53 protein-coding genes and 1 tRNA gene are annotated in these 57671 nt (G+C 57.4%); 30 read left to right on the top strand and 24 right to left on the bottom strand.

What is annotated here, in order from left to right:
• Positions 1-369 precede the first annotated feature (369 nt).
• From ftsY to trmB, 8 genes are all read left to right on the top strand, one after another.
• Complete coding sequence (gene ftsY, locus CLV83_RS15380; protein ID WP_424399129.1) at positions 370-1725, top strand: signal recognition particle-docking protein FtsY; 1356 nt, start codon at positions 370-372, stop codon at positions 1723-1725.
• A 17-nt stretch (positions 1726-1742) separates the two neighbouring features.
• A complete protein-coding gene (gene ftsE / locus CLV83_RS15375; RefSeq protein ID WP_132294193.1) occupies positions 1743-2411 on the top strand; it encodes a cell division ATP-binding protein FtsE in 669 nt (222 codons plus the stop codon).
• On the top strand, positions 2401-3414 hold the full coding sequence (ftsX, locus tag CLV83_RS15370) for a permease-like cell division protein FtsX (protein WP_132294190.1): 1014 nt from the start codon (positions 2401-2403) through the stop codon (positions 3412-3414). Before ftsE ends, ftsX begins: the two co-directional genes overlap by 11 nt.
• Positions 3415-3588: 174 nt before the next feature.
• A complete protein-coding gene (rpoH, locus tag CLV83_RS15365) occupies positions 3589-4443 on the top strand; it encodes an RNA polymerase sigma factor RpoH (RefSeq protein ID WP_132294187.1) in 855 nt (284 codons plus the stop codon).
• 125 nt (positions 4444-4568) lie between these two features.
• Entirely contained in the window at positions 4569-4952 is a 384-nt protein-coding gene (locus CLV83_RS15360) for a DUF423 domain-containing protein (protein ID WP_132294185.1), read from the top strand.
• Positions 4953-4971: 19 nt separating this feature from the next.
• Positions 4972-5172, top strand: a complete 201-nt coding sequence (gene thiS / locus CLV83_RS15355) for a sulfur carrier protein ThiS (protein WP_104004781.1) — start codon at positions 4972-4974, stop codon at positions 5170-5172.
• Positions 5173-5224: 52 nt separating this feature from the next.
• Positions 5225-6019 carry a thiazole synthase gene (locus CLV83_RS15350; RefSeq protein ID WP_104004780.1) on the top strand — a complete coding sequence of 265 codons (795 nt, stop codon included), beginning with the start codon at positions 5225-5227 and terminating at the stop codon, positions 6017-6019.
• 60 nt (positions 6020-6079) lie between these two features.
• Positions 6080-6781, top strand: coding sequence for a tRNA (guanosine(46)-N7)-methyltransferase TrmB (gene trmB, locus CLV83_RS15345; RefSeq protein ID WP_132294182.1), 702 nt, complete (start codon positions 6080-6082; stop codon positions 6779-6781).
• Positions 6782-6891: 110 nt separating this feature from the next.
• Here the strand turns inward: trmB and CLV83_RS15340 are convergent, their stop codons facing one another.
• Entirely contained in the window at positions 6892-7293 is a 402-nt protein-coding gene (locus tag CLV83_RS15340) for a nuclear transport factor 2 family protein (protein ID WP_207894912.1), read from the bottom strand.
• A gap of 168 nt (positions 7294-7461) precedes the next feature.
• Between CLV83_RS15340 and CLV83_RS15335 the strand changes: the two genes are divergently transcribed.
• From CLV83_RS15335 to CLV83_RS15320, 4 genes are read left to right on the top strand one after another with little or no spacing between them, the layout of a single operon-like run.
• Positions 7462-8649: an ABC transporter substrate-binding protein gene (locus tag CLV83_RS15335; RefSeq protein WP_243642399.1), complete on the top strand. Its 1188-nt coding sequence runs from the start codon at positions 7462-7464 to the stop codon at positions 8647-8649.
• A gap of 58 nt (positions 8650-8707) precedes the next feature.
• Positions 8708-9577 (top strand): branched-chain amino acid ABC transporter permease, encoded by an 870-nt coding sequence (locus tag CLV83_RS15330; protein WP_132294176.1) that lies wholly within the window; start codon positions 8708-8710, stop codon positions 9575-9577.
• Positions 9578-9583: 6 nt separating this feature from the next.
• On the top strand, positions 9584-12109 hold the full coding sequence (locus CLV83_RS15325) for a branched-chain amino acid ABC transporter ATP-binding protein/permease (protein WP_132294173.1): 2526 nt from the start codon (positions 9584-9586) through the stop codon (positions 12107-12109).
• The gene (locus CLV83_RS15320) at positions 12106-13344 is read left to right on the top strand and encodes an amidohydrolase family protein (protein WP_132294170.1); all 1239 of its coding nucleotides are present in this window, start codon (positions 12106-12108) and stop codon (positions 13342-13344) included. The genes CLV83_RS15325 and CLV83_RS15320 overlap by 4 nt, the downstream gene beginning before the upstream one ends.
• 6 nt (positions 13345-13350) lie before the next feature.
• Here CLV83_RS15320 and CLV83_RS15315 read toward each other — a convergent pair whose 3' ends face one another.
• Together CLV83_RS15315 and CLV83_RS15310 are read right to left on the bottom strand one after the other, a co-directional pair.
• The gene (locus CLV83_RS15315) at positions 13351-14034 is read right to left on the bottom strand and encodes a GntR family transcriptional regulator (RefSeq protein ID WP_207894911.1); all 684 of its coding nucleotides are present in this window, start codon (positions 14032-14034) and stop codon (positions 13351-13353) included.
• A gap of 188 nt (positions 14035-14222) precedes the next feature.
• Positions 14223-14699: a Spy/CpxP family protein refolding chaperone gene (locus tag CLV83_RS15310; protein WP_132294164.1), complete on the bottom strand. Its 477-nt coding sequence runs from the start codon at positions 14697-14699 to the stop codon at positions 14223-14225.
• Between the two features lie 153 nt (positions 14700-14852).
• On the opposite strand from CLV83_RS15310, the gene CLV83_RS15305 reads away from it, so the two are divergent.
• On the top strand, positions 14853-15572 hold the full coding sequence (locus CLV83_RS15305) for a response regulator transcription factor (protein WP_132294161.1): 720 nt from the start codon (positions 14853-14855) through the stop codon (positions 15570-15572).
• A complete protein-coding gene (locus tag CLV83_RS15300; RefSeq protein ID WP_132294158.1) occupies positions 15569-16870 on the top strand; it encodes a sensor histidine kinase in 1302 nt (433 codons plus the stop codon). Before CLV83_RS15305 ends, CLV83_RS15300 begins: the two co-directional genes overlap by 4 nt.
• Positions 16871-16880: 10 nt before the next feature.
• Here CLV83_RS15300 and astA read toward each other — a convergent pair whose 3' ends face one another.
• The 5 genes from astA to glnK (CLV83_RS15275) form a co-directional block, all read right to left on the bottom strand.
• A complete protein-coding gene (gene astA / locus CLV83_RS15295; protein WP_132294155.1) occupies positions 16881-17900 on the bottom strand; it encodes an arginine N-succinyltransferase in 1020 nt (339 codons plus the stop codon).
• A gap of 206 nt (positions 17901-18106) precedes the next feature.
• Positions 18107-20179, bottom strand: coding sequence for a putative bifunctional diguanylate cyclase/phosphodiesterase (locus tag CLV83_RS15290; protein ID WP_132294152.1), 2073 nt, complete (start codon positions 20177-20179; stop codon positions 18107-18109).
• A 138-nt stretch (positions 20180-20317) separates the two neighbouring features.
• Positions 20318-20656 carry a P-II family nitrogen regulator gene (glnK, locus tag CLV83_RS15285; protein ID WP_132294149.1) on the bottom strand — a complete coding sequence of 113 codons (339 nt, stop codon included), beginning with the start codon at positions 20654-20656 and terminating at the stop codon, positions 20318-20320.
• A gap of 195 nt (positions 20657-20851) precedes the next feature.
• Entirely contained in the window at positions 20852-22111 is a 1260-nt protein-coding gene (locus CLV83_RS15280; RefSeq protein ID WP_132294146.1) for an ammonium transporter, read from the bottom strand.
• A 52-nt stretch (positions 22112-22163) separates the two neighbouring features.
• Complete coding sequence (gene glnK, locus CLV83_RS15275; RefSeq protein ID WP_104004765.1) at positions 22164-22502, bottom strand: P-II family nitrogen regulator; 339 nt, start codon at positions 22500-22502, stop codon at positions 22164-22166.
• A 324-nt stretch (positions 22503-22826) separates the two neighbouring features.
• Between glnK (CLV83_RS15275) and CLV83_RS15270 the strand changes: the two genes are divergently transcribed.
• Together CLV83_RS15270 and CLV83_RS15265 are read left to right on the top strand one after the other, a co-directional pair.
• On the top strand, positions 22827-23132 hold the full coding sequence (locus tag CLV83_RS15270) for an accessory factor UbiK family protein (RefSeq protein WP_132294143.1): 306 nt from the start codon (positions 22827-22829) through the stop codon (positions 23130-23132).
• Between the two features lie 33 nt (positions 23133-23165).
• Positions 23166-24671 (top strand): YifB family Mg chelatase-like AAA ATPase, encoded by a 1506-nt coding sequence (locus tag CLV83_RS15265; RefSeq protein WP_132294140.1) that lies wholly within the window; start codon positions 23166-23168, stop codon positions 24669-24671.
• A gap of 24 nt (positions 24672-24695) precedes the next feature.
• Here CLV83_RS15265 and CLV83_RS15260 read toward each other — a convergent pair whose 3' ends face one another.
• Complete coding sequence (locus CLV83_RS15260; RefSeq protein WP_132294137.1) at positions 24696-26408, bottom strand: putative bifunctional diguanylate cyclase/phosphodiesterase; 1713 nt, start codon at positions 26406-26408, stop codon at positions 24696-24698.
• 307 nt (positions 26409-26715) lie between these two features.
• On the opposite strand from CLV83_RS15260, the gene rep reads away from it, so the two are divergent.
• Positions 26716-28731 (top strand): DNA helicase Rep, encoded by a 2016-nt coding sequence (gene rep, locus CLV83_RS15255; protein ID WP_132294134.1) that lies wholly within the window; start codon positions 26716-26718, stop codon positions 28729-28731.
• Positions 28732-28817: 86 nt separating this feature from the next.
• Here rep and CLV83_RS15250 read toward each other — a convergent pair whose 3' ends face one another.
• Both CLV83_RS15250 and CLV83_RS15245 read right to left on the bottom strand, forming a co-directional pair.
• Complete coding sequence (locus CLV83_RS15250) at positions 28818-29249, bottom strand: c-type cytochrome (RefSeq protein ID WP_132294131.1); 432 nt, start codon at positions 29247-29249, stop codon at positions 28818-28820.
• Positions 29250-29459: 210 nt separating this feature from the next.
• Positions 29460-30182, bottom strand: a complete 723-nt coding sequence (locus CLV83_RS15245; RefSeq protein ID WP_132294129.1) for a proteasome-type protease — start codon at positions 30180-30182, stop codon at positions 29460-29462.
• A gap of 299 nt (positions 30183-30481) precedes the next feature.
• Between CLV83_RS15245 and CLV83_RS15240 the strand changes: the two genes are divergently transcribed.
• From CLV83_RS15240 to CLV83_RS15225, 4 genes are all read left to right on the top strand, one after another.
• A tRNA-Arg gene (locus tag CLV83_RS15240) sits at positions 30482-30558 on the top strand.
• Between the two features lie 195 nt (positions 30559-30753).
• A complete protein-coding gene (locus tag CLV83_RS15235) occupies positions 30754-31668 on the top strand; it encodes a nuclease-related domain-containing protein (RefSeq protein ID WP_132294126.1) in 915 nt (304 codons plus the stop codon).
• A gap of 239 nt (positions 31669-31907) precedes the next feature.
• Positions 31908-32129, top strand: a complete 222-nt coding sequence (locus tag CLV83_RS15230) for a hypothetical protein (RefSeq protein WP_132294123.1) — start codon at positions 31908-31910, stop codon at positions 32127-32129.
• Between the two features lie 56 nt (positions 32130-32185).
• Positions 32186-33154, top strand: a complete 969-nt coding sequence (locus CLV83_RS15225; protein ID WP_132294120.1) for an SDH family Clp fold serine proteinase — start codon at positions 32186-32188, stop codon at positions 33152-33154.
• A 153-nt stretch (positions 33155-33307) separates the two neighbouring features.
• Here the strand turns inward: CLV83_RS15225 and CLV83_RS15220 are convergent, their stop codons facing one another.
• The gene (locus CLV83_RS15220; RefSeq protein ID WP_165900322.1) at positions 33308-34234 is read right to left on the bottom strand and encodes an HNH endonuclease; all 927 of its coding nucleotides are present in this window, start codon (positions 34232-34234) and stop codon (positions 33308-33310) included.
• 108 nt (positions 34235-34342) lie between these two features.
• Between CLV83_RS15220 and CLV83_RS15215 the strand changes: the two genes are divergently transcribed.
• The 3 genes from CLV83_RS15215 (at position 34343) to CLV83_RS15205 (ending at position 37248) form a co-directional block, all read left to right on the top strand.
• On the top strand, positions 34343-35317 hold the full coding sequence (locus CLV83_RS15215; RefSeq protein WP_132294114.1) for a site-specific integrase: 975 nt from the start codon (positions 34343-34345) through the stop codon (positions 35315-35317).
• 330 nt (positions 35318-35647) lie between these two features.
• The gene (locus tag CLV83_RS15210; protein WP_132294111.1) at positions 35648-36670 is read left to right on the top strand and encodes an HNH endonuclease family protein; all 1023 of its coding nucleotides are present in this window, start codon (positions 35648-35650) and stop codon (positions 36668-36670) included.
• Entirely contained in the window at positions 36667-37248 is a 582-nt protein-coding gene (locus CLV83_RS15205) for a class I SAM-dependent methyltransferase (protein ID WP_243642398.1), read from the top strand. The genes CLV83_RS15210 and CLV83_RS15205 overlap by 4 nt, the downstream gene beginning before the upstream one ends.
• Positions 37249-37666: 418 nt before the next feature.
• Here CLV83_RS15205 and CLV83_RS15200 read toward each other — a convergent pair whose 3' ends face one another.
• Positions 37667-38545, bottom strand: a complete 879-nt coding sequence (locus CLV83_RS15200; RefSeq protein ID WP_132294108.1) for a hypothetical protein — start codon at positions 38543-38545, stop codon at positions 37667-37669.
• Between the two features lie 198 nt (positions 38546-38743).
• Here CLV83_RS15200 and CLV83_RS22925 point away from each other — a divergent pair, with 198 nt between their 5' ends.
• Genes CLV83_RS22925 through CLV83_RS15185 form a run of 3 tightly spaced genes read left to right on the top strand, consistent with a single transcriptional unit; the run spans position 38744 to position 41181 of the window.
• A complete protein-coding gene (locus CLV83_RS22925; RefSeq protein WP_132294105.1) occupies positions 38744-39634 on the top strand; it encodes a restriction endonuclease in 891 nt (296 codons plus the stop codon).
• Complete coding sequence (locus CLV83_RS15190) at positions 39631-40311, top strand: hypothetical protein (RefSeq protein WP_132294102.1); 681 nt, start codon at positions 39631-39633, stop codon at positions 40309-40311. Before CLV83_RS22925 ends, CLV83_RS15190 begins: the two co-directional genes overlap by 4 nt.
• A gap of 3 nt (positions 40312-40314) precedes the next feature.
• Complete coding sequence (locus CLV83_RS15185; RefSeq protein WP_132294099.1) at positions 40315-41181, top strand: hypothetical protein; 867 nt, start codon at positions 40315-40317, stop codon at positions 41179-41181.
• A 389-nt stretch (positions 41182-41570) separates the two neighbouring features.
• Here CLV83_RS15185 and CLV83_RS15180 read toward each other — a convergent pair whose 3' ends face one another.
• Positions 41571-41846, bottom strand: a complete 276-nt coding sequence (locus CLV83_RS15180; protein ID WP_132294096.1) for a hypothetical protein — start codon at positions 41844-41846, stop codon at positions 41571-41573.
• 381 nt (positions 41847-42227) lie between these two features.
• Between CLV83_RS15180 and CLV83_RS15175 the strand changes: the two genes are divergently transcribed.
• On the top strand, positions 42228-42764 hold the full coding sequence (locus CLV83_RS15175) for a hypothetical protein (protein ID WP_132294093.1): 537 nt from the start codon (positions 42228-42230) through the stop codon (positions 42762-42764).
• Positions 42765-42957: 193 nt separating this feature from the next.
• Positions 42958-44040, top strand: a complete 1083-nt coding sequence (locus tag CLV83_RS15170; RefSeq protein WP_132294090.1) for a TRAP transporter substrate-binding protein — start codon at positions 42958-42960, stop codon at positions 44038-44040.
• A 66-nt stretch (positions 44041-44106) separates the two neighbouring features.
• On the opposite strand, the gene CLV83_RS15165 is transcribed toward CLV83_RS15170, so the two are convergent.
• The 10 genes from CLV83_RS15165 to CLV83_RS15120 all read right to left on the bottom strand — a co-directional run bounded on the left by CLV83_RS15165 (position 44107) and on the right by CLV83_RS15120 (position 56388).
• Entirely contained in the window at positions 44107-44829 is a 723-nt protein-coding gene (locus tag CLV83_RS15165) for an SIR2 family NAD-dependent protein deacylase (RefSeq protein ID WP_132294087.1), read from the bottom strand.
• Positions 44830-44980: 151 nt separating this feature from the next.
• Entirely contained in the window at positions 44981-45769 is a 789-nt protein-coding gene (locus CLV83_RS15160; protein WP_207894910.1) for a TIGR00266 family protein, read from the bottom strand.
• A 54-nt stretch (positions 45770-45823) separates the two neighbouring features.
• Positions 45824-46699: a type 2 periplasmic-binding domain-containing protein gene (locus CLV83_RS15155; protein WP_132294081.1), complete on the bottom strand. Its 876-nt coding sequence runs from the start codon at positions 46697-46699 to the stop codon at positions 45824-45826.
• Positions 46675-49077, bottom strand: a complete 2403-nt coding sequence (locus CLV83_RS15150) for a bifunctional diguanylate cyclase/phosphodiesterase (protein WP_132294078.1) — start codon at positions 49075-49077, stop codon at positions 46675-46677. Before CLV83_RS15150 ends, CLV83_RS15155 begins: the two co-directional genes overlap by 25 nt.
• 257 nt (positions 49078-49334) lie before the next feature.
• A complete protein-coding gene (gene efpL / locus CLV83_RS15145; RefSeq protein ID WP_132294075.1) occupies positions 49335-49901 on the bottom strand; it encodes an elongation factor P-like protein EfpL in 567 nt (188 codons plus the stop codon).
• 112 nt (positions 49902-50013) lie between these two features.
• Positions 50014-50952, bottom strand: a complete 939-nt coding sequence (locus tag CLV83_RS15140; protein WP_207894909.1) for a 2-hydroxyacid dehydrogenase — start codon at positions 50950-50952, stop codon at positions 50014-50016.
• A gap of 101 nt (positions 50953-51053) precedes the next feature.
• Positions 51054-52424, bottom strand: coding sequence for an aspartate aminotransferase family protein (locus CLV83_RS15135; RefSeq protein WP_132294072.1), 1371 nt, complete (start codon positions 52422-52424; stop codon positions 51054-51056).
• A 26-nt stretch (positions 52425-52450) separates the two neighbouring features.
• Positions 52451-53938, bottom strand: a complete 1488-nt coding sequence (locus CLV83_RS15130; protein WP_132294069.1) for an NAD-dependent succinate-semialdehyde dehydrogenase — start codon at positions 53936-53938, stop codon at positions 52451-52453.
• Positions 53939-54166: 228 nt separating this feature from the next.
• Positions 54167-55165, bottom strand: a complete 999-nt coding sequence (gene doeB / locus CLV83_RS15125) for a N(2)-acetyl-L-2,4-diaminobutanoate deacetylase DoeB (protein ID WP_132294066.1) — start codon at positions 55163-55165, stop codon at positions 54167-54169.
• A gap of 44 nt (positions 55166-55209) precedes the next feature.
• Positions 55210-56388 carry a M24 family metallopeptidase gene (locus CLV83_RS15120; RefSeq protein ID WP_132294063.1) on the bottom strand — a complete coding sequence of 393 codons (1179 nt, stop codon included), beginning with the start codon at positions 56386-56388 and terminating at the stop codon, positions 55210-55212.
• 252 nt (positions 56389-56640) lie between these two features.
• Here CLV83_RS15120 and CLV83_RS15115 point away from each other — a divergent pair, with 252 nt between their 5' ends.
• A complete protein-coding gene (locus tag CLV83_RS15115) occupies positions 56641-57657 on the top strand; it encodes a TRAP transporter substrate-binding protein (protein ID WP_132294060.1) in 1017 nt (338 codons plus the stop codon).
• Positions 57658-57671: the final 14 nt, after the last annotated feature.

Here is a 57671-nt window from a genome sequence, read left to right as displayed (position 1 = left end):
CTCTACACCTGGATGCTCGATAACGGGCTGGATCCCAGTATTGTTCCCTACGCCTTTGGCGCCGTCACTTTTGTCATTCTGCTGGCTATCTTTTTCTACCTGCGCGGTGGCAAGGATAGTGGCGCTGACCAGTCGGTTGAGAAACCTGCTGAAGCCAAGCCGGTAGAAAAACCTGCCGAGCCGGAAAGCGCGGAAAAGCAGCCTGAAATCGTTGAGGAAAAGCCGGAAGAAGCTAAACCGGAAGATGCCGGGCGCGAAACTGCGCAGGTAGAAACCAGCGAAGCGGCTTCCGACGTGCTGAGCCAGGCGCGCACCGAAGCGGAAACGGCTGAAGCGGCCCGTGCCGACCTGGAAAAACAGCAGGAAGAGCTGGAAACTCAGGCCCAGGAAGCCCGTGAACAGGCGGAAGCTGAGCAGCAAGGGGAAAGCGCGCCGCAAGCCCCTGAGCCTGCGGTGGAAGAAAAAGCCGCGGAGCCTCCTGTTCAGCCAGCAGTGGTCGAGCAGCCGCAGGTTGAGGAAGAGACTCCTGCCAAGTCCAAGGCTGAAGAGACCGAAGTCGGTGAAGAAAAGAGTGCAGAGCAGGCTGAAGCGCCGAAAGAAGAGCTGAAGCCAGAGGAGCCGGTTGCAGAGCCGGAACCCGCGGCCAAGGCTGTTGAGCCCGAGCCCGAGCCCGAGCCCGAGCCCGAGCCCGAGCCCGAGCCCGAGCCCGAGCCCGAGCCCGAGCCCGAGCCCGAGCCCGAGCCCGAGCCCGAAGCTGCTCCTGCTCCTGCTCCTGCTCCTGTTCCCCAGGAACAGCCGGAGGTTCGCAAGAAGCGCCTGTTCGATCGCATCAAGAGCGGCCTGAGCCGCACCAAGGCGGGTCTGACCGAGCAGCTTGGCAGCCTGTTCATGGGCGCCAAGGAGATCGATGACGACCTGCTCGAAGAGATCGAAACCCTGCTGCTGATGGCGGACGTAGGTGTTGAGGCTACCACCGAGATCGTGACCCGCCTGACCGACCGTGTTGAGCGTAAACAGCTGAAGAATCCGGAAGCGCTGCGTGAAGCGCTGAAAGAGGAACTGGGCGACCTGCTTGGCGGCGTTGAGCATCCGCTGGTGCTGCCGGAAGATAAATCGCCGGCGGTGATCCTGATGGTTGGCGTCAACGGCGTGGGTAAAACTACCACCATCGGCAAGCTGGCCAAGCGTTATCAGAGCGAAGGCAAATCCGTCATGCTGGCGGCGGGCGATACTTTCCGTGCCGCAGCCGTTGAGCAGCTGCAGGTCTGGGGTGAGCGTAATAATGTACCGGTGGTGGCCCAGCATACCGGTGCGGATTCCGCATCTGTGCTGTTTGATGCGCTGCAGTCCGCCAAGTCGCGCGGTGTTGATGTGCTGATCGCTGATACCGCGGGCCGTCTGCAGAACAAGGACAACCTGATGCAGGAGCTGCAGAAGGTGGTACGCGTGATGCAGAAGATCGATCCGAGTGCGCCGCACGAAGTGATGCTGGTGCTTGACGCCGGTACCGGTCAGAACGCTATCAGCCAGGCCAAGCAGTTCAAGGAAGCGGTGGGTGTGACCGGTATTACCCTGACCAAGCTGGATGGTACCGCCAAGGGCGGCATTATCTTCGCCATCGCCAAGCAGTTTGGCCTGCCGATCCGCTTTATCGGTGTCGGTGAGCAGGTGGATGACCTGCGTCCGTTCGAAGCGGATGAGTTCGTACAGGCACTGTTCGACTAAACCGGGCTGGAGCACCCATGACCGCGATCCGTTTCAGTAACGTCGGTAAACGCTACCCCAATGGACACGATGCCCTGAAGGGAGTGAATTTCGACCTGCGTTCGGGGGAACTGGCGTTTCTGACCGGCCACTCCGGCGCCGGTAAAAGTACGCTGCTGAAGCTGATCATGCTGATGGAGCGGCCCAGCCGGGGTGAGGTCTGGGTCGGTGATCAGGATCTGGCGCGACTGCCGCGCAAGCAGATCCCGTTCCACCGCCGTCGCATCGGCGTGGTGTTCCAGAACCACCAGCTGCTGTTCGATCGCAGCATCTTCGAGAACGTGGCACTGCCGCTGCAGCTGTCCGGTTATGATCCAGTCGATGCGGCGCGGCGTGTGCGTGCGGCGCTGGACAAGGTAGGCCTGCTGTCGCGGGAGAAACTCAATCCGCTGACGCTGTCGAGCGGTGAACAGCAGCGGGTCGGCATCGCCCGTGCCATCGTGCACAAGCCGAAGCTGCTGCTGGCGGATGAGCCCACCGGTAACCTGGACCCGGCCCTGTCTGAGGACATCATGCATCTGTTCGAGCAGTTCAACAGCATCGGCACCACGGTGCTGATCGCGAGCCATGATCTTTCGCTGATTAACCGTATGCATCACCGTGTACTGACGCTGGCAGACGGCAGGATGGTGGCCGATGGCAACTGATAACCCGCAGCACAAAAACCAGAAGCAGGCCCGTAAGGCGCCACAGGCGCCGCGGCGCGGTGCGGTTCAGCACCGTATCGGCCTCGCGGACCGCACTCGCAGCTGGCGCCGCCATCATCGTGAGGTGGCGCGCCAGTCCTTCTTCCGGCTTTGGGCCACGCCTTTGGCCTCGCTCATGACCATGGCGGTACTGGCGATTGCGCTGGCGCTGCCCGGGTTTCTGTTCACGGCGTTGAAAAACCTGGATCAGCTTACTTCTGGCCTGGATACCGATCCGCATATCTCTCTTTACCTGAAGGTGGATTTGAGTGATGCACGGATCGACAGCTTCAGCCGTGAACTGCTGCTGCGCCAGGATCTGGCCTCGGTGGAGCTGATCAGCCCCGACAAGGGGCTGGAAGACTTCAAGCAGTACACCCGCTTTGACGATCTGCTCGACTTCTTCGATACCAACCCGCTGCCGGCGGTGATCACACTAATCCCCATGGCGCGGGACGCGGACGCTCTTGCACAGCTTCGCAACGAGCTGGCGCAGCTACCGGAGGTCGACGAGGCGCGGCTGGATCTGGAGTGGGTGCGCAGGCTGGGTGCCTTTATGGCGTTGGCCGAGCGCGGTGCCTGGGTACTGGGTGGCCTGCTGGCGCTAACTGTGCTGCTGGTGGTGGGTAACACTGTACGCATGACCATTGAGTCGCGCCGCGATGAGATTCAGGTCAGTAAGCTGGTGGGCGCCACTGATGCCTGGGTGCGCCGTCCCTTCCTCTACAGCGGTGTCTGGTTTGGCCTGTTTGGCGCGTTGATGGCCTGGTTGTTGGCGCAATTGGCACTGGCGCTGGTGTCCGAGCCTGTGCAGGCGCTGGCGGCGCTGTATCTGAACGGCTATGTTGTTCATGGACTGGGTGTCAGAGAATCGCTGACACTGTTGCTGACCGGCATGATTCTTGGGCTGGGTGGCGCCTGGCTCGCGGTGGGCCGTCATCTGAAAGACATAGAGCCGGGTTAGATTTATAGATTGAATAAGGGTATAGCCGACTTGAGCGCCGGGTTATTGCGTTTTTATCCACAGCGCGTTATTTTTTCTGGTCCGCGAATTAGCGGGAGTCTAAGGGCGGGAACTTTCCCGCAGATGACAGGGTCTTAGATTCGGATTTTAAATGCTAACGAGGTCACTCCTTTAATGGGTACGAGCTTACAGGTTGTTGAACAACTCTCACCGGGGCGCAATGTAGACGCTTACGTGCAGAGTGTGAGCACGATTCCGATCCTCACTGCTGAAGAGGAGCGTGAACTGGCCGAGCGTCTGCACTACCAGAGCGATCTGGAAGCGGCACGTCAGCTGGTGATGTCTCATCTGCGTTTCGTTGTACACATTGCACGTAGCTACTCCGGTTACGGTCTGCCGCTGGGCGACCTGATCCAGGAAGGTAACGTAGGCCTGATGAAGGCCGTCAAACGCTTTGACCCCACCATGGGTGTGCGACTGGTCTCCTTTGCGGTGCACTGGATCAAAGCGGAGATGCACGAATTTATTCTGCGTAACTGGCGCATCGTCAAAATTGCCACCACCAAGGCGCAGCGCAAGCTGTTCTTCAACCTGCGTTCGCAGAAGAAGGGCCTGGGCTGGATGAACAATGACGAGGTCAAGGCGATTGCCGATGATCTCGGTGTTGATGCGAAAACCGTACGTCAGATGGAAGGTCGTCTGGCCTCCAGCGATACCGCTTTCGATGCCCCCACAGACACTGATGAAGACAGTGCCTGGCAGGCGCCTGCCGCTTATCTTGAAGATATGAGCGGTGACCCGGCTGCACAGCTGGAAGCCTCCGATTGGGAAGAGAGCTCCCAGAAGGCGCTGATGGATGCGATCTCCGTACTGGATGAGCGTAGCCAGGATATTCTGATGCAGCGCTGGCTCAGCGAAGAGAAAGCCACCCTGCATGATCTGGCGGCCAAGTACGGCGTATCTGCCGAGCGTATCCGTCAGCTGGAAAAGAACGCCATGAACAAGATCAAGGTGGCGATGAGCGCCTGATCCTGGTTTTCCGGCAAGCGATAAAGAGGCCGCCGCACTCTCTGTGAGTCCGGCGGCCTTTGTTTTTTACGCCCGCCGGCGCGCGGCGTATACTATGGCCCCCAAACCGAATACCCGGAGAGAAGATGTCGGCCCGCCTGACCTTGCTGAGTGCTGCCTTGCTGGGTGCCCTGGCGGTTTGCCTGGGCGCATTTGCCGCACACGGCCTGCGTGATCAACTGACCCCGCGCATGCTGGAGGTCTTCCAGACCGGGGTAACCTACCAGTTCTACCATGTGTTCGCGCTGTTTGGCGTTGGCCTGCTGCTGCAGCGCCAGGACCGCCGTTTGCTGCGTGTCAGTGCGTCACTGTTTCTGATCGGTATGCTGTTGTTCTGCGGCAGTCTCTACCTGCTGGTCGCCACGGGCGTTCACTATCTGGGAATGGTTACCCCGGTGGGCGGAGTGCTGATGATTGCGGGCTGGCTGACGTTGGCCGGCGCCGTTGTCAAAGCTCTCCCGGAAAAATAGTTAATCAAGGTAAATCAGGATGCAGATACAGTTAAACGGTGAATCTTTCGATACCGCGGAAGGCGCCACCTTGGAGCATCTGGTTGAACAGCTGGGCCTTGTCGGCAAGCGGATCGCCATCGAGCTGAACATGGAGATTGTGCCGCGGGGCGAGCATGCCGAAACCGCGCTGAAAGAGGGCGATCAGGTTGAGGTGGTTCACGCCATCGGTGGTGGTTGAGCCGCGCCTGTCCAAGCCGTTCTCCAATCGAATTTATGCAGGGTAATAGACTATGTCAGAGCAACAGCTGAACGATAAATTGGTTATCGCTGGTAAAACCTACAACTCCCGTCTGCTGGTAGGTACCGGAAAATACAAGGATCTGCAGGAAACCGGCGCAGCGATCGCTGCCAGCGGCGCGGAGATCGTCACCGTGGCGGTACGCCGCACCAACATCGGCCAGAATCCCGATGAGCCGAACCTGCTGGATGTCGTCAGCCCGGACAAGTACACCATCCTGCCGAACACCGCCGGCTGCTACACCGCTGCCGATGCGGTACGTACCTGCCGCCTGGCCCGTGAACTGCTCGACGGCCACGACCTGGTGAAGCTGGAGGTACTGGGCGACCAGAAAACCCTCTATCCCAATATCATCGAAACCGTGCAGGCCGCCGAGACCCTGGTTAAGGACGGCTTCAAGGTGATGGTTTACACCAATGACGATCCCATCGTTGCCAAGCGCCTGGAAGAGATCGGCTGTGTCGCGGTGATGCCGCTGGGCTCCCTGATCGGTTCGGGCCTGGGTATCCAGAACCCGCACAACATCCGTCTGATCATGGAAGAGGCGCAGGTGCCGATCCTGGTGGATGCCGGTATCGGTACCCCTTCGGAAGCGACCATGGCGATGGAAATGGGTTGTGCCGGCGTACTGGTCAACTCCGCCATTGCCGGCGCGCAGAACCCGGTGCTGATGGCGCAGGCGATGCAGAAAGCCGTGCAGGCAGGCCGTGAAGCTTTCCTGGCGGTGCGTATGCCGCGTAAGGCTTATGCCAGTGCTTCCTCTCCGCTAGTTGGTACGATCAGCTAAGATTACCCAGACGCGGGTGCCGATGCGGCGCCCGCGCCCATACAAAGACAAGAGTTACCCATGAGCGAGACAGAACAGCAGCCGCGGCCGATGCGGCAGGTGCGCAGCTTTGTGGTGCGTGCAGGACGGATGACCGAAGGCCAGGAGCGGGCCCTGAAAGAGAACTGGCCTCTATATGGGCTGGAACTGAGTGGTGGCATGCTCGATTTCAGCGAGCTGTTTGGCGATGACCGTCCGGTAATACTGGAGATCGGCTTCGGCATGGGCGACTCACTGATCGAAATGGCGCGTCAGGCACCGGAGAAAGGCTTTATCGGCATCGAGGTGCACCCGCCGGGTGTCGGTCGTCTGCTCTCCCGCGTTCGGGAAGAGGGGCTGGAGAATATCCGCGTTTTCTGTGAAGACGCTATCGAAGTGCTGGCCCAGTGTATACCGGACGGTAGCCTTGCCGGTCTGCAGCTGTTTTTCCCCGACCCCTGGCCGAAGAAGCGCCATCACAAACGCCGCATCGTGCAGCCGGAGTTTGCCCAGAGCATCCGCAAGAAGCTGGCAATAGGTGGCGTTTTCCACATGGCCACCGATTGGGAAAACTACGCCGAGCATATGATGGAAGTGATGAGTGCCGCCGAAGGCTACCGCAATGCGGCCGGTGACGGTGAATTCTCACCTCAGCCGGAGTGGCGCCCCGTCACCAAGTTTCAGAAACGTGGCGAGAATCTCGGCCACGGCGTTTGGGACCTGATGTTCGAGCGTACCGAATAAAGCTTCCGGCGCATCTCCTGCCTGGGAGGTGCGCCTGTGCTTTTCTATTACTTTTTAGCTTCCTTCCTTTCTTTCTTCCTGCAGCTATCCCTGCTGCTATTCGTTCTGTTTCAGTCGCGGTTGATCGCCGGCTCCAGAATCCACTCCGCGCTGTCGTTCCAGACATCCATGCGCGTAATTTTCCCATTACGTACTTCGAAGCGATCCAGGTAGCGGTTGCCGGAGAAGCTGCGTCCATCCAGCCACTCGCCGTACAGCGTGCCGTTGGAGTAAACCACCACGTGATCGCCCTTGTCGCAGGCATCAAACTGACCCAGCTGCTTTTTGACCCAGCTGTAGCGAGATTTGTTGAACGCGGTGATCTCGTGGGCGCTGGGCATGGCGCGGCCACCGGTAAAGGTGATCTTCACGTCCTTGGCCATATAAGTGGCGGCGAGGACCGGATCGGGCTTCATGGAAGCATCGAGAAACTCACGAACTATTTCTACGGACATCTCTACGGCGTTTTGCATCTTATCTCTCCCGGTGAAGGCGTTTTGTGCACGATTTTAAGTGGCGGCGCACCCTGTTGGTGCCAAGTTCTGTGAATTACTAGCCAGATCGCTAGCATTTACTACGTTATTTTAATGGCATCTATATTGCTAGCAATAAATTAGCAATCAAACAGCGAGGAGATGTTCATGTCTAGCAAGCGAAGCATTCTGGGTAAGGGGCTCAAGGCGGCAGCCCTGGCAACAGCCGTCACTGCAGCGAGCGTATCCGCGCAGGCGGCTGAAACGATCAAGGTCGGTCTGGTGGCGGCCCTGTCCGGTCAGTCGGCTAAATCCGGTGAAGCGATCACACGGGGCCTGTCGGTGGCTATCGACGAGATCAACGCCAACGGCGGTGTGCTTGGCAAACAGATCGAGCTGGTGCGTCGTGATGATGAGAGCAACCCCTCTCGCGGTCTGCTCGCAGCCCGTGAACTGATCCAGAAAGAGGAGGTGGCGGTGATCTTCGGCGGTCTGGATACGCCGGTGTCCATGGCGCTGGTGCCGGTGATGAACCAGCTGAAGGTGCCGTACATGGGTACCTGGGCGGCGGGTACCGCGATTACCCACAACGGCGCGGAAGAGAACTACGCCTTCCGCGTCTCCGCTGTGGATGAAATCGTCGATGAAGCGCTGCTGCGTTACTCCATCAAGCACTACAACACTCAGAAGCCGGGCATGATGTTGATCAACAACCCCTGGGGCGAATCCAACGAAAGGGGTCTGATGAAGGCGATCGAGTCCCGGGATATGCCGATTGCCGGGCTGGAAAAGTTTGAATCCGGTGATGTGGACGTGGTGCCGCAGTTGACCCGCTTGAAAGAGGCCGGCGCCGATACTCTCTACATGGTGGGTAACGTGTCACCTTCAGCGCAGGTGGTGAAGTCCCTGGATCGTATGGGTTGGGACGTGCCGATCGTTTCCCATTGGGGCCCGGCCGGTGGCCGCTTCAGTGAGCTGGCTGGACCCAACGCCGATCGCGTCGAGTTTATCCAGACCTTCCTGTTCGCTCCCGAAGGTGAAGATCCCAAGGGCGATGCCGTCTTTGCCGCTTTGCAGGACAAGTATCCGGAGATCAAGACCCATGCGGACGTGACCCCGGCCGTGGGTATCGCCAACGCCTATGACGCCATGCACCTGGTGGCATTGGCGATGGAAAAGGCCGGCACCGTTGAGGGACCGGCACTGCGGGAAGGCTTTTACGCCATCGATGAGTATGAAGGCCTGATCAAGACCTACAGCAAGCCCTTCACTCCCGAAAACCAGGACGCCCTGGGCCCTGACGACTATGTGTTCGCACACTTCGTCGACGGCGCCATCGTACCGGTTTCCAAATAATAAAAAGCTCATTTAGAAAAAAGCCCGCCCCTGATCAGGGGCGTGGCGGGAGTCTGCAATGATAAGTGCCTCGATCATATCGGGCCTGGGGCTGGGCAGCATGTACGCGCTGCTGGCCCTGGGTTTCCACGTTACCTTTATCGTGTCCCGCACGGTTAACTTCGCCCAGGGCAGTGCCATGATGCTGGGAGCCGTGTTTGGCTTCACCCTGTATCAGACCTGGGGGCTGCCGCTCTGGCTGGCGGTGCCCATCGCGCTGATGCTGGCGGCGATCTATGGACTGGCGATCGAGCGCTTTCTGGTGCGGCCCTTTGCCTCCCGCGGTTCCGACGGCTGGCTGATGGCGACGGTAGCCGGCGGTATCCTTGTGGATAACCTGGTGCTGTTCACCTTCGGCAAGGAGCCGCGCCAGTTTCCCTCCGACTGGGCATCCAGCACTGTCGAGCTATTTGGCTCGGGTGTGTATATCCAGCAGTTGCTGATTCCCGCCATGGGGCTGCTGCTGGCGGCGGCCCTGATGCTGGTGAACCGTTACACCCGCCTCGGCAAGGTGCTGCAGGCCACGGTACAGAACCCGGATGCGGCATCGCTGATGGGGATTCGGGTGCCGCGGGTGATCTCCATCGCCTTTGCCGTATCCACGGTGTTGGCGGCCATCGCCGGCCTGCTGATCGCACCGCTGTTCAGCGTCTCCTCTGATATGGGCACGCTGTTCGGTCTGAAGGCTTTCGCCGTGGCGATTCTCGGCGGTATCGCCAGCGCGCCCGGTGTGCTGGTGGCCGGTCTGCTGTTTGGCGTGATCGAGGCGCTGGTGACGGCGCAGCTGGGCTCTGCATTTACCCAGATCATTACCTTCTCTCTGGTTATTGTCGCGCTCGCGCTGCGGCCCGACGGTCTGTTCGGTAAACGTCGACTGCTTAAGGTGTAACGCGTTATGACCCTGAATACTTCCATAGGACTGGCGGTCGTGGCACTGCTGGGCGCCAGTCTGAGTTTTATCGTCGACAGCTACAGCCTGCTGGTGCTGACGCTGTTTTGCCTCAGCGCCCTGGTGGCCACCGGGCTGAATATCCTGATCGGCCTCAGTGGTCAGATCTCCTTTGGCCATGTGGCTTTCTACGCCATCGGCGCCTACTGCGCCTCGCTGATGACGATGGCCGGTGTACCCTTTGGGCTGGCGCTGCTCAGTGCCGCGTTGCTGGCCGGTGTTTGCGGCGGTCTGCTGGCGATCCCTGCGTTGCGGGTGCAGGGGCCTTATCTTGCGATGGTGACCATCGCTTTCGCTTTCGTGGTCCATCACGGTCTGATGGAGTGGAAGGATCTTACCGGCGGCTCCAACGGCCTGATTGGCGTGCCTATGCCCAATTTCGGCGTTGTATCTTCGGAAACTGGTCTGGCGCTGACCTCGGTACTGCTGATGGTCGCCGGGCTCTGGTTTTACCAGCGACTCGCTCTGGGTCCCTGGGGTAAGGCGATGCGGGCCGCCAAGGGCTCGGAGACCGCGGCGCGCTCCATCGGCATCAACCCGATGGTGCCCAAGGCCTGGGCCTTTGCACTGTCAGCTGCGATGGCGGGCAGCGCCGGGGCGTTGATAGGGCCGCTGATGATGTTTATCAGCCCGAGTACCTTCCCGTTCTCCCAGTCGATCCTGTTTGTGCTGGCGGTGATCGTTGGCGGCAGCGGTTTCCTGTTTGGACCGGTGATCGGCGCGGCGGTGATCGTGCTGCTGCCGGAATTGCTCTCCGGCGTGGCTGAATATCGCCTGCTGGTGTTTGCCGGTTTCCTGCTGGCGGTGCTTTGGGCGGCGCCGAGCGGTTGTATCGGACTGATCCTGTCGCGGGTACGCCGCAAAGAGGGCGAACGGGTGCCGGCGCGGGCGGATGCCGGGGTGCTGGATTCGTTCCTGAACCCGTCACGCGGCTACGCCGGTGGCCTCTCTGTGGATAACATCGGCATCAGTTTTGGCGGTGTTAAAGCGGTACAGGGCGTCAGCTTCAACGCTCCTGAAGGGGAGGTGACCAGTATTATCGGCCCCAATGGCGCGGGTAAAACCACGGCGCTGAACCTGATCAGCGGCTTCTATACGCCAGACAGCGGCTCGGTGAAGCTGGAGTCTGAGCTGGCCGGACGCAACGCCTGGGATATCGCCCGCGCCGGGATAGCGCGAACCTACCAGACCACGCAGCTGTTTGAGGAGCTGAGCGTGATGGATAACCTGCTGATCGCCATGCGTAAGGGACAGCTGAGCCATCCGTTGGCGCAAGAGAGCAAGCGTGCCCGGGATATCGTGCGTAACCTGCTGGCGTTCACCGGCTATCGCGGTGAGCTGGATATCGCTGCCGGCAATCTGCCCCACGTGGACCGCCGCCTGGTGGAGATCGCCAGGGCACTGGCGATGGCGCCGCGGGTACTGCTGCTGGATGAACCCGCAGCGGGTCTGAGCCGCTCGGAAACCGACCAGCTCGGTGAACTGCTGAAGGCGATCGCCGGTTTCGGTATCGCGGTGATTATTGTCGAGCACGATATGCCGTTGGTGATGTCGGTGTCGGATTCGATACTGGTGCTGGATTCCGGCAAGCCGATCGCGCTGGGCACACCGGCCGAGATTCGCGATAACCAACAAGTGATAGCGGCTTATCTTGGCGGTACCGATTATGAAGGCCGGCCGCGTCAGCAGGCCTGGTCAGGACCTGCCGATCACACCCTGTTTGTGAAGGATCTGCAGCTCGATTACGGCGCAGCGCCGGTGGTGTTCGATGTGAACCTGGTGGTTAAACCCGGTGAATGCGTGGCGATCCTCGGTGCCAACGGCGCCGGCAAGTCCAGCATCATGCGTGCGCTGGCAGGTCTGCACCGGCCGGTGCAGGGCAGTATTCTGCTCAACAACGAGAGCATCGACAGGCTCGATGCCAGCGGCATCAGCAGCCAGGGGCTGGCGCTGGTGCCGGAAGGGCGTCAGGTGTTCCCGGAGCTGAGTGTGCGTGACAACCTGCTGATGGGCGCTTTCCAGCGGGACTTCCGCAAGGAGGATGAAAGTTCAGATGAGGCTGTCGAAGCGGTGCTTAAGCGCTTCCCCCGACTGCGTGATCGTATCGACCAGCCGGCGGGGCTGCTCTCCGGCGGTGAGCAGCAGATGGTGGCGATCGGCCGTGCGCTGATGGCCAAACCCACGCTGCTGCTGCTCGATGAGCCTTCGCTGGGTCTGGCACCGGCCATGATCCGTGAGCTGTTCGAGGTGCTGGCCAGCCTGCGTGACGAAGGCATCACCATCCTGCTGGTGGATCAGATGGCCAACCTGGCGCTGACCCTGGCGGACCGCGCTTACCTGCTGGAGACCGGGCGTATCGTCAAGGCCGGTAGCGCAGAGGAACTCAGCAAGGACAAGGCGCTGGAAGCGGCTTATCTGGGCCAGGGCGATACAGAAAAAAATAAAGAGAAAGACGGGGAGGATGCCGCATGAGTCTGACCCGTTTTATCAATCTGCGCCTGCCAGAAAGCCCTGATCAGCTCAGCGAGCTCTGGGTCGACGCCAGTGGCCATTTTATCGCCCCGCCTGAAGACGGTGCGGCTGATGCCGAGTTCGATCTGGAGGGCCAGCTGGTGCTGCCGGGCCTGATCGAAACCCATGTACATCTGGACAAGGCGTGCATCATGGATCGCTGCCGTCTGGTGGAAGGGTCGCTGCAGGAGGCGATCAGCGAGACCTCAAAGGCCAAGCAGGCGTTCGATCCAGAGGATATCTATCAGCGCGGCCGGGAGACCCTGGAGAAGGCGATTCTGCAGGGTACTACCTGGATGCGTACCCATGTGGAGATCGACCCGGTAATCGGCTTGCAGGGGCTGGAGGCGATCCTGCGGCTAAAGCAGGAGTACCGCTGGGCGATCACCCTGCAGGTCTGTGTTTTTCCACAGGAAGGGATGTTTAATAATCCCGGCACCGAGGCGCTGCTGCTTGAAGCGCTGGATCTTGGTGCCGATCTGCTGGGCGGCTGCCCCTATACCGATAGCGAGCCGGTGGCGCAGATCGAGCGCCTGTTCGATATTGCGGTGGAACGCGATCTGGATCTGGATTTCCACCTGGACTTCGACCTGGATCCGGCCAACAGCCTGATTCCGGCGGTGGTGGACGTCTGCTTGCGACGCCAGTGGCAGGGGCGGGTCACCATCGGCCACGCTACCAAGCTGTCGGCCCTGCCGCCGGCACGGCTGGCCGAGGTCGCCACCAGCCTGGTGAAAGCGGGTATCGCGGTGACGGCGCTGCCGGCTACCGATCTTTACCTGAACGGACGTGGGCATGACCATCTGGTGCCGCGGGGTGTGAGTCCACTGCACCGGCTCAGCGATGCCGGGGTTTGCTGCTCTATCTCCACCAACAATATCGGCAATCCGTTCACGCCGTTCGGCGATATGTCACTGGTGCGCCAGGCGAATCTCTTTGCCAACCTGGCCCAGCTGGGTACGCCGGCGGACTTCGAGCGCTGCCTGGATTGGGTATCGGTGGAGTCGGCGCGACTGCTGGGGCTGGACCGCTATGGCCTCAAACCGGGCTGCCGTGCCGACTTTATTACCCTGACAGTGGATAACCGCGCGGGAGTGGTGCGTGACCTGAGTCAGCCGACGCAGGGCTTCAAGGGTGGACAACAGACCTTCACCCGGCCACAGCCGCAGCTGCTTAGGCCGGAGAGGTTCGTTTAAGCGGTGTTATTCCGCCGTTGTGAGCAGGGTCTGGAGGCTGTCAGGTGAAGCCTGATAGCTGGACAGATCCAGCTCGCTCTCAAGGTGGTTGAGGTGCTCGATCATCAGCTCATGGGCTCTTGAGCGGTCACCCTTCGCCAGGGCGGCGATGATCTGGCCATGTTCATCGTGCTGGCAGGGCGGTTGGTCATTGCGCTGGTAAAGACTGACGATCAGCGAGCTGCGCGTCATCAGGTTCTGCAGGATCTCGCGCAGCACCGTATTCTCGGAAATCTCCGCCAGCAGCAGGTGAAAGTCGCTCAGCGAGCGCACGATATCGCGACGGTCTTCGCCGTCGGTGGCCTGCTTTTCCCGCGCCATATGCGCATCGATGCGGTCGCGGTTACGCTCCAGCTTCTCCTGGGTGATCGCTTCCACGATGCCGCGCTCCACTGCCCTGCGGGCGGCGAACACGTCGCGCGCTTCCTGCGCAGTGGGCTTGGCCACGCTGGCCCCACGGTTCGCTTCGATGGTAACGATATGCAGCATCGACAGTCGCTGCAGTGCCGCCTGCACATGGTTGCGGTTGGCATCCAGAGCCTCGACCAGCTGCGCTTCGACCAGGCGCATACCGGGCGGGAGTTTATGCTGGGCGATCGCCTGGGAAAGGCGTTCAATAATACGGTTTATTTCACGTTGCTTGGGTGTCACGGGCCGACTCACGAATCGATAAAGCCAATATAAAACAATGACAGGAACGGGGTTCCGGATACTGCGCAGCAAATGATAGCAGAAAGTGCTAGCACAGTAGTTGATTCCGGTGGGACTCTTTCGACCAGGCAACGTAAAACGGCCGGTATAAGACCGGCCGTTTTGGCTTTAGCTACAGATCTGGCTACTTAGCGATCGCAGTCACGCTCGCCGCGTTCGCCATGATGGCCCTTGAAGTCACCTTTGCGGTGTTCGCCGCCATGTTTACCACCGCGCTCTGCGCGCATCTCCTGGAACTGCTGCATCTGTTCCGGCGTCAGGATCTCTGCCATCTTGGCGTGCATGTCGGCGCGCTGCTGGATACGCTCTGCCACCTGAGCCTGGGTCTGTTCGATCAGCTTCTGCACGTCGGCCTGGTAAGTGTCAGAGGTCGGGTCCAGGTCTTTCAGGCCACCCTTGTGGTCGCGCATTTCGCCACGCATCTCCTGGCGGGCTTCGCGCTGCTCATCCCAGAGTGCTTTCATCTGGGTCTGCTGCTCTTCACTCAGGCCCAGCTTGCTGGCCATACGGTCGCGGTACTCGCCTCTTTCGTGGGCGATGGCTACGCCGGTCAGGGAGCTGGCCAGCAGGGCTGCGGTGATACCGCCGATAATCAGTTTACGCATGATGTTTCTCCTTGCTCTCTCACTTGTTGATGGCCTCAGTATGCGAGGAGTCACTGCTAAGTTGGGTTAGCAGGGAGTAAAGTTTGGTAAAGGCCGCCCCGCAGGCGGTTTGACGGCTTAATATGCACTCATGAGAAGTTTTAAGGAGCGAGTGTGAGTACCGAGCGGCTGCTGATTATTGATGATGACCGGGATCTCTGCGATCTGCTGAAAGACTACCTGAGCCATGAGGGTTATCGGGTGGATGCCTGTAATTCCGCCGAACAGGCGCTGGAGCTGCTGGGCGATGGCAGTGACTGGGATCTGTTGGTGCTGGATATCCAGATGCCCGGTGCCAGCGGCCTGGAGCTGCTGCAGCAGTTGCGCCCGCGGATTCAGACACCGGTGATCATGCTCACCGGGCGCGGTGATGAGATCGATCGTATTCTCGGCCTGGAGATGGGCGCTGACGATTATCTGGGCAAGCCCTGTAACCCCCGTGAGCTGCTGGCGCGGGTGCGTGCGGTATTGCGGCGCTCTTCACTGCAGGAGCAACCAGTGCAGAAGAGCCTGTTCCCGGAAAAACCGGTGGAAGCCTTTGGTATCCGCCTCGATCCCGGTGCCCGGGAGATTCTGGTCGGCAGCGAGTCTGTTGATTTGACCAGTGCCGAGTTCAACGTGCTGGCGTATCTGATGAACAGCGCCGGCACGGTGATGAGCAAGGAGCAGCTCACCGAGCTGGTGCTGCACCGCAAACTCACCGCCTATGACCGGGCGCTGGATGTACATGTGAGCCGGGTACGGCAGAAGCTGGCTGCGTTATTGGGACCTGAGCAGGAGCTGATCAAGACGGTGCGTGGCCAGGGTTATCAATTCCTCAAGGGTAAGGCATGAGCTGGCATCGTAAACTGTTCTGGAAAATCTTCCTGGTCATCTGGCTGATCAGTGCGGCGGGTACCGGCCTGGCTGTGATCGGTATCTTGAATATAGCCGAGGAGCGCCAGAACAAAGAGCTGCTGGAAACCCGGGCGCTGGGGCAGGCGCGGCTGATGCTGGAGTGGGAGGACCGGGGTGATCGTCGGCATCATGATGATGACGAGGACGATCATGATGGCCACCGACGGATGATTCCGCTGTGGATATTCGACGCCGAGAGTGGTGTGCAGTTGCAGGGGCCGGATCGCAGACCTCCCCGTGAGTCGAGCGCGCTCAGCTTCGCTATGGAGGGCCTACAGGGAGAGCCGTTGAGGGTGGTCGTGCATGCCCCCCGCACTGGCTTGTATCTGAAAAAGATTCTGGGTTTTCTGGTGTCGGTACAGGCGGTGATCGTGCTGCTGGTATCAGCCGTTGCGGCGTTGTTCCTCTCCTGGCTGATTGTTCGGCCGATCAACCAGCTGCGTGCCCACGCCAAGGATCTTTATCACAATCAAAATCTGAGCACCCGGGCGAGCACCCGGCTGAGCCAGCGCCGCGATGAGATCGGCGAGCTGTCGCGGGAGTTCAATGCCATGGCGGGCTACGTCGAGGATACGTTGACCGCTCAGCAGCGCCTGCTGCAGGACGTCTCCCATGAGCTGCGGGCACCTCTGGCGCGATTGCAGGTCGCGGCAGGCCTTGCCGAGCAGAGGCTCGGTGAAGATGACCCCACCGCCAGCCGCATCAACCGGGAGTGTGAGAAGCTGGACGGTCTGATCGACAAGATACTTTCCCTGTCGCGGCTTGATCAGGTTGAGCCTGGTGGCGAGCCTTTTGTGTTACAGGAGCTGTTCGATGAGCTGCGTGCCGATGTGGACTTTACCCAGCCGGAGCGGCCTATCCAGGTCAGTGTGAATCCGCCTGCACTGCGTCTGGCGCTGAACGATGAGCTGTTGCGCGGCGCACTCGCCAACCTGGTCAGCAATGCACTGAAATACACCGATGCGGATACGTTGCTGGAGATCCGGGCAGCCCGGGTCGCGGAGGGTGTAAGACTGTGGGTGAGAGATCGGGGGCCAGGTGTCAGTGAGGACCTGCTGGCACGCATGACCGATCCGTTTGTCCGTGGCGGCGGTGATTGCGAGGGGTACGGTCTGGGCCTCAGTATCACCCGGCGGGCGGTTGAGCGGCTTGGCGGTAGCCTGAGTCTCAGCAACCATCCCGATGGTGGCCTGGAGTGCGTGGTGATCCTGCCAAAATCTGTAGTCCTGACCTAAAGCTCAAAGCTCAAAGCTTGAGCAGGCGGGCCTCGTCTCCCTCCTTCAGTGAGAGGGCGTTGGCCTGCTCCTCTGTCAGTCTTACGCTCTTCCTGTCCGGGCTAAGCGCAGTCATCAGGCAGCGAAAGCCGGTGGTTTCGGTGTTGGCGACCAGATGACGTTTGGCGCCCTCCGGAGGCGGTGATGCGTCCAGAATGACGCGGGCACGGCGGCTCTTGTTGATTGCGCGGATGTTTCCCTGCCGGGCTGCCAGGGTGGGCCCGGCATCAAAAATATCGATGTAGTTCTCAAATCTGAATCCCTCCCGCTTGAGCATTTCGCAGGCGGGTTCGGTGTTCGGGTGCACTTTGCCGATGACCGCCTGAGCCTCTTCCGGCAGCAGGTGAATGTAGATCGAGTGCTTTGGCATCAACTCGGCGATAAAGACCTTGTTCCCGGCACCGGTCAGGTAATCCGCCTGGTCATAATCCATGGAAAAGAAGCGGCGGCCCAGCCCCTCCCAGAAAGGGTTGGTGTGCTGCTCATCGGTAAAACCGCGCATTTCGGCTATAACCCGGTCATCAAAGCGGCTGGCATGTTCCGCCATAAACAGGAAGCGCGCCTTGGAGAGGAGTACGCCCTGACCGCTGCGGCGATATTTGGGCCGCATATACAGGGTGCAAAGTTCGGAGCTCCCGGTGTAGTCGTTACACAGGTTCAGCGTCTTGAATTCGTTGTAGACGCCCAGCTCCCGCGAGGAGTGCACGATCGTCCCGACATGGTAGTGGTAGAACGGCATATCCAGCCCCACCGCGGCCGTAATGCCGCAGGTGCCTGCGATCTCGCCGCTGTCTGTGTCCACCAGCACAAATAGATAGGTTTCCGGGCCGGGCGCGGCGTTACTGCGGCCCAGGGTATCCACCGACTGACGGATTTTGCTGGCGAGAAAATCGGCATCGCCCGGCAGGGAGGTAAAGCCGGGACCGGACTCTTCAGCGATCTGTAGCAGTACATCCAGGTCCGGTTGCTGAATCGGGCGGATAAGGAACATGGGCCATCTCCATAAATTCCTGTTGATCACAGAAAGTTTAGTCCGCTTGCTGTCGTTTATGGCCAGTTTTGGGGTTTATGGATCTGGATAACTCTGTGGCTTTGTTATGTAAATAGAATGGATCTTTTTAAAAATCCATTAATTTACAAAAGGTTGCGGTTATTTTGCAGGAGCCGGCAAATGTGGATAAGTTTTTCCGGGCAGGTTCAGGGATAAAGCTGGGATGAGGTTTCCCGGCTGTATCGCTGGACAATATCTTCAAACGGCAGTGGTTTGTCGAACAGGAAGCCCTGACCCACGGGACAGCCGGAATTGAGCAGAAACTGGTGCTGCTCCTGGGTTTCGATGCCTTCGGCGAGTACATGGAGCCCCAGTTGGCGGGCCATCAGAATGATGGTCGAGGTGATCGCCAGATCGTCACGGTCGTCTGGCAGGTCCTGGACAAAAGAGCGATCGATCTTGAGCACCTGGACCGGCATCTTTTTCAGATAACTCAACGAGGAGTAGCCGGTGCCAAAGTCGTCGATGGCCAGGGTGACACCCAGATCACGCAGCTTTTGCAGCATTACCAGGGAGTCTCTGTAGTTGTTCATCATCAGCCCCTCGGTGATCTCCAGTTCCAGGAATTCGGCCGGGAGGCCGGTCTCTTCCAGTACCGACCTGACGGTGGCGACCAGGCCCAGATCATCAAACTGGCGTGCGGAGAGGTTCACCGCCACGCGGAAGGGGGTGTCGAGTTGCTGGCGCAGCTGGGCGGCGTGGCGACAGGCCTGCAGCAGTACCCAGCGGCCGATCTGGATAATCAGACCGGTCTCTTCGGCCATGGGGATAAATTCAGCGGGAGAGATGGGTCCCTCTATCGGATGGTGCCAGCGCAGCAGCGCCTCTATACCCACCAGCGTGCCGCTGCCCAGATCGATCTGCGGCTGATAAAGCAGCCTGAGTTCTCCCCGGTCCAGCGCCTGACGCAGGTCGTGCTCCAGCGTCAACGCCCGATGTGCCTCGGTGTTCATTTCGGGGCTGTAGAACTGATAGGTGTTGCGACCCACATGTTTGGCCCTGTACATGGCCAGATCGGCATTACGCAGCAGGCTGCTGACATCCATTGCATCGATACCGAGCAGGGTGATCCCGACGCTGACGGTGACCTGTATCTGGTGCGTGCCTATGTCCAGCGGCTGCGCCAGCAGCTCGATGATATCGTCGCAATAGTTGCGGATCGCATCGATTGAACTGAGATTGTGCAGCAGCACGGTGAATTCGTCACCGCCGAGGCGGTGGACCGTATGTGGTGCATTGATACAGAACCTGAGACGGCTGGCGACAGTACGCAGCAGAGTATCCCCGGCCTCGTGTCCCATGGTGTCGTTGATCTTCTTGAAGTGGTCCAGGTCGAGCAGCAGCAGCGCGCTGATGTTCTCCCCGGGGGAGTGCAGCATCTCTTCCAGATGATCGCGGAAGTTACGGCGGTTACCCAGGTCGGTCAGTGGATCGAAGAAGGCCAGCCGCTCCATCTGCTGCTGATGCTCTTTCAGCTGGGTGATGTCGTCGCTGACTGAGACGATATTGGTTAGCTTGCCATTCTCGTCCAGAATCGGAGAGATCGACTGCAGGCTCCAGTACAGCTCGCCGTCTTTGCGCCGGTTGTGCAGGGTACCACGCCATTTGCGGTGGCTCAGCACCGTGGCCCAGAGGTTGGCATAAACCTCACCGGGCGTATTGCCGGACTTGAGAAACGACGGTTGGCGCCCGATCACTTCGGACAGGGTGTAGCCGCTGATATCGGTAAAGCGCGAGTTGATATACTCGATTCGGCCCTTGGAGTCGGTGATAACCACCGCGCTGCCACTGTTTTCCACTGCGTTGGAGAACTGCTTGAGCTCCAGCTCCCGTTGCCGGTGAATGCGTTCATCAAGGACCAGTACCAGGGCGGCGATCACCTGCCCACTGTCATCACGCACTGCCGAGCCATGCAGTTCCAGATCCAGAGAATCTTCGTCGCGAACGCGGTAGTGAGTCAGTGAGAAACCATTTCGCTCGCTGCTGAACACTGAACCCAGGCGACAGATAAGATCGGGGCTGGAGGCGCTGTCGAGAAAAACAGCGGCGGGCTGGAGCAGCGGTACGGGGAGGGAGAGCAGTGATGACGCCGATCGGTTGGTCGCCAGGCAGTATCCTTGCCGGTCAAGCAGGCAAGCCCCCAAAGGGGAGGCTTCCAAAGCGTCCAGCGCGCACTTGGCTACTGCACTTAACTGACCCTGGTCAGGTTTCCTTGCCACCGAACGCTTACCCCAACTTCATGACAAAAAAGCTAAAGGCAGATCCTAGCAAACAGTGGTTTAAGTGCAATAGATTTGCGACACAAACAGTGACTGGCGAGAACACGCCAGAGTCATGCAGGGGGTGGGTCGAGACGCTCAGAGAGCGTCTGAACCGCTTTCCCCGGTGCGGATGCGGATAACCTGCTCCAGCGGAGAAACGAAAATCTTGCCATCGCCAATTTTGCCGGTGTTGGCGGTTTTGCTGATCGCTTCGATCACCTGATCGACCATGCTGTCATCGACAGCGATTTCGATCTTCACCTTGGGAAGGAAGTCCACCACATACTCGGCACCGCGATAAAGCTCTGTGTGGCCTTTCTGACGACCGAAACCCTTCACCTCGGTGACCGTTACACCCTGAATGCCGATATCCGACAAGGCTTCGCGAACATCATCAAGTTTGAACGGCTTGATTACCGCTGATACCAGTTTCATCGTTTAACTCCTCGTTAATCGTTGGGCGCACTGCTTTGCAGCAAAGTGCCCGGACTTCATCCGGTTAAGTACCGAATCTTTGAGTATACCTACAATAGCCAGATTTCGCATACGCGTCATCCGGCAGAAAACGCAAATTGAGTACGTAAAAAAGGGAGCCTCGCAGGGCTCCCTTATCAGCTCAGTTAATGAGCCTTAGTTCTTGCTGGAAGCGAACTCAGGATAAGCTTCCATACCGCATTCGGAGAGGTCGACACCTTCGTACTCTTCCTCTTCGCTGACGCGGACACCCATGATGGCTTTGATGATCAGCCATACGATCAGGCTGACAACGAAGACCCACAGGAAGATGGTCAGGGCGCCGATGATCTGGCCGGAGAAAGTGGAGCCGTCGTTGGTAACCGGTACCAGCAGCAGACCCAGCAGACCGACAACACCGTGCACGGAGATCGCACCGACAGGATCGTCGATCTTCAGCTTGTCGAGGGTGATGATGGAGAAGACAACCAGCACGCCGCCGAGAGCACCGAAGATGGTGGCCTGCAGAGCAGACGGAGTGGAAGGCTCAGCGGTGATTGCTACCAGGCCAGCCAGGGCACCGTTCAGAGCCATGGTCAGGTCGGCTTTGCCGAACAGGATGCGGGCAACGATCATCGCAGCAACCACACCACCGGCAGCGGCAGCGTTGGTGTTCATGAATACAACGGCTACAGCGTTGGAGTTTTCAACATCGGAAGTCGCCAGTACGGAACCGCCGTTGAAGCCGAACCAACCCAGCCACAGGATGAATGTACCCAGTGTCGCCATCGGCAGGTTAGCACCCGGGATAGCGTTGATTTCGCCGTTCTTGCCGTATTTGCCCTTACGAGCGCCCAGTACCAGAACACCGGCCAGGGCAGCAGAAGCACCTGCCATGTGTACGATGCCGGAACCAGCGAAGTCAGAGAAGCCCAGATCGCCCAGAGTGTACATGCCGAAGACAGCGTTGCCGCCCCAGGTCCAGGCACCTTCCATCGGGTAGATGAAGCCGGTCATGACAACAGCGAACAGCAGGAATGCCCACAGCTTCATACGCTCAGCAACAGCGCCGGAAACGATAGACATGGCGGTTGCAACGAAGACAACCTGGAAGAAGAAGTCAGCAGACGGAGCGTAGGTGGCGGGCTCTTCTGCGCCGGTGAAACCGTCACCGGTGATGCCGGAAAGGAAGTATTCGCCGCCGTACATGATGGCGTAGCCGGATACGAAATACATGATGCAGGCGATCGCAAACAGGGCGACGTTCTTGGTCAGGATTTCGGTGGTGTTCTTGGCGCGAACCAGGCCTGCTTCAAGCATGGCAAAGCCGGCGGCCATCCACATTACCAGTGCACCACATACCAGGAAGTAGAAGGTATCCAGTGCATATTTAAGCTGGGTAACGTCCCCGGCTGTTGTATTCAGAAGTTCTTCCATCTGCTTAGCCCTCCATCAGGCCTTACAACGTCTTAAACAGTTAATGGATCGATCAGAGCGCGTCGTGACCGGTTTCGCCGGTACGGATACGTACGACTTCTTCGAGCGGCATGACGAAAACCTTGCCGTCGCCGATTTTGCCGGTCTGAGCGGCTTTGCTGATCGCTTCGAGGACCTGGTCGACAATATCGTCAGCCACAGCTGCGTCGATGCGCACTTTCGGCAGGAAATCGACCACGTATTCAGCGCCCCGGTAGAGTTCGGTGTGACCCTTCTGGCGACCGAAACCTTTGACTTCAGTAACAGTGATACCCTGAACGCCGATGTCTGACAGCGCTTCACGAACATCATCCAGCTTGAACGGTTTGATGATTGCTGAAATCAGCTTCATTTCTGAATCCCCCTTGGAATAGATATAACGAAGTGTGCGCTGCTTAGGGGCGTTGCACGCCTCGGTTGTGCTTCCTTCAAGCCAGAACCGTGCCACTAGTGAAAAAGGCTTTTAAAACAGATAGATAATGGAGAGGATCAAAAAATAACCAGGCCTTCGGCGGTGCACGCTAAAAAAAGCTGAGCAAATATTGTGCACCGATAAAGTGCGTGCATTTTTATGGTGCACGGGTTTTTCCGGCTTGCACCAAGCCTGACAGGGCGGGGCCTGGCGCGGTATAGTGGTGTTCAGTCATCAACCAATTCAAGCTGGGGTTTATTCCCGATGCATCAAAAACTGATCGATAGCCTCAATGCTCAACTGGGCCAGATTTTCGAGGGCGCCCGTGAGCTGCCGGGGCAGAAAGAGCTGCAGCAGCAGGTCCGTACCGTAGTGCAGAGCACCTTTTCCCGCCTGGACCTGGTGACGCGCGATGAATTCGATGCTCAGAGCGCCGTGCTTGCCCGGACTCGGGAGCTGGTCGAGCAGCTGGAGAAGCGACTCGCTGAACTTGAGCAGGGAGCGTCCGCAGACAGCTCTGCTGCAGGCTCTTCCGAGCAGGCAGGCGGCAACGACAAACCGGCGGAGTAATCCAGCTTCGCCTCATGACCCAGGGACGGTGTCATGTCTTTATCGATTATCCACACCCGGGCTCAGCTCGGCGTTGAAGCGCCGGCCGTGTCCGTTGAGATCCATCTCTCCGGCGGTCTGCCGTCACTTTCTATCGTTGGCCTGCCGGAAACGGCGGTAAAAGAATCGCGGGAGAGGGTGCGCAGCGCCCTGATTACCGCCGGTTTCGACTTTCCCCAACGACGCATCACTATCAATCTGGCGCCGGCGGACCTGCCGAAAGAGGGCGGTCGCTATGACCTGGCTATAGCGCTGGGCATTCTTCAGGCCTCGGGACAGCTGAAAAGCGACTGGCTCGAACAGTTTGAGGTGATCGGTGAGCTGGCGCTTTCAGGTGCCGTGCGGCCCGTCACCGGTGTACTGCCGGCTGCAGTGGCCTGTGCCTCGGCCGGGCGTAAGCTGATCGTACCCGCTGCAAATTCCGAAGAGGCGTTAATGACAGGGCAGGTGGAGGTATTAGCCACCGAGCATCTGCTGGCGCTGACGCAGCTGCTCGGGAGTAAAGAATTGCCAGCTTTGCCGCACGAGGCTCAACTGCCGCCGCTATCTCCCGATGTGCCGGACCTGTCCGATGTGCGTGGTCAGCTACAGGCGCGTCGGGCGCTGGAGATAGCCGCCGCTGGCGCCCATAACCTGTTGTTCAGCGGTCCGCCGGGTAGCGGTAAAAGCATGCTCGCCTCGAGATTGCCGGGTCTGTTACCGCCGATGGAGCGTAACGAAGCGCTAAGCGTAGCCGCTATTCACTCCGTAGCAGGCCTACCGGTGGATTCTGCCTGCGCCGGCGTGCGCCCTTTTCGGGCACCGCATCATACCGCCTCCGCCGTGGCGCTGGTGGGCGGTGGCGGGCGACCGAGACCGGGGGAGATCTCTCTGGCCCACCAGGGCGTGCTGTTTCTCGATGAGTTACCGGAGTTTCCCCGTCGGGTGCTGGAGGTGATGCGCGAGCCGATGGAGAGCGGCGAGATCCTGATCTCCCGTGCTGCCCGCTCGACTCATTACCCGGCACGCTTTCAACTGGTAGCGGCGATGAATCCCTGTCCCTGTGGATACTTTGGCGATGGCACCGAGCGTTGTCACTGCAGCCCTGACCAGATCAAACGTTATCAACAGCGTATCTCCGGACCGCTGCTGGATCGTATCGACCTGCATCTGCATGTGCCGGCACTGAGTCCTGCAGAGTTGCTGCATCCGTCGGAGCCGGGCGAGGGCAGTGCCAAAGTGAGAGAACGGGTGTTAGCGGCGCGGGAGCGTCAGTTGGTGCGTCAGGGCAAGGTGAACCGCGACCTGTCGGCGCAGGAGCTGGATCAGTTCTGCGTGCTGCCGGATGATGCGCTGCGGCTGCTGGAGCAGGTGATGGTACGCCATCATGTCTCGGCGCGTGCCTGTCACCGTCTGCTACGGGTGGCGCGGACGTTGGCAGATCTGGCGGGGGATGCGGATATCGGCAGTGCTCACCTGCTGGAAGCCCTGGCTTACAGGGGTAAACTGGCGGAAGCTTAGAGGGTTGATTCTGTGGCTGTTAATTCAGCCGCTTTGCAGCTGGTTGGTACCGAGCATCTTCAGGAATACATCCAGGCTCACCGGTGGGCTGAAGAAGTAGCCCTGTACCTGGTCGCAGTCCTGTTTGATCAGGAACTCCAGCTGATTCTTGGTTTCCACGCCTTCTGCGATCACGCTCTTTTGCAGGTTGTGCGCAAGGGTGACGATGGCGCGGACAATCTCTTCATCATCGGGATTGCCGGGTACGCCGGCGATAAAGCTCTTGTCGATCTTAAGCGTGGTGATCGGCAGTTTCTGCAGCAGCGAGAATGACGAGTAGCCGGTACCGAAATCGTCCAGTGAGAAGGCGATGCCATGGGCGCTCAGGGTCTTGATGCACTCCTTGACGTGCATCTCGTCGCTGAACAGCGCAGTTTCGGTAAGTTCGAACTCCAGCATCGAGGTGTCGATATCGAACTGCTCTATCAGACGCTCGATGGTGCGTGCCAGATAGGTGTCCTGGAACTGGCGGAACGACAGGTTCACGCCGATATGGCCATGCAGCCCCGCCTCGCGGATCAGCTTCATATCGCGGCCGGCGCGCTGGATGACCCAGTAGCCGATCGGCACGATCAGGCCTGACTTTTCACAGGCGGGGATAAATGAGTCCGGCGGGATCAGACCGTGGACTGGATGCTCCCAGCGGATCAGCGCTTCGGCGCCGGTGATGCAGCCGGTGCGCAGATCGATGCGGGGCTGATAATAAAGCACGAACTCTTCGTTCTGCAGGGCGCGCCAGAGCTCGGGCTCCAGCGTGATATCTTCGTTTTCGCTACGGTCCAGACGGGTATCGTAAATAGCGTAGCTGAGTCCGCCCTTCTGTTTGGCGCGGGTTCGCGCCAGGCCGGACTGCTTGATCAGGGTGTCGAATTCGCTGCTGTGCCGGGGCGAGTAGGCAACGCCGATACTGCAGCTCAACGTCTTTTCACCGTCTCCGATGTTGTATGCCGGCATCAGCGCCGCAATCAGTTCGCCGAGGAGTCCCTTGGTGCGGTGCTCGATAACATCGGCTTCATCTACCGGCAGAATAAAGGCGAATTCGTCGCTGCCGATACGGGAGATATGCCGGGTTTCGCCGAAACTGCGCAGGCGACGGCTCAGCTCCAACACCACTTCATCGCCGGCGTCGTGGCCGAATTCATTGTTGAAGCGGCTGAAACTGTCGAAGTCGACGGTGATCAGGGCCAGCTGCTGCTTTTCCTGCAGCTCGTTAACCAGCGCCTGGTAAAAGTACTGACGGTTACCCACACCGGTGAGTGGATCGGTAATTTTAAGCTGGGCGAGGGCGTCTTGGCTGCGACGGGTGCATTGGGCGTAGCGCAGGGAGCGCAGTAGCAGGTCGCGGTCGAGCTTTTTCAGGCTGAGCTGATCGATAAGCGGCTGGCGGACCAGCAGGGAAGGATCGGCTTCAGCCAGATGGTCATTGAAGACGATGATAGGCATGCCGGGATGAGCCAGCTGTACCCGCTTGATCAGGTTCTGAAGTGCGGGTTTATCGTTGGTGTAGCAGAGCAGCAGTGCTCCGCTCGACAGCTTCTTTTCGATATCCTCCGTGCTCGCGCACGCCTGCAGACGAAAGCCGTCCGTCGGTATCAGTACCGATTGCAGCAGCGGCTCAAGCCGTGCTGTGGGATCTAGCAGCAACAGCTGTTGCTGATCGTTGTCACTGTCGTGTGTTGCCTGGTCAAATGCCAGCATCTGCCGGTCCTTCTGAAACTGCGATAGGTACGGCGCCGGAGTGCTCTGAGATTCGCCACTCTCGTGCGATAATGGCTGCCCCGGAAGGCCAGCCAGATTAACACGTACAAATCAGGCTTGAAACAACTGTTTAAATCGTTTTCTTTCAGTCTCTTAGGATTATCCGTCCCGGGTAATGCGTGGAGGCGGTTCCTGAGAACTCTGCGACTGAGCGGTGGCGGATTGTCTTAAAATACCACCGCTTTTGAACAGAATCTCTTATTAGATCGGCCGTATCGTTACAACATTTAGCTTTTATTGAGGTGTCATGAGCAAACTGAACCCCCGCCAGCAGGAGGCCGTCCACTATATCGGTGGCCCGTTACTCGTGCTCGCTGGTGCCGGATCGGGCAAAACCAGCGTAATTACGCGCAAGATTGCCTACCTGGTTCAAAGCTGTGGCATTGAGGCACGGCATATCGCAGCGGTTACCTTTACCAACAAGGCCGCGCGCGAGATGAAAGAGCGCGTCAGCAGCCTGATTCAGGGTAAGGCCAGTCGCGGCCTGACCGTCTCCACCTTTCACAACCTGGGGCTGAATATCATCCGCCGTGAGCACAAGGCGCTTGGCTTCAAACCCGGTTTCTCCATTTTCGATGATCAGGACAGCAAGGCACTGCTACGCGACCTGATGATCGATCACAATGAAGATACTGATCACGTGCAGATGGTGCAGGGCCAGATCTCCAGCTGGAAAAACGATATGGTCGAGCCGCAGCAGGCGCTGGAAATCGCCCAGGGTCCCCAGGAGATTCTCGCCGCCCGCGCCTATGAGGCTTACAACCGGCATCTGCGCGCCTACAACGCGGTGGACTTTGACGATCTGATCCTGGTGCCGGTAAGACTGTTTACGCAGCACCCGGATGTGCTCGAGCGCTGGCAGCACCGTATCCGCTACCTGCTGGTGGATGAGTACCAGGACACCAACCTGTCCCAGTATCGTCTGGTGCGTCAGTTGGTGGGCCACCGTGCCGCACTCACGGTGGTGGGGGATGATGACCAGTCGATCTACGCCTGGCGCGGCGCCCGGCCCGAGAACCTGAATCAGCTGCAGGAGGATTTCCCCAGCCTCAAGGTGGTGAAGCTGGAGCAGAACTACCGCTCCACCAGCCGTATCCTGAAGGCGGCCAACACCCTGATCGCCAACAACCCCCACGTGTTCGACAAAACCCTGTGGAGCGAGATGGGCTATGGCGATCCGCTGCGGCTTATCCACACCCGTAACGAAGATGCTGAATGCGACCGCATCGCTACCGAGATTCTCGACCGCCACCTGCGTGACCGTATTCCGTTCAAGGATTTTGCCGTGCTCTACCGTGGCAACTTCCAGTCGCGACTGCTGGAGGTAAAGCTGCAGAGCTACCAGGTGCCGTACAAGATCAACGGCGGCACCTCCTTCTTTGCCCGTGCAGAGATCAAGGACCTGATGTGCTACCTCAAGGTGCTGGTCAACCGGGAGGACGACAACGCCTTCCTGCGGGTGGTAAACCTGCCGCGCCGCGAGATCGGTCCCACCACGCTGGAGAAACTGGGCCAGTATGCCTCGGAGCGCCAGATCAGTCTGTTCGACGCCTGTGACGAGATCGGCATCGAGCAGGTGCTTTCCGCCAAGGCCGTGGACCGGCTGCGCCGTTTCTGCGACATGCTGCAGCGGATGTATGAGAACTGTAGCCGGGGCGATCCGATCGCGGCGATCCGTGATCTGATCTACGAGATCGAATATGAAGACTGGATCCGCCAGAACAGCTCCAGCGAAGGGGTGGCAGAGAAGCGGGTGCAGAACGTCTGGTTCCTGGTCGACTCCCTGCGCTCAACGCTGGAGCGTCTGCAGGAGGAGGATCCGGACGCCGGTATAGAAGAGGCGATTGCACGCCTGATCCTGCTCGATCTGATGGACCGCCAGGAAGAGGAAGACGATTCCGACAAGGTGCAGCTGCTCACGCTCCACGCCAGCAAGGGACTGGAGTTTCCCCATGTGTTTCTGATGGGGATGGAGGAGGAGCTGCTGCCGCACCGAAACAGCATCGAGATGGATACCATCGAGGAGGAGAGGCGCCTGGCCTACGTGGGTATCACTCGCGCCCAGCGCACGCTGACCATGACGCTGGCGAAAAAACGACGTCAGTTCGGTGAAGAGGTGGAGTGCGCGCCGAGCCGCTTCCTTGAGGAGCTGCCGAAGGATGACCTGGAAATAGAAGGCGCCGGTCAGGCCAGCCCGGAGCAGAACCGCAAACGCGGCAACGCCACGCTGAACAGTCTTAAGGGGATGTTCGACGATCTTTGATCGCCTTGGCGCGCTCTGACGCTTTTCTCTAAAACGAAAAAGGCCACCCGAGGGTGGCCTTTTCGCGATCGCTATCAGCTGATAAATCAGGAACCAGACAGCATGTACTCGATGGCAGTCTTGATCTCGTCGTCGGAGCAGTCTGCACAGGTGCCTTTCGGCGGCATGGCGTTGAAGCCGTTGATTGCATGGTTCATCAGAGTTTCCATGCCTTTCTCGTCCAGACGGGCCTGCATTTCGTCAGTACCGAACTTCGGAGCGCCCAGAACGCCTGTGCCGTGACATGCAGCACACTTACCGGTGTAGATGCTTTCGCCTGAGCGGGCACCACCAGCGGCGGCAACCGGCGCAGCAGCGGCACCGCCACAGCTGTCATCACCTTCGATACATACGCTACCGATCGGCTTGATGCGCTCGGCGATTGCATCGTCGGTAGCCGCCTGAACAGAGCTGGCCAGGGCAAAACCCAGACCCAGCGCGCAGAGTGCCTTAACAGCTTTTGCAGCGAATTTGTTCACAGTCACAACCTCTCATCAGGAAATGGTTTCGGCAGGCTTGTCAAAATGCTCTTCCGGCGAGGCGAACAAGGCTGCTCTAAAAATCTGGTCAGGGATTATACCGGCAAAAAAGTCCCTACGAAAAGGCGGACCTTAGTCGCCCTGATCTGGGGCAGATAATATTAGGCCGCAAGTACAATAAACTGACCGAATGCGCTTTCGCCCAAGCGGTTAAAGCTTGGTACGCGGCAACTGGTTAAACAGTTCTTTGATCCCTTCGCCCCAGGCTTTGCGCAGCGCCAGAAACCCTTCGTCTTCACTGCCAAGTTGCCGTGTACGCTCCAGGCTGAAGCTGTCCTTGTTGTAGATCAGCACGTCGAGCGGCAGATCCACCGTCAGGTTACTCTTGATGGTGGAGTCCATGGAGATCAGGCCGCAGGTCATGGCTGTTTCCAGCGGCGTGTTGAAATCGATAATGCGGTCGAGGATCGGCTTGCCGTACTTGAACTCGCCGATCTGCAGGAAGGGCGTTTCCACGCTGGCTTCAATAAAGTTGCCCTGCGGGTAGATCAGGAACAGACGTGGCTCCTCGCCGCGAATCTGGCCGCCAAGCAGCAGCGAGCAACCCAGGTCCACACCCTGGCCCTGCTGGTTGTGAGTATCGCGTTCGATAATCTCACGCATCAGCTTGCCGATATATGCCGCCTCATCGTACATGGAGGGCAGCGTCATCAGGTTTTCTTCCGCCTCATCGATACGCCGTTTCAGCAGCTCGACAATACTCTGGGTGGTCGCCAGATTACCGGCGCTAAGCAGCACCAGCGCGTGATCCTTACCGTTCCCGAACGAGAACAGCTTGCGGAAGGTCGAGATGTTATCCACGCCCGCATTGGTGCGGGAATCCGCCACGAAAACCAGCCCTTCAGCCAGTCGCATTGCCACGCAGTAGGTCATCGCTCTCAGGTACCGTTTATTGAGTTGCGGTTAGTTCAATGGGGCCTATAGTAGGGCTGTCAGACCGTGGTCGTCTACAGATCCTTAGCAGGATGTTGAAAAACTATCTGCGTTGCCGAATGCTGTGTTAAAAACAGGCTCAAAATGCTCATTTAGTTCACTAAACTCCGCTTTTTCGCCTGTTTTTGCCTTGCATCGGCTGCCTCGAAAACGTTTTTCCACACCCTGTTAGGAAGTAAATCTCGCTTGCAAAGCGCTGTCGAATCGGTAACATTGCGACCCGCAAACACTTCCTATGCGCGCCTGTAGCTCAGCTGGATAGAGTAGCAGGTTCCGATCCTGTTGGTCGGGGGTTCGAATCCCTCCAGGCGCGCCATTTTTCCGCTTTCCCTATCCTTTTGATTCCTTTCGGAAGTGCTACTCCATCCAACCGAGCTTCAGGCGCGCACGGAAACCTTTGCGGAGCGCAATGTCACCTATCCGGCACAATTTGATCACAGTGGCGGGTGACGTCACTCCGGCGGAACGCTTATGATGCGATCTCTATTCTGAACGGATTGAGAGTGGCTTCATGGAGTGGCTGTCTTCTTTATATGTACAGGGTATCGTTCTCAGCCTGTACTTTGTTCCCTTGTTCATCCTTGTTGTGATCGTTCTATGTCTGAAGCGATTCACAGGCAGGAACAGGTCGAATCCTCTTGGTGCCGATCTCTTGCGTCCTGCAGGCTACAGCCTTCAGCGGTCCATTGACGATTTGCAAACAGACCTTATGCAGTCGTTTGTGGCGCTTCCAATAATGGCGACCCTCGCACCTCTCGCTCTGTTGCTCCAGGAAAAGCTATTTCACAAGGTTGCAAATGCACAGACGTGGCTGGTCTTGATCTCAATTTCTGCAGTCGCTGTAGGCTACTACGTATATAAAGCTATTAGAGTCGCTAGGAGACTTCCTCAACTACGCCTCGGCTTGGCATGTGAAATGGCTGTAGGGCAGGAGCTTGATCAGGTCATTCGCCCGGAAACCCATCCCTATCGTGTGTTCCACGACATTCAATTTGAAGGCTTCAATGTTGATCATCTAGTAATTGGGCCTAATGGCGTCTTCGTGATTGAAACGAAAGGTCGGTCTAAGCATATGCTTGATGGTAAGAAGCAAGCGAAGGTGAGGCTAGAGGGCAATGCGCTACATTTCCCAACTCATGTTGAGACACAGCCGCTCGAACAGGTGAGGATGACTGTCAAGGCAGTACGGAAATGGTTGTTAGAATCGACTGGCTTCGAGGTGCCGGTAGCCGGCGTATTGGTGTTGCCTGGGTGGTATGTTGAACTCAAGCAGCGGGCTACTGATCCATATGTTTTGAGCGGAAAGGCTCTATCTTCCCAGTTGCCGAAATTAAAGGCTGGCTCTATGGAGTTAGGGGAAGTACAGGCTGTTGCTTACCAAGTCGCCCAACGGGTTCGGGATGTTGACCGTGAGAGAGTTGTTTAGGTGGTTATTTATTCGCCATTTGAGTGGAAAGGTCTGTTAGTCGATAGTAGAATCCTCCGTCATTTTACTTGCCCATGATTTGATCAATGGGCTATAAAAAGAGCAAATGAAAGCTTATATGTACAAAGCCTGCAGGGAACTGCGGGCTTTGTGCTATGTAGGAATGGGGCTTTTAATCAATATGTAGTAGTTATAGCCCCTTCAATCCACAACATGTGGTTATCAAGAAGGGAATTCATATGAATAAGTATGACGCACCACTACAAACTGCCGGGATTGTTCCCGAGTCAATGCTGCTCGGCTCCGAGCACCTCGAATACATAGAGCAGGCGCGTAACACACAGTCAGCATACGGCAAAGATGCTACGGTCCTCTCTTATCAGCTGGAGCAATGCCAAGCGCCAGACTCCCGCTTTGCTGGATCTTTAGATTTCTCCCCATCAGCAGTTACGCATCTCTGATACATCTGCGGTACCAGTTTTTCGGCGACGTCGGTTTACTATAAGGATATTTAAAGATGCCAAGTTGGGGAGGAACCCTTGAAGAGATTCAGCGTGAAGCCCACCGCATTCAAGCACTGAAAGAAACAGACCCGTCGAACCCTGAGGCATACAGGACCGCCCCGGATGTGGTGAGGCGGAAGTATCTAGCTGAACTAGCAAGACATACCGGCCGAAGCACTATAGTGTACGCCAGCGGCTGGCTTCAGAAGAGCAGGATTGCGTCTGAGCTACTAATGGTGCATCAGAGCGACTTGGACGGTTTTATGGAGGCGGTTAAGGCATGCAATGGGAATAGCAAAGGCCTAGATCTCATCCTACATAGTCCGGGCGGTAGTCCGGAAGCCGCGGAACAGATAGTTAATTACTTACGCCAGAAGTTTGAGAATATCCGCGTAATCGTACCCCACATGGCCATGTCGGCAGCGACAATGATGGCCTGTGCTGCAGATGAAATTGTAATGGCTCGGCATTCATCTCTTGGACCAACTGATCCTCAAATGGGGATAGTCACAAATACCGGAGATGTTCGGATGGTCGCTGCCCACGCACTAAAGGCAGACTTTTTAGCTGCAGAAGAGGCTGCAAGGAATGGGGCTTTCGCTGCCTGGGCACCGATCATGGCTCAGTATCCGCCGGGGCTTCTGGCTCAATGCAAAATGTCGTTAGATCTAACCGCTGGACTTGTTAAAGAGTGGTTGAGCTCCTACATGTTTGCGGGTGATAAGGATGCCGAAGAGAAAGCTTCCCGTATAGCGGATTACCTTGCGGATTCTTCTCACTTTACGCATGGACGTCCTCTTATGCGTGAGAAGTTAGCCACAGCAGGCTTGAAAATCAGCGATCTGGAAGAGGATCAGCGATTCCAGGAGCTTGTTATGTCTACCTACCACGCCTGCACCCATACGCTGGGCGGAACTATAGCTGTTAAGCTCATCGAGAGTCATATCGGTAGCAGTTACATGAAGGTTGTAAATCCGAAGTAGGGAAGAGCTGAACGTGAGCAACAGATCTAGACACCGTTGCTCACCCGGACACTGATCATGAAGGGGAACCAGTCACCACGCTGCTTCCCCTTTGTTTTTCTGCGCCAGCATAGCGTTGAAGACTGTGCCGGTCACAATCTGATCACACCCTCTTTAGGTTTTCAGTCCGGTCCACTCTAGGTGCGCAGCGAGTGCAGCCTTCGATGGGCGATCCGAGTGGTTTGCCGGCTCTGCGAGGGTAGCTCCTGCAATATCTGAATAGCTTTCCTGAAGTTCATCGGCAACGATCACGGTGCCAGTATCAGGATCCACAGCGATCATGCCAAGGTCCCAAAGCGTATGGATGTCAGCACGTAGTAGTAGACCGTTGGCGGTAGTGTTGCTGTCATCGCCCTTGTATGGCGTTATATGGGCCGCTTCGAGGGCTGGAGTAGCCTGGCATCCGGTAATAGAACAGCAACCTCTATAGGCTTCTATGAGCTTTGCTCGAAACTTGGATTGCCCACGGCGTTGGACGATGCTGGCAATGATTTTCTTGCGTGAGTCGCCAAAGTCTTCAGGGTCGTAGCTGCCAGTTTCTTCTTCGATCTGCTCAAGTTGCTGCGTTATCTGCTCGATCTCAGCGCTTGGGCCAGGCTTGAATCCTCGCTCAGCATCGTAGCTTTCAAGGTAGAAATAGCCTTCATCCCAGCCAGTCACATAGGCCAGCCCTATGATTCGATACTCTACACCGGGCTTTGGCTTCGTCTGGATCATCACGCCGACAGGCACTCCATCCTGCACGCATTTCATCAATGCCCGGTTGGTGTACTCAGTGTCCCGCTGCGCCGGGTCTGGATTCTCCTGAAAGTATTCGTAAAGCCAGGAGCCGTCCTCTCTGTAGACGGGCTCTTTATCCGGGTATTCCCCGGTTAGGGTCTCCTTGACGCTAAGGGCATATTCGCTATCGGCCGGCTTATAAATACCTTTGGCCTGAGAGGAGAGTCTCGGCGTGTTAGCACTGATCGCCGACCAGGGTAAAGTCATCCCTGTATGCTCTAGAAACCAGCGTTGTGCCTCGCTGAGGTCATCCTTTCTCATCTTCAACATCCTGATTATTAGCCGCTTTTTCGTGCCGAAGCCCGACAGTCATCGCCTGGCATCCTAACATCTGCACCTGTTAAGAACCCAGCAGAAGGTGGCAAGTCGATGGCGACGGTTCGGAAGTTACGGAACAAGTGGCAGGCGCAGGTTCGGATCAAAGGGCACAAGCCGCAAGCCAAGTCATTCACGCTAAAGTCAGATGCAGTGGCTTGGGCTCGACAGATCGAAACTGAGATTCAGCGCGGTGTTTTTGTTGATACTGCTGTGGCTGAGCGTATGAGCGTCAGGGAGGCGATCGAACGTTACCTGTCTGGTATCAGTGATTCGAAGAAACAGCGCATAGAGCGCTCCACAGGTCGTCCTGTGGTGGCTTCGCTGGGGCACGTCTCCCTTTTCAATCTGAGCAATCAGCATTTGGCTGACTTCCGAGATGAGCAACTCCAGCTTGTTGGTCCAACGACAGTCGTTCACCGCCTGTCACTGCTTAGCAAGGTGCTGAAGATCGCAGCTCAAGAGTGGAACGTTCCGTTCCCGAAAGGAGTTCCGTCAGTACGTAAACCTAAGCGGCCGCGTGGTCGAGATCGCCGGCTGCAAGAGGGTGAGCTGGAGAGCTTGCTGGAAGCGTTGTCCGAGACGCCGGCTGTCCAGCAGATCGTGATTCTGGCCGTTGAAACCGCCATGCGTCGTGGTGAACTGGTCAAGATTGAATGGACACATATCAATTGGACAGCCCGGACACTGCATATACCTGAAACTAAGACCGGGGTCCCGAGAGATGTGCCGTTGTCAGAGCGTGCGATAGCCCTTATGAACGAGATCAGCGCCAGCAGTACCCAGCAGGGCAGAATGTTTGCTCTGCAGCCAGATAGCGTCTCTCAGGCCTTTGAACGGGCTTGTAGGCGCGCTGGGATTGAAGGACTGCGTTTCCATGATCTACGCCACGAGGCCACCAGCCGGTTCTTCGAAATGGGCTTGAATACGATGGAGGTGGCAACGATCACCGGTCATAAGACGCTGGAAATGTTGAATCGCTACACCCACCTGCGTGCAGAGACGTTGGTGGATCGGTTGGTCTCTTGACGTAAAAAACATCCGGTCAGCGTAAATTAGTCGCAAAGTGTTGATCGATGTTGCTAAAAAACGGGTGTTTTCGCCTAGGTGATCGTCTACAGGCCTCGTGGTTACAGTATCTTATCGTGAAAGTATAAGGGTTAAAAAATTTCGGAGAGGGAGGCGGAAGCGGTAACCTGATACCTCTATAAGGGTCAGCGAGTTCACGTGATCGGGACAGGCACCTCCCGGGTCACGCTGGTTGTATCTACCTAAGACTATGACATATCCGCGCTGAGCTATCTGGGCTTTCAAGCGCTGTTTGTGGCACCCTCCAATTGAATACATAGGGAGGGTGGTATGGACTTCATCAAGACAGAGCCCGCACTGGCCAACTATTGGCGCGCGATCATACTGTTTGGGCTCAACTCCGCTTCTTATAAGTTCGCACTCGCTAAAGCGCTTATCGAGATTGGCAATCATCCGGGTAAGGACTTGATTACGCTAGATGAGCTGGCTGAGCCTTTTAGTCGACATCTTTGTGAACATCTGACTCAAGTGGATAAGCAGGGCTCTCGACCAACAGGGCGCTTTCTGGACACCTGTCGGCAATTCAATGCGGGAGACATCAGTAAAGGGCAGCTGCTAGAGGTAACTCGTAAACTGGGTTTTCAGAATGTCATCGATGCCTTTCATAACGTTAACCAGGGCGAACTTCCTAAAAGGTTCTTCATTGATGAACGGCGATCATCCGGTGGCATCAGGCTCACGGAGCAGCTGTATGAGCTGTTTTCTCAGTCCGGTACTGGTTCTTTGTTGCATGAGACAGAAGCCCGCTGGAGGCTTGTTGAGACCGCTTGGGAGCTGGGGCTATCGCGAAACCTCATTAGTGTTGAAGCCGATACTGATCAGAGTCTGTTGTTTGCCCGTGCATTTGGCCGACGTATCGACATTACCAGCAGCCGCGATGCGCTCAATGGTTACCAGAAGGGTAAATGCTTCTACTGCTTTGCAACAATCACTGTTGAACCTGGTTCCGAGAATCTAGCCGATGTTGATCACTTCCTGCCGCACGCTCTGAAATTGCATAATCAGGGCCCGAACTGGGATGGAGTTTGGAATCTAGTACTGGCGTGTTCTGGCTGTAATCGCGGCGCTGAGGGCAAATTCGCCCGAGTGCCCGCCCTTCCATTGCTACGGCGACTGCATAAGCGCAATGAATACCTCATTTCCAGTCACCACCCTCTAAGAGAGACCCTGATACGGCAAACCGGGGGTACTGCTCAGGAGCGTGGCCGGTATCTTCAGCAGCGGTATGATGAGGCTCTGAGCTATCTTGTACATACTTGGCAGCCTGCATCGTCTGGAGACCCGGCATTTTGAGTCAGAAAGACTACTACGATGAAAACGCTCAGGTGTTTTTCGACTCGACCGTGGATGTCGATATGGCTCCACTGTATCAGCGTGTGCTGCCTCTGTTGCCGACCGGAGCATCAATCCTTGATGCTGGCTGCGGATCCGGTCGTGATGCGGTCTACTTCAAACGCCATGGCTATAGCGTGACTGCCTTTGATGCGTCTGAATCGCTCTGTGTGCTCGCCTCAGCCCACTTAGGTCAGGATGTACATTGCATGCGATTTGATGAGATCGAGTGGCAGGGGGCGTTTCACGCTGTATGGGCGTGCGCCTCTCTGCTGCATGTGCCCTATGGTGAACTACCAGTCACATTTGAGCGGCTATTTGCTGCTCTGAAACCGGGCGGTGTGCTTTACTGCTCATTCAAGTACGGCTCTGGAGAACGTGAGTTCGGAGGTCGGACGTTTACTGATCTGGACGAGTCTGGTCTGGAGAGAGCCTTGAGCCTGACAGGCGTAGCCTTTGAACTTGAAACCTGGGTGACGGAAGATCAGCGCCCGGGTCGGGAAGAGAGTTGGCTGAATGCGTTGATCAGGTTGAAATAAAGCAGAAATCACATATACAAAATGCGACACTTTTCAACCATTAAATATAATGATAACTATTATCATCCGGGGTGCTTGATAGTTCCCCACACGATGCTGGTATTTGCTTTCTCTTATGCTCTGTTGCAGTCAAGTCAGAGTCATCATCCCGGCGTAGGAGCATGAAAATAGAGAAAGCGTGCAGCGGTCGCCTGTCAGGCCCGCAGGGCCTGCGGCGATAGCGAAGCGCTTTCTGGCCCGCGCGGCAGCGCAAGCGCTGCGGCAATTTTTGTCGCGGCGTCATTAAATACTAAAACATTAAGCGGGTTAGGAAGTGGTTTAAAGCCAGCAATATCAATGGGTTTTATTATATTTAGATGTCCGTGATGGTGTCCGTAAAGTAGTGCATTGACCCCGCCTAAATCGGTTTCGCAGAGCCCTATCGCAGCCGTTTCAACGTGTCTTTGAATAATAATTTTCGCCTGCGGAGCCGGCGCTGTATTGCCTCATTACTCTGTGCAATACCAACCGTATCTCCCATTGACCGGCGTAGTTGAGCAGCCAGAGAAACGTCTTGCCTAGACAGTCTCAAGGCTAATAGGTCGTTGTACATTGGCTCTTGATCGGCTTTAGATAGCTGTCGATTATTGATGCAGTAGTCTTTGATCGCCAAAAGGTCAGAGTCCCGCCTCTTGAGAATTTCATAGTGCCGATCTCTGACTTTTTTTGAGCGCAGAACACCAAGTTCAAGCTGATCTGCTTCGATTATCTGCAGCGTTTTAACCTTATGGGGAGCTCCCCACTCTTGCTGTACAAAGCGCTCAGCCGCAGCCGGATTGAATTCGCCTTCGAGCCAGATATGCTCACCATCGACCTTAGGTGACGTTGGGTTACCGCTATCGACTTCGCGGCAGTATAACCAGTGGAGGTCAATCAGTTGTCTGTCGAGAGAATAGATTATGTCAATGAGCTTGTTTGGTTGTTTCGGGCCATTCCCAGAAGGGCGGATTGAGGCGCGTAGTCGCTCACGATACACCGGTGCTAGCCCCCGGCGCTGGTTAGCAGCGAAGTTCAATGCCAAGAAGGTAATCCGGACTTGAGCATGCTCAAAGGCTGCGTGGTTATCGCAGTCCTCTACCTTAGCGTGGGCCCTGGCTTTGACTAACTGATCGTGGATCTCGTCATCTGATTTGCTGTGCAAAATGCGTTCAGCCAGCGCCAGTGCCTCTGTCACCGGCATATCGATAGGACCGTCACGCTCCAGGTCGTATGTATTGGGGTCGTCGTTTAAAGGGTCTAAGTCGCGCTTTGCGTGCATGATGTCTTCGTTGGCTGGCTGTGAATTGACAGGGTACAGTCGGTATTCTACTGATTTTTCGACAGTCGCGTTTTCGTTAGCCGATAGGTCGTGACCGGATAGCTGGCGATGGAGGGGCTCGTGGTTTAGCAGTCGAGGTCGCTAATCTGGTATAAACAGGGCCGATCTCAACGTCTTTCTAATATACGGACAGTACTCATGGCACGGAAACGCCGGACTTCACCCCTAGAAGACCTCGTCAGCATCTCGTCGAAGTTACCAATCTGGGCCAGCCTTTTGATCGCATTAGCGGCCTATCTGGTATTGCATCACTACGTGAGCCAGCCGGCCACAGTGGAGACGCAGCCGGGCTCTGCGCTGCCGACAAACATGACTGCCCTCTTACTCCATCCGTTCTTGATTGCGGGGCAGTATCTGATCCCACTAGCCTTCCTCATTGGCGCTGCCGTAAAGGCCGCTAAGGCTTTCTCTGGGCGTCGCTTACGTGAGCGGTACATAGCCGCGCCGGAAGCAGAGATACCGACTCAGAGCCCCTCTCAGAGCCGCGCTAAGCCGACCGCCGAGATGAGCTGGGGTCAGTTCGAGCTGCTGGTTGGGGAAGCCTTCCGACAGTCGGGTTACCGCGTAATCGATGGTGGGGATTACGGACCAGACGGTGGTGTCGATGTGCACCTTAGCAAGAACGGGCAGCGTTATCTGGTCCAGTGCAAGCACTGGAAGACGCAAAGGGTTGGTGTTGCGGTGATCCGAGAGCTCTTCGGGGTCATGGTCGACCAAGGAGCCAAGGGCGCCTTCATCGTCACCTCCGGCGACTTCACCGAAGAAGCGAATCAGTTTGCCAACGGTAAGCCCATTGGCCTGATCAACGGGGCCAAACTCGACAAGATGTTGCGCAAGGCCGAGCACTCAATGCCTGAAGACGCTCTCAGAGCCACGGAGAGCGCCCCTGAGACGTTTTCTTGTCCAAAATGCAGCTCGCCTATGGTTAAGCGAGTCGCGCGTAAAGGAGCGAATGTGGGCCGGGAGTTCTGGGGCTGCTCACGCTATCCAAAGTGCAGGGCTATCGTGAACGTGGGAGCACCAAAGTGAAAACGACGGTTTTTGTACTGACAAACCCTGCCTGTGATGTGAGGGACGGCCAATTTCAAATTGCAGATTACGCATACACGGTACCGTCGTTACCTGCTTACGCAATACTTCACCACGCACTCAGCTTTGACTTATCAATTCCTATCGAGACGGGTATTCAGCATCAGCCCTACACGATCGAGGGTGATAAGGTAGTGTTGTCGGGGCGTTCGATAGCAGGGCTGTCCTTGATCGACCGAGTAACACTTACCATTGGTTACTCAGGGGTTCGTGACTACGCACTATTATTTCCGCATATACAGAATGAGAAACTAAGGAGTCGACTGGGTTGGTTCGCTGAAGAGGCGGAAAGAACATTCGATGCATCGGCATGGATGTCATTCGTCCTCATGGCGGGAGCCGTCATTGAAGGGCTACTCACCGTCAGGTTTTATGGGGATAACGGGCCCAATCGTAATCGTGATGGTAAGGTCGATTTCTACCGGCTGATCAAGAGAGCAGGCGAGAGTGGCCTGTTGTCTGAAGGTGAGTGTGAAAATGTCGATAGTGTTCGTGAAGCGCGAAACACAGTTCATGCTGACCGGTACGAAAGTCCATTCGTCGATCGCAAGTTAGCGATGGATACGTACCTTGTTTACGACCGGCTACTCAAGCGGCGATGGGATCTTGATGATTAGTTTGTGATGCATATTTTAATAGTGGTTCTTGTCGTCATCTTGCTATTGGCAATAAGCCCGACCCTTCGCAAGTTAAGCTTGGGTGCAGCCGTTGTATTTGTGGTTGCGACTTTTGCGGTATTTATCATTCTGTCTGTCGATAGCTCACGTGGGTCGATACTGTGGGTACTTGGCATTTTTGGGGTGGCTGCACTAGCCATTTTAAGCTTGCTGATAGTGTGTGGAATCAACTTGCTGGGAGTTGTTTTTGGCTCAGGCGCGGAGTATGTCGATCAACGAAGCAAGGGTAAAAAGCCTGAAGAGGCTCTTCGATCGGCTGGTGGTAAAGCATTAGAATTACTTGCTGAAGATGCTATATCAGAGGACGATCGAAATCGATCATTAGAAACATCGGATGCTAGTCGGCAGAACGAGCAGGTTAAGCCACCAATTCAGCCAGAGGTGACGCATAATTTTCCTCACTCATGCTGTATTCAATGCCGGAATGAGGTGATCGTATTTGTATCGGTGACCGGCGACTTGCTCGCTCTTGATCAGCTCTCTTACCCTTGGGCAATCCACACTTGCTTTCACGATACTCACGTCCAAAAAGGTACGTTGACCGCACAGGCAGAGTCTTGGGCTCCGTTTGAGGTCCATAGTTATGGCCGTGAGATAATGCGAGGCAGAAGTGGCCGGGAAGCGTCGGTATCTATGAGGATATTGACCGCATATTATGGGCCGTGGAGCCGTTACTGGCATGGAGAGCCGGTATTTGTAGGTACGTTACCGAATGATTGCTATCGTATTGTTACCATCTGTAACCTATCAGGTGAGTTGGTGCAGCCGGATATAATTGCCCGTTATCTTCCGAGCCAAAAATGCCAATAGTAGCTTCGTCTCCACTTTCGTCACATATTGATCACAGTGCCGCTTCAAAACCCAGATTGGCCAAAATACTATCTCACTTGCTGCTTTGCCCGGGATAGCTATGTTGCTGGGTTTACCAGTAAGGTGCTAATCAGCGGCAGTTTTCGCTCGGTTTCCGATCCTGTTGGTCGGGGGTTCGAATCCCTCCAGGCGCGCCATTTTTCCTAGCTCCACCTTATCTTCCAGTCCGCACTAAAGCTCAAAAAGCATTCGTACGTCTGGAGGGTGAGAACCCCCGATGGGGTTCGAGTCGAGCGCTTGGTTCGCTCTGCCTGCACCCAGTGTTCAATGACCCCTGAAGGGCCTAGAGCGGCTTTACGATTAGGGGGATAGTTTCTGGGGATGGGCCGTCAATCCATCGCCTTCTTAACAGCCTTCTTAACCGATGGCTCTTTCTTCTCTTCGATCTTGTCCATCACCTTGCCATCCGGAAGCTTGTCCTCGACCTTGTCGGCGGCCATATCCTTGGCGGCTTCTGCCGGGGTGCAGCGATTGCCGATACCGATAGTGGATTTGGCAACGGCGCCCTTGGCGACTTTCTGGGCGTTGCAGTCAGGATCAAGCAGGTCCGCTGAAGCAGATGAAGCGGCCAGGGTCAGGGCGAAAGCCAGTGCGATCTTTTTCATGTTGTTCTCCTTAACAGCTATTGCTGAACCGCTGATCACTTCCTGATGCCGCTTTCAGCCGGTGAATAATCCGCGGGTTCATATCCTTCGGTGTGAGCATAGTCTCTTAGCGGGCAAAGTGTCGTGCCGCACAAATGTAGAATAGTCGATCAGCGTGTCCTGGCCATGACGTTGTAGATATCTCTGTGCTGACTTAGCGCATCGTTTTAGTCCCATGCTTTTCACCGGTGTGAGTCACGTCTTGGCTAGGCTGCTTCACAGCTCCTGCAGGCCTCTGGTAATCGTCTACTTCAGTATCGTCTAAACTAAAAACCTACTGGTCGACTGGGATAAACCGCCGGCCAGTAGCGGACATTCCCATTAATAAGAAAGGCGACGCAGATGAACAGGTTAACTGGCAAGTTACTGATGGTAACCGGCCTGATCCTGTCTCCGGTGTTGGCACAAGCTGAAGATAATCAGGCTTTAATCGAACGGGCGCTTTCCGCGGCGCCATCCATGGTCGTCGACGGTGCGACGGTGATGTACCGTGGCGAGGTGCTGCAAGAGGGCAGTAATGGCTGGGTCTGTATGCCGGAAACCTTTCCGGACGACGGTTCTCCTCTGTGCAATGACGCGGTCTGGATGGAGATGATGCAGGCGATGGGCGCCCAGGCACCCTATGAGGCGACACAGGTTGGCTTCTCTTACATGCTGGCAGGCGACGGCCCAGATGGCGGGGTGAGTAATTCGAACCCTTTCCATGCGGACCGCTTCCATGCGGATGACTTTATCCGGGAAGGGCCGCACCTGATGGTGATACTGCCGGCTGAGCTGCTGGAAGGTATTCCGAGCGACCCGAACGCCGGTGGCCCCTATGTGATGTGGAAAGACAGCCCCTATGCCCATGTGATGATTCCGGTCGGTGAGCGTAACTAGACCGTTTTAGCTACTCTCCGGCGAGGGGCTGAAGTTGCCCCTCTTTATCCTGTTTATCCCCGCTTTTAGCCGCTGAACGGGTGCGGAATGTGCATTATCTGCACTGTACTCTTCAGAACTTTGCGCACAGAAGGTACTATCCTCCGGCTCCTCTCGACATAAAAATGACACATACGGACACGGACTGACGACAATGAGAATTCGCTTTGCCTCGTTCAAGCTGGCGGCGGCGCTGGCCGCGCTGCTGTCGCTGGCCAGTACCTCTGTGCTGGCAGATAAGACCTACCGACTGAATCTGGCCGAAACCTGGGGGCCGAACACACCGATCCTGGGCGAGACTACCCGCCATATGGCTGCCATGGCTGAGAAAATGTCCGGCGGGCGCCTGCAGATCCGTATCGATTCGTCCAACAAACACAAGGCGCCGTTCGGCATCTTCGACATGGTCAAGGCCGGCCAGTACGACATGGGCCACACCGCGTCCTACTACTATAAGGGCAAGGTGCCCAACACCATGTACTTCACCACTGTTCCCTTCGGTATGACCGCGCCGGAACAGTACGCCTGGTTCTACTATGGCGGCGGTATGGAACTGATGGAGAAAGTTTATGCGCCGCATAACCTGCTCTCTTTCCCGGGCGGTAACACCGGCAACCAGATGGGTGGCTGGTTCCGTAAGGAGATCAACTCCATCGAAGATCTTCAGGGTCTGAAGATGCGTACTCCGGGCTTTGCCGGTGAGGTCATGGCTGAAGTCGGCGTTGCCGTAACCAACATCCCGCCGGGTGAGCTTTACACCTCGCTGGAGCGCGGCACCATCGACGCACTGGAGTGGGTTGGCCCCGCGCTGGACCTGCCGATGGGCTTCCACCGCATCGCCAACTATTACTACTCTGGCTGGCAGGAACCGGGTGCCGAGGTGCAGTTCCTGATCAACAAGCGTACCTGGGAGGGCCTGCCGGAAGATCTGCAGGAGATCCTGCGTGTGGCGATGCGTACCGCAGCCTATGATATGTACAGTCAGAGTACTCACCTGAATTCCCTCGCCTGGGAGCAGATGAAGGAAGAGTACCCGGATGTGACCCACAAGGTGTTCCCGCCGGAGGTGATGGATGCGCTGCGCGCGGCCACCAAGAAGCTGCTTAAGCAGGAAGCCGCCAAGGATCCGCTGACGGCGGAAATCGTGGAAAGCCAGGAGACCTACCTGAAGCAGGTTCGTAAGTGGACCAACATCTCCGACAAAGCTTACCTGGACAGCCAGCCGGCCTTGGATTAAGCGCATAGGAATAAAAAAACCGCCTGTTGGCGGTTTTTTTGTGTCTGCTGCTTGGGCGTTATTGGCTCAGTCGAGCCAGCGGTTGATTCTGTCCAGCAGATGACTGTCTTCAGCGAAGGCTTCGGTGGCGCTGGTGCGGAAATGGCGCTCGTAGGGGATTAGCGATTTTCCGTCGTAGACGCTCTTCTCGCAGGGATCGACATAGATGATCCGCGCGGCGCCCTGGCTGCCCATGTAGGCTTCGGCGCAGAAGGCGATAACGCTTTCGCTGCTGCCCACCACCACAACCAGGTCTTCTTCGGTGAGGCTGTCCATCAGCCCGAACAGTTCCTGGTATACCGGCGCCATCTCGCCAAAAAACACCACGTTGGGTTTGAACTGTTTTGGTCGGTTGGCGTAGTCGAAAGCCTCGTAACCCAGGTGGAAGATCTCACGGCTTTCCAGGTCCACCATCTCCAGCAGGTTGCCGTGGATATGACGCACATCTGTGCTGCCGGCGCGCTCATGCAGATCATCCACGTTGGAGGTCATCAGAATCACGCGGTCGGGGTGAGCCTGCTGCACGGCGGCTATGGCTTTATGGGCCGGGTTTGGTTCTACTCCAGCCAGCGAGGTGCGGCGCTGGTTGTAGAACTGATGTACCAGCTCGTAGTTGGGTTCGAAGGTGTCGATATTGCAGACGTCCTCGATGGAATGGTTTTCCCACACCGCATCTGAGCCGGTGCGGAACGTGGGTACACCGGACTCGGCGGAGATGCCGGCGCCGGTGAAAAAGATGACTCGTCTCATCCAGATCCTCCTTTCAGGCCTTACAGACTATGCGCAGGAGTGATGGCGTCAAGCGGTGAAAGCGGCGGGTGTTCGGCCAGAAGCAGGGCGGGGCTTATAGTCGCAACTATTGAACGGAAGAGCGGCGCCCGTGGGGCGCCATCGTTGAGCCTTAGCGGCCGTCGAGCATACGGCCCAAGCCGCCAAGGACAGAACCCTCACCCTTGTCACTGCCGCCGGAGCTTGGCGCGCTGGCGATGATACGGTCCGCCATGCGTGAGAACGGCAGGCTCTGTAGCCAGACGGTGCCGTGCCCCTGCAGCGTGGCCAGGAACAGACCTTCACCGCCAAACACCATGGACTTCAGGTTGCCGGCGCGTTGAATGTCGTAGTTGATGCCTTCGGTGAAGCCTACCAGGCAGCCGGTATCGACCCTCAGCGTTTCGCCTTGCAGTTGCTTTTTCACCACGGTACCGCCGGCCTGGATAAATGCCATACCGTCACCTTCGAGGGTCTGCAGGATAAAACCCTCACCACCGAATAGGCCGGAACCGATGCGGCGGTTGAAGGCGATGCTGACCCGGGTGCCAAGTGCGGCGCAGAGAAAGGCGTCTTTCTGGCAGGTGATCTTCTCGCCGTAATCGGCCATGTTGAGTGGGACGATATTGCCCGGGTAGGGGGCGGAGAACGCAACGCGGCGTTTGCCGCTGCCGCGGTTGCTGAAATGGGTGGTAAAGATCGATTCACCAGTGAACACCCGCTTGCCGGCGGAGAAGAGCTTGCCCATAAACCCTTCATCCGGGTTGGAGCCATCGCCCATCTTGGTTTCGAAGTCGATCTCCTGCTCCATGTAGGTCATGGCGCCGGCTTCGGCGATAACCGTCTCGCCTGGATCCAGCTCCACCTCAACCAGCTGCATTTCGGAGCCGATCAGCTCGTAATCTACTTCATGACAACGCATAGCGATTTTTTCCTCCTTGTTCGGTCAGCCGGTGATCGATGGCGCCGGCACCTGTTATCGCGATTTTTCGAGTGCCGGTTGGTACCAGAGTTCACTCGGAACCTGTTGGATCGACGGGAGTTGAAACGGGGAGGCCAGATCGATAACGCGGTAGTCGCCCTGTTCGAGAAAACTCAGTGCCCTGCTCATCTCCGGACGCTGGCGCAGAAAACGTTCGAACTCGCCGCTTTCGTGCAGTTGCATCAGCCCGTAGAGGATGCGCTCCTGGAGCAGAGGTCTGCGTTTTGATACCGCTATGTAATAGGGACCTGTGTAGCGCAGGACCACTTTTTTATTTGCGACCAGACCTTCGGCGATTGGCAGTTGTAGCTCTTCCCAGATCTCGGCCACACCGCGGGGGAAGTAGTCGACACGACCCGCTTTTAGCATTCGCATCATGCTTACCATGTCCGATGTGGTAATAACGGACAGCTGGTTGGCTCGCAGTATATCGGTGTCGGCCCAGTCGCCGCCCTGGATAGCGACGTACTGCTGTAAATCTTCCAGTGACTTGACCGCTTCCAGGGCGGCCAGATTCTCCGGAGTTGTCATCATCACCCGGTAACCGAGCAGGCCGCGCATCAGCGGAAAGGGGACCACGAGCATTTCCGACTCGACCTCCTCGCTGGACATGATAAACATGACGTCCAGCAGTGCCCCATCCGTGACCAGTTGACGCACACGCCCCTGGGAAGGGGACATATCGGACCTTTGCAGCCTGTAAGGGCCGTACTTCTCCTCTGAGGCCTGCAGGCTTTTCTCTAGCAGGGCGAGAGGGTAATCAATCAACCCGTCAGTGGCATAGCGCACCAGGGTCGTCTGATCTGCACTCCAGGCCGGGCGTGGCAGAAGCAGTGCAAGGCTGATCAGGAGCGCTGAGAGTATTCGCATATGAGTGACTCCCGGGTATCCAGCATTCGGCTGAACTGTTCTGCTGGCATGGGGCGAGCGAAATGGTAGCCCTGCAGCAGCTCGCACTGCATCTCGCGCAGTGATTCGGCATGGCGGGCTGTTTCGACACCCTCGGCGACCACCGCCAGGCCCAGAGTGTGGGCCAGGTTGATGGTGGCCTCTACCAGCCTGAGAGTGCGATCGTCGTCATGCATATTGAGGATAAAGCTCTTATCGATCTTCAACGCCTGGAACGGGAAACGGCACAGATAGTTCATCGAGGCGTAGCCGCTGCCGAAGTCGTCGATCACCAGTGAGATCCCTTTGTCGGTCAGCTGCTGCAGCTTGTTCTGGATCAGGTCGTTACCACTCAGCAACAGCTGTTCGGTGACTTCGAGTTTCAGGGCTTTACTGGGCAGCCCCGAGAGCTGCAGCGCGTTGTTGACCACCCGGAGAAAGCCGCTGTCAGCCATCTGCAGCGGTGATACATTGACGTTGATGACGAAGTCCGGCTTTCGGTAGAGCCATTCGCTGGCCTGGATGCAGGCGCGTTGCAGAATCAGTTCACCGATCTCTCCGATCAGGTTCAGGCGTTCCGCCTCGCCGATAAACTCCTCCGGTGAGATCCAGCCGAGCTCCTCGTTATGCCAGCGGGCCAGGGCTTCGCAGCCGCTGATCTCACCGCTATCAGACTGGACCACCGGCTGGTAATAGACATCCAGCTCTTCCAGTATCTGTCCGCTTTTGAGCAGGGTAGAGATGCGCAGGCGTCGCGCCAGTGCTTCACTCATCTCCGGCTTGAAGAAGCGGAAGCTGCGGTCGCCACCGCGTTTTGACTGGTAGAGCGCAGCCAGGGCGTGTCGCATCAACTGGTTACCGTTGTCGCCATCATCCGGTGCCAGTGCGATGCCGATGTTCAGGTTGGCGTTGATCTGCTCTTTTCGCAGCCAGAGTGGAGTGTTGAATGTGTTCAGCAGGTTGCTGGCCAGGCGTTCGATACCGCCGCGCTGGTCGTCTTCCTCAAGCGGCAGGGCGCAGAGCAGTTCATTACCGGTGGTGCGGGCGAGCAGGGCGTCGCTGGGCAGGTTCTCCTCGATGATACTGCACACCTCCAGTAACAGCTGATCGGCATACTGCAGCCCAAGGGACTCCAGGACCTCGGCGTAGGACTGGATGGAGATCGCCAATACCGCCAGGTTGTTATCCTCGATCAGTTGTTCATCGATACTGGCCAGGGCCAGCTCGCGATTGGGCAGACCGGTGAGTAGATCATGTTCAAGCAGGTGGCGTTCCCGGGCTCGGGCCTCGCGCTGTTCGGTGATATCGATGGCGAAGAAAATGAAGAGCTCCTCTCCCTGATCCCTGAAGCGCCGGCAGCGGATATTGATCCAGGCGGGGCGTGCTTCATCGTAGGGCCAGAACAGTTCCTTTTCCCACTCTTCGGTGCTGCGAGTGTTTTTGATAACGCCGCGCAATCCTCCCTGCTCGGGAGCTATACGCTCGCCAAGCTGTTTCAGGGTCTGGCTGTCCACCTCTTCCCAGGGCTCTACACCGAGCAGCTGCTTAAAGGGGTTGTTGGCATACTGGGGCTGCTGGTCGGCATTGAAGATCAGCAGTGCAGCGCTGCCGGTATTGGCTGCCAGGGCCAGGCGCCGGTGCTCGGTGCTAATGGTCTTGAGCCGTTCGGCGTCTTCGATAAAGCGCTGGCGCATGGCGTTAAGGGCGTTACGGATCTGGTCCAGCTCATCGTCTCTCTGCGCCTGTGAGCGATCATAGACGAACGCCTGCGCCGGAGTGCTGAGGGTGATCTGGCTGGCGCTGTGGCGCAGTTTCAGCAGGTGGCGGAACAGCAGACGATGCAGAATCAGTAGAATCAGCGCCGAGACGATCAGCGTTTTCAGCCCCTGCAAAGCCACGATCAGCAGGGCCTCTCGCTGCAGGTTGTCATAGGCGGCTGAGCGATCAATCTGCAGTGTCAGTTGTCCCAGCGGGATAGAGCCGTCTGGAGTGTTTTGCTGCAGTGGATAAGTTTTTCGTGTGATGTGCTGAGAGCCCTGCGCCTCGCCGGCGCTGTAGCTGCTGCCTTCTGGCGTTTTCAGTGAAGCCTGGGCAATGTAGGGAAGGCGCTGGATAGACGTCAGATTGTAGGTAATAAGCTCTTCGTCCAGGCGCCAGACGGCATCCTGAAGGGACAGAATAAAGGTCGGTTCGGCATCTGCCAGTCGTGCATCCAGCTGATTCAGCTCGTCCTTGAAGCCGACGTAGAGCTGGGCGACAGCGACCAGCGCGGCAAACAGGCTGCTGGCCAGCAGAATGCTGGCGAGAATCTTCAGGGATAGAGGATGGCTTTGCCTGAGCTCCTGTAAGCGTCTCAGCATTCGTTATTATTTCCTCAAGGGTGCTCCGCTACGGATTACCAGGCCGCTATCGGTGGTTTCAGTGTAGACGAACCGAGACAGCCTTGGTTAGAAAGTTACCATGTTTACCGCCTGCATAAAGGCTGTTTTGTCGCTTATTTTTTGATCTGCGCAGAGTGGCCGAATGGGGATCAAGATGGAGCGGGGAAAGCAAGGCAGAGAACACAAGGCTGCCTGAGAGCAGGCAGCCAGAGGATAACAGCGCAGAACAGTGCGGATCAGGCGCGTGAGCTGAACTTGCCGGTTTCGGTGTTGATCTTCACCTTCTCGCCGACCTCCAGGTATTCAGGTACCTGGATCTCAAGGCCGTTGGCGAATTTCGCCGCCTTGGTGCGACCGGTAGCGCTGGCGGCTTTCATACCCGGCACGGTTTCAACGATTTCCATCACCACGACCGTCGGCAGCTGGATAGAGATCGCCTGACCGTCTACCAGGGAAACCATGATCCCTTCCATGTTTTCCAGCAGGAAGGGTACCTGGCTCTCGATCGCATCGGCTTCGATGCCGTACTGGCTGTAATCCTCGGCATCCATGAAGTAGTAAAGGTTGTCTTCACGGTAGAGGTAAGACGCGGTGCGGCGCTCCAGGGCAACGTCCTTGAGGATGTCGTCGCCGGTGTAGGTCGCTTCGTGCTTGCCGCCGCCGGGTAGCTGGCTGAAACGTACGCGATACAGCGTGGATGCGCCGCGGGCGGTGGGATTGCGGACGTCGATCTGTTGGACGACCATCAGCTTGCCGTCGATATCGACGACCTGGTTACGCTTGAGTTCGGATGCCTTGGGCATACACACCTCGAAAAACGTGTGGGTTAAAAGTTGGCGCCTATTCTAGCGCTGTTCCCGGCTGGCCAGGGAGTCAAATTTCACCTCTGAGCAGGCATGCCGGCGGTGTTTCAGCCTAATAGCCCCGCTGGTAATCCACCGTCTCGGGAATGTTGCCATCCATCAGGTAGACACTGACGTTCTGGCGCACGATTTCGCTGGCGCTGGCGATATCAGTGGGGCCGGAAATATGCGGTAGAACACTGATGGCGGAGTGCTCCCAAAGTTCGCTGGTGCCTGGCAGTGGCTCTTGGTCGAAGACGTCGAGCACGGCGTGCTCCAGGTGGCCGGCATCGAGTTGGCGCACAAGGGCGGCGTAATCAAAGATCGGTGCACGGGCAAAGTTGATGATGCTGGCGCCGGGTTTGAGCCGTGACAGGCGCTGTTCGTTCATCAGCAGGCGCGTGGCGTCGGTCAGCGGCAGCAGGGCGATGAGAATATCGCACTGCGGCAGCATCGCATCCAGGCCGTCACTGCCGGCGAAGTGCTCCACGTTGTCGATCTGCTTAGGGCTGCGGCTCCAGGCACACACCTTGAAGCCGTTGGCGAGCAGTGTCTCGATGGCCGCCAGCCCCAGATTACCGGTGCCAAGCACGCCAACGCGCTTCTGTGACGGTGGCTGATAGATATGCTGCTTCCAGTGGTGCTGTTGCTGCTGGCGCAGGTAGGTGGGGATCTGCCGATGCAGGTAGAGTGTCCAGGTCAGTACGCCCTCGGCCATGATCCGCGCCAGTTCAGGATCCTGCATACGCACGATGGGGATCTCGGCCAGTTCCGGCATGGACACCATCTTTTCCACACCGGCCCATAGGCTCTGCACCCATTTAAGGTTCGGGAAACGACGTAACTCCGCCGGTGTCGGGTTGGCAACGATGGCGAACTCGATACCTTGCGCCTGGGGGGCATCGATCTCCTCTGATGCGATGATCTGTTGCCCGGGCAGTACCCGGTTCAGGCTTTCCAGCCAGAGCTCAAGTTCCTCGGCATCGATATCGGCGATCAGCGGGATCAGCATGGTGTCTCCTGTTTAGCAGCCTGGGGATAGCAAACACTCGTGCTGTTGGCAGCACAAAAAAGGGGGCACAATGTGCCCCCTTGGGTGTATTACCGGTCAGCTTAACCGAGAATTTCCTCGATGGCACTGTGCAGTGCGGAGACCACCTTGTCGCACTCCTCCTTGCTGATGCAAAGCGGCGGCGCAAAGCCGAGGATATCGCCCTGCGGCATGGCGCGGGAGATTACGCCGCGGGCCAGCAGCGCTGCGGCCAGCTTGCCACCCAGGGCGCCAACGTTATCAAAGCGCTTGCGGCTGGCCTTGTCTTCGACAAACTCCACGGCCACCAGCAGGCCTTCGCCGCGCACCTGGCCCACGTTTTTGTGGCTGCCGACCGCTTCGATCAGTGCCTGCTTGAAGTAGGCACCGGTTTCACCGGCGTTAGCCACCAGGTTCAGCTCGTCCACCAGCTCCAGGTTGGCGACACCGGCTGCGGCACCGATCGGATGCGCGGAGTAGGTCCAGCCGTGACCGAAGGCGCCGAACTCGTCGGTACCCTGTTCCAGTACTTTCCACACCTTGTCGGCGACGATGGAGCCGGAAAGCGGCGCGTAGGCAGAGGTCAGGCCCTTGGCGATGGTGATGATGTCCGGTTTCAGTCCGTAATGCTCCGAGCCAAACATGGTACCCAGACGGCCGAAACCGGTGACCACTTCGTCGGCGATCAGCAGGATGTCGTACTTGTTCAGCACCTTCTGGATCGCTTCCCAGTAGCCCTTCGGCGGCGGAATCAGGCCGCCGGTGCCGAGCGCCGGCTCACCGATAAAGGCGGCGATGGTATCCGCGCCTTCCACTTCAATCAGTTTTTCCAGTTCGTTGGCGCAGTGAGCGGAGAACTCCTCTTCGCTCATATTGTCGTCCTGGCGACCGTAGTAGTACGGCGCTTCAGTGTGGACAACCTGGCTCAGCGGCAGGTCGAACTGCTTGTGGAAAAGATGCAGACCGGTCAGGGAGCCGGTGACCAGGCCGGAGCCGTGGTAACCACGCCAGCGGGAGATGATCTTTTTCTTCTGCGGACGACCCAGCACGTTGTTGTAGTACCAGACCAGCTTGACGTTGGTTTCGTTGGCGTCTGAGCCGGACAGGCCGAAGTAGACCTTGGACATATGCGCCGGTGCGCGGTCGAGGATCATCTTCGACAGGGTGATGGACGCTTCAGTGCCGTGGCCCACGTAGGCGTGGTAGTACGCCAGTTCGTTAGCCTGCTTGCTGATCGCATCGATCACCTTCTGCTGGCCATAGCCGACGTTGACGCAGTAAAGGCCGGCAAAGGCGTCGAGCAGGGTGTTGCCGTTCATATCATCGATGTAGACACCCTTACCGCCGGTGACGACACGGTTGGGTACATCACCGCGGGCAAAGCCGGCCAGATGTGTGGAGGGGTGGAAAAAGTTTTCGCGATCCCAGCTTTCCAGTGTGTTGATATCAGTCATAGCTACCTCCAGTAGTGATCCGGCCCTTAAAAGTCCCGGCAGACATATTTAATTTCAGTAAAAGCTTCAATGCCCTGGCGCGCGCCTTCACGGCCGATACCGGACTGTTTCATCCCGCCAAAGGGGATGGGTGCACCGGTAACCTTGGTGCGATTTACCGCGACCATGCCGTACTGCAACGCCTTGGTCAGGCGGTAGATACGGTGGGCGCTTTCGGTATGAACGTAACTTACGAGGCCGTATTCGGTGTCATTGGCGCGGCCGATCGCTTCCGCTTCGGTGTCGAAGGGGGCGATGGCAGCTACCGGGCCGAATGTCTCCTCATGGAAGATCTTCGCGCCGGTGGGTACATCCGCCAGCACCGTCGGTTCAAAGAACAGCGGACCGGCCTTATGTACCTTGCCGCCGGTCAGCACCCGCGCGCCTTTTTCGACGGCGTCGCTGACATGCTCTTCCTGTTTTGCCACCGCCTTTGCATTCATCAGCGGGCCGATCACCGGATCGTCGATGCCGGCACCGACCGTAAGCGCGGCGGTTTTCTCGGCAAAGCGCTGGCAGAACTCCTCGTAGATCGGGCGTTCCACCAGGATGCGGTTGGCGGCCAGGCAGTCCTGCCCGGAGGTGGCGAACTTGGCGTCGATGGCGCAGTCCACGGCGTGTTCCAGGTCAGCATCGGCGAACACCAGGAAAGGCGCATGGCCGCCCAGTTCCAGTACCAGGCGTTTTACCGTGTCGGCACTCTGGCGATAGAGCAGCTTGCCGATCTCGGTGGAGCCGGTGAACGACAGGGCGCGCACCTCCGGCATCTCTGTCCAGGGTTTGACCACGGTGGGTGCTTCGCCGGTAACCACGTTAAACACACCGGCCGGTACGCCGGCACGCTCAGCCAGCTCCGCCAGGGCCAGCGCCGAGAACGGCGTCTCCCAGGAGGGATGAGCCACCACGGTGCAGCCGGCCGCCATCGCTGCTCCGGCCTTGCGGGTCAGCATGGCAGAGGGGAAGTTCCAGGGGGTGATCAATGCCGCCACGCCCACCGGCTCGCGCCAGAGCTCTACCTCTGCATGAACCAGGTGCGACATGACGCTCTCGATATTGAGGCGCTTGCCCTCTTCGGCGTAGTACTCGAGAAAGCCGGCGGCATATTCGATCTCGCCGCGGGATTCGGACAGGGGTTTGCCCTGTTCCACGGTCATCAGCAGCGCCAGATCCTCTTTGTTTTCCAGCATCAGGTCGTACCAGCGGCGCAGGATGCGGCTGCGATCCTGGGGCAGCATCATCGACCAGTCGCCGAACGCCTTGTGCGCCACCTGCACGGCGGTGCGGCTCTGCTCTGCACTGAGGCTGGCGACGGAACCGATCCAGCTGCCATCAGCCGGGTTGGAAACATCGATCTTGGCGTCGCCGTCACCGGAACGCCATTCGCCGTCCACGTAGGCAAACTCCCGGAACAGCGTCGGGTCGTTCAATCGGTCGAGCAGGGCGTCGCGTTCGTGGCGTTTTTTTACTGACAGCATGATTCGTGTCCTCCCAATGGTATTCACCAGGTGATTGAACCCTGGCTGCGTTCTCCTCCGACTGTTCTTGGGTGGAGAAGGCGATGGATTCATTGTGGGTCAGAAACCGGCGAGGGGTTTTCTGAAATCGGGCTGTCCCGGGGAGAAACTCTCTTTTTTGCGGCTCGTCCGGGAGAGAGTTTCTCCCGGACTTTTTTGTTGCGAATAACTATTTGAATTAGAAAGGTATTAAACGACTTCAGCGATCACGTTCAGACAGTCACCGATCTTGATCAACGACGGCACATGGCGACAGATCACCATGCCATCACGAGGCGCCAGATATTCTGCCGGGGCGGTCGAGGAGGTGCGCTCGATGCTGTGAATACGGGCAATCACCTCGCCCTCACGGACGATATCGCCCATTGCGACACAGGGCTCCACCAGCCCTGCATGCTCGGAGAAGATAAACGAGCGAAAGTCCGGCATATCCAGGTTTATCGCTTCGGTATCGGGCAGGCGCGGTTCGCCCTTGAGGATACCGGCGTGAATCAGGAAGTTATCCACACCGCGGCGGGCGATATCGACGGTATGCGGGTAGGTGGTACCGCCACCACCGAGTTCGGTGGTGACAAACACCTTGCCGGATTCTTCCACCAGGGTGTCGTACAACCCGGCGGCGTCGATCTCCAGCATCTGCAGATAATAGGGCGCGCCAAACGCTTTGGCGGCGGCCTCGCAGGCGTTCTGCTGCTGTTTATCGTCGAGAATGTGGGAGGCCGCAAAGGGCACGAAATCCAGGGTCTTGCCGCCGGAGTGAATATCCAGCACGTAATCCGCCATTGGCACCAGGGTGCGGGAGAAGTAATCGGCGATCACCTCCGTCAGGCTGCCGTCCGGACGGCCGGGAAAAATTCGGTTCAGGTTGAGCTTGTCCACCGGCGATACGCGGGTGGCTTGCTGAAATGCCGGGAAGTTCATCGCCGGAATCACGATAACGCGACCCTGGAAGTTTTCGATATCGGTGCGGTTGGCAAAGTTGTACAGGGCGATCGGCCCTTCGTATTCATCACCGTGGTTGCCGCCGGTCATCAGCGCGGTGGGGCCATCGCCGTGTTTGAACTGGGTGACCGGGATCATCACCGCGCCCCAGGCGGAGTCGTCGCGGGAGTAAGGCAGGCGCAGAAAGCCGTGCTGGATGCCATCCTTGTCGAAATCGATCGTTGGCGTGATCGGGTTGTTACGCATAAATCAGCTCCAGAAATTGGCTGCGGTAAAACAGCTGGCCGTTGCTATTTAACGAACAGCTTGCGTGGTACGTGGGACAGCGTCAGGCCGCCATCGGGGGTGACCGTCATGCTTTCGGTGATTTCGAAGCCCCAGTCGTCAAACCACATGCCGGGCATGAAGTGGAAGCACATCCCCTCTTCCAGCACGGTGTCATCGATATCACGCAGGCTCATGGTGCGCTCGCCCCAGTCTGGAGGGTAGCTCAGGCCGATGGAGTAGCCACACCGGTTGTCCTTCTCGTAGCCGTGCTTGCGGATGTGGTTGGTGAACGCCGTGGCGACTTCGCCGCAGGTGACGCCTGGCCTGAACATATCCAGCACCATGTCGATGGCGTCCAGGATCACCGCTTCGATATCCAGATATTTCTGTGAGGGCTTGCCGAAGTGGATGGTGCGGCTCACCGGGCAGTGGTAGCGGTTATGCACGCCTGCCAGCTCCAGGCACATGCCGGTGTTGTTCTCGATCGGCGTATCGTCCCAGGTCAGGTGACAGGCGCTGGCCTCGGGGCCCGAGGCCAGCAGCGGCTGAATCGCAGCATAGTCGCCGTAAATATCCGGGGTGCCTTTGGTGCTGGCGTGAAGAATCTCCGCCACCAGATCATTCTTGCGCAGCCCGGGTTCGGCCACGTCGAGCACCCGCTTGTACACCTCCTCGATAACAGAGCCTGCGCGGCGCATGTACTCGATCTCCGCGGGCGACTTGACCGCACGCTGCCAGTTCACCAGGGCGGTGGCATCGACAAAGGTGGCGTCGGGCAGGCACTCCATGAACAGCTGCATGCCGCGATAGGTCTGGTAGTAGTTGTCCATCTCGCCACCGATGACGCCGGTGTCCAGCTGGCGCTGCTTCAGCACCTGGGCCAGATACTCGGTGGGGTGCACCTCTGCCGACTGAACGTAGTGGTCCGGGTAGGCGATGATGTCCTCTTCCGGCAGGTTGGTGGTGATATGCGCTGCTGGTGCGTCGATACCGCGGCCAAACCAGATCAACTCGCTGTCAGCGCTGATCACCACGCACTGGTAGACATAGAAGGACCAGGCGTCATAGCCGGTCAGCCAGCAGATGTTGGATGGATCGGCGATCACGAGCACGTCGATGCCATGGTCTATCATTGATTTACGGGTTTTTGCCTGACGCACAAGGTATTCACCCGCGTCAAAACGACGGCGACTTGGTTTCACGTGGATTCTCCCTGTCACGTTGAAGGGTTGAGATGTACACAAATGTTTTTCGTAGGTGCGCAGACATGGTGTCTATAGGGCATATGTTTAGTACGAATTTAATCGAATGTATACATCTCGGTTGCAAATCTGCTTTTAGGTTGTATGTTGAATGGAACTGTGCGGATCAGGGGAAGCCTCTCTCCACAGCCTGCAGACGCTGTCAGATACGCACTGCAATCAGATAAATCACTTCCAGTAGAGGGATATCAGATGAAGAAGACACTCACTCCGAAATATCTGGCGAGCGTGATTGCGGGGATGGTGATGACCACCGGCGTCGCTCAGGCAGATACCTGGCGCTATGCCTTTGAAGAGGCACTTACCGATGTTCAGGGTATGTATGCGACCAAGTTCAAGGAGGAGATCGAGAAAAACTCAGACCACGAACTGGAACTCTTCCCTTACGGTACCCTGGGTGAATCTGCAGACATCATGGAACAGGCTCAGGCCGGTATTCTGCAGTTTGTCGACCAGTCTCCCGGTTTCACCGGCGCGCTGATCCCGGAAGCTCAGGTGTTCTTCGTACCCTACCTGTTGCCGAACGAGCCGGAGCAGCTGAACGAGTTTTTCCGCACCAGTAAGGCGATCAACGAGGACTTCAAGGAGCTTTACGCCCAGCACGGTCTCGAGCTGCTGACCATGTTCCCGGAAGGTGCGGTTGCCATGACCACTCAGGAACCGGTGAGCAGCCCGGCCGACCTGGATGGCGTAAAAGTACGTGTCATGACCAACCCGCTGCTGGTGGAAACCTACAAGGCGTTCGGTGCCACCCCGACTCCGCTGCCCTGGGGTGAGGTGTATGGCGGTCTGCAGACCAACATCATCCAAGGGCAGGAAAACCCGGCCTTCTTTATCGAATCCACCAAGATGTATGAGGTGACCGACTACATCACCTATGCGGGTCACAGCAACTTCACCACAGCGGTTATGGCCAACAAGGATTTCTATGATGGCCTGGGTGAAGCGGACCAGAAGCTGATCCAGGATGCTACTGACGTGGCGTTCGAATACATCCTTGATTACCAGAAAGGCCTGGACGAAGACTCCATTGCCAAGATCAAGGAAGCCAAGCCTGAAATGACCATCACCGTGCTCAATGAAGAGCAGCGTGCGCCGTTCAAGGCAGCTGCCAAGCAGGTTGAAGAGAAGTTTGTTGAGATGACTGGTGATAGCGGCAAGGCGATTCTTGATCAGCTTAAGGCTGACCTGGAAGCAGTCACTCCGTAATACAGGGTCCTGTA

This window comes from Marinobacterium mangrovicola, assembly GCF_004339595.1.
Taxonomy (GTDB): Bacteria; Pseudomonadota; Gammaproteobacteria; order Pseudomonadales; family Balneatricaceae; genus Marinobacterium_D; species Marinobacterium_D mangrovicola.
This window is presented reverse-complemented; position numbering and strand designations above follow the sequence as displayed.

Bases quoted from the DNA above. Each gene is read 5' to 3' on its own strand.
- ftsE (WP_132294193.1), top strand. From the start codon at position 1,743: ATGACCGCGATCCGTTTCAGTAACGTCGGTAAACGCTACCCCAATGGA.
- ftsX (WP_132294190.1), top strand. From the start codon at position 2,401: ATGGCAACTGATAACCCGCAGCACAAAAACCAGAAGCAGGCCCGTAAG.
- rpoH (WP_132294187.1), top strand. From the start codon at position 3,589: ATGGGTACGAGCTTACAGGTTGTTGAACAACTCTCACCGGGGCGCAAT.
- CLV83_RS15360 (WP_132294185.1), top strand. From the start codon at position 4,569: ATGTCGGCCCGCCTGACCTTGCTGAGTGCTGCCTTGCTGGGTGCCCTG.
- thiS (WP_104004781.1), top strand. From the start codon at position 4,972: ATGCAGATACAGTTAAACGGTGAATCTTTCGATACCGCGGAAGGCGCC.
- CLV83_RS15350 (WP_104004780.1), top strand. From the start codon at position 5,225: ATGTCAGAGCAACAGCTGAACGATAAATTGGTTATCGCTGGTAAAACC.
- trmB (WP_132294182.1), top strand. From the start codon at position 6,080: ATGAGCGAGACAGAACAGCAGCCGCGGCCGATGCGGCAGGTGCGCAGC.
- CLV83_RS15340 (WP_207894912.1), bottom strand. From the start codon at position 7,293: ATGCAAAACGCCGTAGAGATGTCCGTAGAAATAGTTCGTGAGTTTCTC.
- CLV83_RS15335 (WP_243642399.1), top strand. From the start codon at position 7,462: ATGTCTAGCAAGCGAAGCATTCTGGGTAAGGGGCTCAAGGCGGCAGCC.
- CLV83_RS15330 (WP_132294176.1), top strand. From the start codon at position 8,708: ATGATAAGTGCCTCGATCATATCGGGCCTGGGGCTGGGCAGCATGTAC.
- CLV83_RS15325 (WP_132294173.1), top strand. From the start codon at position 9,584: ATGACCCTGAATACTTCCATAGGACTGGCGGTCGTGGCACTGCTGGGC.
- CLV83_RS15320 (WP_132294170.1), top strand. From the start codon at position 12,106: ATGAGTCTGACCCGTTTTATCAATCTGCGCCTGCCAGAAAGCCCTGAT.
- CLV83_RS15310 (WP_132294164.1), bottom strand. From the start codon at position 14,699: ATGCGTAAACTGATTATCGGCGGTATCACCGCAGCCCTGCTGGCCAGC.
- CLV83_RS15300 (WP_132294158.1), top strand. From the start codon at position 15,569: ATGAGCTGGCATCGTAAACTGTTCTGGAAAATCTTCCTGGTCATCTGG.
- astA (WP_132294155.1), bottom strand. From the start codon at position 17,900: ATGTTCCTTATCCGCCCGATTCAGCAACCGGACCTGGATGTACTGCTA.
- glnK (WP_132294149.1), bottom strand. From the start codon at position 20,656: ATGAAACTGGTATCAGCGGTAATCAAGCCGTTCAAACTTGATGATGTT.
- CLV83_RS15280 (WP_132294146.1), bottom strand. From the start codon at position 22,111: ATGGAAGAACTTCTGAATACAACAGCCGGGGACGTTACCCAGCTTAAA.
- glnK (WP_104004765.1), bottom strand. From the start codon at position 22,502: ATGAAGCTGATTTCAGCAATCATCAAACCGTTCAAGCTGGATGATGTT.
- CLV83_RS15270 (WP_132294143.1), top strand. From the start codon at position 22,827: ATGCATCAAAAACTGATCGATAGCCTCAATGCTCAACTGGGCCAGATT.
- CLV83_RS15265 (WP_132294140.1), top strand. From the start codon at position 23,166: ATGTCTTTATCGATTATCCACACCCGGGCTCAGCTCGGCGTTGAAGCG.
- CLV83_RS15260 (WP_132294137.1), bottom strand. From the start codon at position 26,408: ATGCTGGCATTTGACCAGGCAACACACGACAGTGACAACGATCAGCAA.
- rep (WP_132294134.1), top strand. From the start codon at position 26,716: ATGAGCAAACTGAACCCCCGCCAGCAGGAGGCCGTCCACTATATCGGT.
- CLV83_RS15245 (WP_132294129.1), bottom strand. From the start codon at position 30,182: ATGACCTACTGCGTGGCAATGCGACTGGCTGAAGGGCTGGTTTTCGTG.
- CLV83_RS15235 (WP_132294126.1), top strand. From the start codon at position 30,754: ATGGAGTGGCTGTCTTCTTTATATGTACAGGGTATCGTTCTCAGCCTG.
- CLV83_RS15230 (WP_132294123.1), top strand. From the start codon at position 31,908: ATGAATAAGTATGACGCACCACTACAAACTGCCGGGATTGTTCCCGAG.
- CLV83_RS15225 (WP_132294120.1), top strand. From the start codon at position 32,186: ATGCCAAGTTGGGGAGGAACCCTTGAAGAGATTCAGCGTGAAGCCCAC.
- CLV83_RS15220 (WP_165900322.1), bottom strand. From the start codon at position 34,234: ATGAGAAAGGATGACCTCAGCGAGGCACAACGCTGGTTTCTAGAGCAT.
- CLV83_RS15215 (WP_132294114.1), top strand. From the start codon at position 34,343: ATGGCGACGGTTCGGAAGTTACGGAACAAGTGGCAGGCGCAGGTTCGG.
- CLV83_RS15210 (WP_132294111.1), top strand. From the start codon at position 35,648: ATGGACTTCATCAAGACAGAGCCCGCACTGGCCAACTATTGGCGCGCG.
- CLV83_RS15200 (WP_132294108.1), bottom strand. From the start codon at position 38,545: ATGCACGCAAAGCGCGACTTAGACCCTTTAAACGACGACCCCAATACA.
- CLV83_RS22925 (WP_132294105.1), top strand. From the start codon at position 38,744: ATGGCACGGAAACGCCGGACTTCACCCCTAGAAGACCTCGTCAGCATC.
- CLV83_RS15180 (WP_132294096.1), bottom strand. From the start codon at position 41,846: ATGAAAAAGATCGCACTGGCTTTCGCCCTGACCCTGGCCGCTTCATCT.
- CLV83_RS15175 (WP_132294093.1), top strand. From the start codon at position 42,228: ATGAACAGGTTAACTGGCAAGTTACTGATGGTAACCGGCCTGATCCTG.
- CLV83_RS15170 (WP_132294090.1), top strand. From the start codon at position 42,958: ATGAGAATTCGCTTTGCCTCGTTCAAGCTGGCGGCGGCGCTGGCCGCG.
- CLV83_RS15165 (WP_132294087.1), bottom strand. From the start codon at position 44,829: ATGAGACGAGTCATCTTTTTCACCGGCGCCGGCATCTCCGCCGAGTCC.
- CLV83_RS15160 (WP_207894910.1), bottom strand. From the start codon at position 45,769: ATGCGTTGTCATGAAGTAGATTACGAGCTGATCGGCTCCGAAATGCAG.
- CLV83_RS15155 (WP_132294081.1), bottom strand. From the start codon at position 46,699: ATGCGAATACTCTCAGCGCTCCTGATCAGCCTTGCACTGCTTCTGCCA.
- CLV83_RS15150 (WP_132294078.1), bottom strand. From the start codon at position 49,077: ATGCTGAGACGCTTACAGGAGCTCAGGCAAAGCCATCCTCTATCCCTG.
- efpL (WP_132294075.1), bottom strand. From the start codon at position 49,901: ATGCCCAAGGCATCCGAACTCAAGCGTAACCAGGTCGTCGATATCGAC.
- CLV83_RS15140 (WP_207894909.1), bottom strand. From the start codon at position 50,952: ATGCTGATCCCGCTGATCGCCGATATCGATGCCGAGGAACTTGAGCTC.
- CLV83_RS15135 (WP_132294072.1), bottom strand. From the start codon at position 52,424: ATGACTGATATCAACACACTGGAAAGCTGGGATCGCGAAAACTTTTTC.
- CLV83_RS15130 (WP_132294069.1), bottom strand. From the start codon at position 53,938: ATGCTGTCAGTAAAAAAACGCCACGAACGCGACGCCCTGCTCGACCGA.
- doeB (WP_132294066.1), bottom strand. From the start codon at position 55,165: ATGCGTAACAACCCGATCACGCCAACGATCGATTTCGACAAGGATGGC.
- CLV83_RS15115 (WP_132294060.1), top strand. From the start codon at position 56,641: ATGAAGAAGACACTCACTCCGAAATATCTGGCGAGCGTGATTGCGGGG.